The following is a 46408-nucleotide window of genomic DNA, read 5'->3' on the forward strand; positions in this document are numbered from 1 at the left end:
GGGTTTGGGGTTTGGGTTATTGTTAGCGGATGGGGGGGTGTGCGGTTCAGGGGGGGGATTTCAATTTTTGTTGGGGTTGTGGGGTTGTGCGGGCGGGTGGCGGGCACGGGGTCGGATCCCGTTGCTGCGCAACGGGCTCTGACCCCGGTGTTGATGGTGGGTGCCGACCGTTGGTCGGCACTGTTTGAGTCCCGACCAACGGTCGGGACCCACCGGGAGGCTTACAGACCCTGCATCAACGCCATCTGCGCCGAATGCGGCGCTTCGTCGTGGGCCGGGGTGCGCTTGTGGTAGATGCCCTCGGCATCCAGTTCCCAGGCGTTGAGGTTGTCGTCCAGGTAGTTCTGCAGCACTTCGCGGTACACGCGCTTGGCCAGGTCCGGGTCGAGGATCGGGAAGCAGGTCTCGACGCGGCGCAGCAGGTTGCGCTCCAGCCAGTCGGCGCTGGCGCAGTACAGCTCCGGTGCGCCGTCGTTGCCGAACCAGTAGACGCGGCTGTGCTCCAGGAAGCGGCCGACGATCGAGCGCACGCGGATGTTGTCCGACACGCCCGGCACGCCCGGGCGCAGGGTGCAGGCGCCGCGGATGATCAGGTCGATCTGCACGCCGCCCTGCGAGGCCGCGTACAGCGCGCGCACCACCTGCGGTTCGTTCAACGCGTTCATCTTGGCGATGATGCGCGCCGGACGACCGGCCGCGGCGATGCGCGTCTCGCGCTCGATGCGGGCGAGGATGCCGGTGTGCAGGGTGAAGGGCGACTGCAGCAGGCGCTTCAGCTTCATCTTCGAGGCCAGCCCGGACAGCTGCTGGAACAGCAGGTGCACGTCATTGCCGATGTCCGCATCGGCAGTGATCAGGCTGATGTCGGTGTACGCACGGGCGGTACCGCTGTGGTAGTTGCCGGTGCCCAGGTGCACGTAACGGCGCAGCTTGCGGCCTTCGCGGCGCACGATCAGCAGCATCTTGGCGTGGGTCTTGAAGCCGACCACGCCGTACACCACCTGCACGCCGGCTTCCTGCAGGCGGTCGGCCAGGCCCAGGTTGGCTTCTTCGTCGAAGCGCGCGCGCAGCTCGACCACCACCGTCACGTCCTTGCCGTTGCGGGCGGCCTGGATCAGCGCATCGACGATCAGCGAATCCTTGCCGGTGCGGTACAGGGTCTGCTTGATCGCCAGCACGTTCGGGTCCACTGCGGCCTGCTTGATCAGGTCCAGCACGGCGGTGAAGGCATCGAACGGGTGGTGCAGCAGCAGGTCCTGGCGGCGGGCGATCTCGAAGATGCCGTCGCTGTCGCGCAGGGTGCGCGGATTCATCGGCGGGTACTTCAGGTCCGGCTGCGGCACGAGGTCATAGAGCTGGATGATGCGGTTGAGGTTGACCGGGCCATCGATCCGGTACACCGCGTTTTCGGTCAGGCCGAAGTTCTGCAGCAGGGTGCGCACGATGTCCTTCGGCGTGTCCTCGGCGATCTCCAGGCGCACCGCAGGGCGGTAGCCGCGGTCGACCAGTTCATCGCGCAGGGCCAGCGCCAGGTTCTCCACTTCTTCCTCGTCCACCACCAGCTCGGAATTGCGGGTGACGCGGAACTGGTAGGCACCCTGGACTTCCAGGCCCGGGAACAGCTCGTCGACGAAGGCCGACAGCACCGAGGACAGGAACACGAAGTTCTGCCCGCCGCCCAAGCTTTCCGGCAGCTGGATGATGCGCGGCAGCGAACGCGGTGCGCGCACGATGGCCAGGTGGCCGGCGCGGCCGAACGCATCGGTGCCCGTCAGCACGACGACGATGTTCAGCGACTTGTTGAGGATCTTCGGGAACGGGTGCACCGGGTCCAGGCCCAGCGGCGACAGCACCGGCATGATCTCGTTGCGGAAGTACGCGCGCAGCCAGCGCTTCTGCCGGTGGTTCCAGGAGTGGCGGCCGAGCACGCCGATGCCGGCCTCGGCCAGCGCCGGGCGCAGCGTCTCGTTCCAGCAGCGGTACTGCTGGTCCACCAGTTCCGCCGCGCGGTCATGGATGGCATTGAGGATGGTCTGCGGGCTCATGCCGTCCGGGGCCGGCGGCAGGCCGAATTCCTGCGCGTGGCGCACGGCCGCGGCGCGGATCTCGAAGAACTCGTCCAGGTTGGTGCAGGAGATGCACATGAAGCGCAGGCGCTCCAGCAGCGGCACCTGCGGGTCCATCGCCTGCGCCAGCACGCGGAAGTTGAAATCCAGCTGGGACAGTTCGCGGTTGATGTAGAGCGCCGGGTCACGCAGTGGATCGTTGTCCGGGCTCACGGGGAGGGGGAGGGATCCAAGGCTGCTCATGGCTTCATTCTTCGATGGAGGTCAGGGGGGCGGACTCGCGCGGGCGCACGTGGTCGGCATCGAAATGGCAGGAGAACACCGAGCCCTTGCCCACTTCGCTTTCGATCTCCAGCCGTGCGTGGTGCAGGCCGAGGATGTGCTTGACGATGGACAGGCCCAGGCCGGTGCCACCGCTCTCGCGCGAGCGGCTGCTGGACACGCGGTAGAAACGTTCGGTCAGGCGCGGCAGGTGGGTGGCGGGGATGCCGTAGCCGCTGTCACGCACGGCCAGCACGGCGCCATCGCCCTCGCGGCGGAACTCCACCGCGATGCGGCCATCGGCCGGGGTGTAGCGCACGGCGTTGGTGACCAGGTTGGAGAACGCACTGTGCAGTTCCTTGGTTGAGCCCAGCAGGTCGACGCCGGCCAGGTCGTCGATGCTGATCTGGTGGCGGCCCTGGCTGTGCGCCTCGGCTTCGCGGCGCAGGGTGGCCAGCATCGGCTGCATGGCCACGGTCTCCGCTTCGCTGTGTTCCTGCGATTCCAGTCGCGACAGGGTCAGCAGGTCTTCCACCAGCTGGGCCATGCGCTGGCTCTGCTTGCGCATTTCTTCCAGCATCGGGCCGGTGCCGGGGAAGTCTTCCGGATCCATCATGTCCAGGTAGCCGTGCACCACGGTCAGCGGGGTGCGCAGTTCGTGCGACACGTTGGCGACGAAGTCGCGGCGCACCTGTTCCAGGCGCAGCAGCTTGCTGACGTCGCGGGCGATCAGCAGCCAGTAATCGTTGGAATAGGGGATCAGGCGCAGGTTCAGGCGGATCGCGGGGTCCACCGGCGAGGGCGCGTCGAGGATCGGTTCGGCATTGCGGCCGCCGGCCAGCCAGTGCGCCAGCGGCATCGGCTGCAGGCGTTCGACCAGGGCTTCGCCGAGGTCACCGGGGTGGTGCAGGCCGAGCAGGGCGGTGGCCGCTTCGTTGAACCACTGCACGCGCTGGCTGTTGCGGTCCAGCACCACCACTGCATCGGGCAGGGCGGCAGCGGCGGCGCGGTAGCTGCGCAGCATGTCCAGCAGGCGGCGCTTGCGCACGCGCATTTCCACCTGGTTGCGGTACAGCAGGCGGTCCAGCTCGTTCCACACGCCGGTACCTTCCTCGGCGGTTTCCCAGCGCTGGCGCGCGGTCAGCCGGCGCAGCACGCTGCGCAGACGCCAGTAATGCCAGGTCAGCGTGGCCAGTGCGGCCAGCGCGATGCACAGCCACAGATGCCCACTGAACCACCCGACCACGCCGGCCAGCACCAATACCGCTGCCACGGAGGCCAGCGTCTTAAACCAGGCGGAGCGGATGTGGCGGGGCATTGCGGTCTCGTCGTTGGAGGCGGCGGTTCACGCGGTGAACCGAGGGTTATAGCAGAGTTGCCGACACCGGCACCCGCGGGTGCGCGGTGCCGGCACGACGAGGCTCAGGTCGCGTTGGAGAAGCGGTAACCAGCGCCGCGCACGGTCTGCACCATGTTCTCGGCGTTGAACGGTTCCAGCGTCTTGCGCAGGCGGCGGATGTGCACGTCGATGGTGCGTTCTTCCACGTACACGCTGCCGCCCCACACATGGTCCAGCAGCTGGGCGCGGGTGTAGACGCGCTCGGGGTGGGTCATGAAGAAGTGCAGCAGGCGGTATTCGGTCGGGCCGATCGGCACCGGCTGTTCGTTGGCGAACACGCGGTGGGCGGCGCCGTCGATGCGGATCGGGCCGACGGCCACGCTGCCGTCTTCGTCGTCGTCGCGGGCGCGGCGCATGACCGCGCGGATGCGGGCCAGCAGTTCGCGGGCCGAGAACGGCTTGACCACGTAGTCGTCGACACCGGCTTCGAGGCCGCCGACGCGATCATTCTCTTCGCCGCGCGCGGTCAGCATGATGATCGGCACTTCGCGGGTCAGGGTTTCCTTGCGCCAGCGACGGGCCAGGTCCAGGCCACTGGTGCCGGGCAGCATCCAGTCCAGCAGGATCAGATCGGGGACGCGGTCGGCGATCGCGGTCTGGGCCTCGCGGGCATCGCCGGCGTGGACGGGTTCGTAATCGCCCTTGCGGAGGGCGAAGGCGACCATTTCGCGGATCGCGGGCTCGTCATCGACGATCAGGATGCGTTTCTGCACGAGGACACCGTAGGGCTCGGTTACTGGAGTGGTGCCAGTAGACTACGGTTTGATGACATGTTTGTGACTACGTGGCCGGGATCGGCGCCGATTGCCATCCCCCGGTCATGCGGCGCTCAGCGCCGGTCCAGCTCCGGGTCCTGCACGCCCTGGCGGCGCAGCTCCAGCACGGTGGGGGTGATGGTCTCGATGCGCGCATCCACCCGCGCGCGGCCGACATAGTCCAGCTCGGGATTGCGCTTGAGCGCCTGCAGCTGCATCAGCGCCTGCTCCGGGCGACCGCCGAGGAAGGCCGCCTCGGCATAGGCCTCGCTGGCCCGCACGCTGTCCCCGGCCAGCTCGCTGGCACGGGCGTAGCGCTGCTGGAAAACCGGATCGTTACCGCTTTGCGACAGCAGGGGCCGCAGCATCGCCTGGGCGCGCTGGCCGGCCTCGCGTCCGCCCTGTTCATTCAGGATTTCGGCGTAGGTCAGTGCCACCGGGCGGCTGTTGGGGTGTTCGCGCAGCAGCTGTTCGAAGCGGGCGTTGGCCTGGACCGGCTGGCCGGCACGGGATTCCGCCTCGCCCAGGGCCAGGGCCACGAACAGGCTGTCAGGATGGGTCTGCAGCAGGCTGGCCAGGGCCTGCCGGGCCTGGTTGGCGCCGGCGCGGCCGCCGCGCATGGCGGCCAGGGCCTGGCCATAGCGCTGGGCGTCGGTCAGGCCGTCCTTCTGCCGCCGGGCCAGGTCGGCGTACTCGCGTTCCAGCTCCGGCGTGGTGTCGGCGCTGAGCACCCGCAGGCGCTCGCGGGCCCAGTCGAAGTCACCGCTGGCGCCGCGGCTGAGCTGGCCGATCGGCAGGCGCAGCACGCTGCTGGGAAGCAGCGGGTTGGCGCCGCGCAGCAGCGGCTCGCCCAGGCTGGGGTCGGCCGGGTTGACCCGCTCCTTGCGCTCGCCGCTGGGGGTGCTGGTGGTCAGCAGCACCGTGTCCTTCTTCATCTGCTGGGCGCGGGCCTTGGCCTCGCTGATGCGGGTGGTATTGACCGGGTGGGTCTGCAGGAAGTCCGGGGCCTGGTAACCGCCGTTGTTGCCGCGCATGGCGGCCGACATCCGCTCGAAGAAGCCGGCCATGGCGTCCACGTCGTAGCCGCTGCGCGACAGGGTGCGGATGCCCAGGCGGTCGGCCTCGGATTCGTTGGACCGGGTGTAGTTGATCTGCCGCTGCTGCATCAGGCCCATGCCCGAGCTGATCGCGGCCATGGTCGCGTTGCCGGAGGACGAGCTGTTGCTGGCCTGGGCGGCCACCACTGCTGCCAGCATGCCCAGCAGGATCGGGATCTGGTCGCGCTGGGCCCGCTCGACCCCGCGCAGCACGTGCTGCTGGGTGACGTGGGCGATTTCATGGGACAGCACCGCCGCCACCTCGTCCTCGCGCTCGGCCGTCAGCACCAGGCCGGCGTTGACCCCGATGTAGCCGCCAAGGGTGGCGAAGGCGTTGATCTGGCGGTCCTTCATCACGAAGAACGTGTAGGACTGGCGCGGCTGGTCGCTGTTGGAGCCCAGCCGGGTGCCCATGGTCTGCAGCCAGTCGTTGACCAGCGGGTCGTCCAGCAGGTACCCGTAGTTGCGCAGCTCGCGCAGCATCATCGCGCCGTACTCGGCCTGCCGTGCCGGGGTCAGCAGTTCGCCGGCCGACGACCCGATGTCCGGCAGCTTCTCCTGGGCCTGGGCCAGCGGCATGGCCAGGGCCAGGGTGACGGCGGTAGTCAGCAGCAGGGCTCGCAAGCGGGAGGTCCTCGGGCGGGGCGCGCCAAGCGTGGCAGGGCAGGGGGCAACCATTCGTTAATCCACAGTGTTGCGGTCGTGGCGTGGAAATTCCAGCACACCGGTACCATATATGGACCGTCGATCCATCGTGGAGTTTCCCGTGACAGACCAGCCCGCTGGCGCCTCGCCCGCCATCACCATCTATTCCACCGCCGTCTGCCCGTACTGCGTGGCGGCCAAGAACTTCCTCAAGAGCAAGGGCCAGCAGTGGACCGAGGTCCGCATCGACCTGGACCCGGTCGAGCGCGAGAAGATGATGTCCCTGACCCGCCGCACCAGCGTGCCGCAGATCTTCGTCGGTGACGTCCATGTCGGCGGCTACGACGACATGATGGCCCTGCATCGCGAAGGCAAGCTCGAGCCGCTGCTGGCCGGGCAGGGCCAGGCATGAGCGCGGCCGACGACGGCAGCAAGGACCGCATCGCCGAATTCACCGCGTTCCGCAAGCGCATGAACGAACGCATCCTGGGCGAGCCGAACCAGGTGGTGCGGCGCTTCTTCGCGCTGGACACGCAGACCTACCAGGCCGGCGCGCTGGACGTGAAGACCAAGGAACTGCTGGGCCTGGTGGCGTCGATGGTGCTGCGCTGCGACGACTGCATCAGCTACCACGTGGCCCAGTGCAAGGCAGCCGGGGTGACCCGTGAAGAGTTCTTCGAGACCTTCTCGGTCGGCCTGGTGGTCGGCGGCTCGATCGTGATCCCGCACCTGCGCCGCGCGGTCGACTTCCTCGACCAGCTCGAAGGCGGCGCCGCCGCCCCGGAAGCGCACGAGCACTGAGGTAGCGCCGGCCGCTGGCCGGCATTGCCTGAACCCCGGATGGCCGAGGTTGCCGGCCAGCGGCCGGCACTACCGGGTTTTTCCGCGATCCAGCCGCCAATGCGCGCGGGCACACTGCCTGAGCCGGGGAGTGGGACCATGGTCTATTTGGGACCTCGGCCCCGGCTCAGGCATAATTGCGGGTGAAACTTCCTTAGCGCCGGCGTTTCCGGGCACGTCCGGACGGCGTATTCCCCCCTGTTCGGAACATCGATCAATGACGCAGAAAATTACGGTCATCCGCGGCGACGGCATCGGCCCGGAAATCATGGACGCTACCCTGTTCGTCCTCGACCAGCTCAACGCTGGCCTGGAGTACGAAGATGCGGACGCCGGCCTGGTGGCCCTGGAAAAGCACGGCGACCTGATGCCGGCGGTGACCCTGGAATCGATCGCGCGCAACAAGGTCGCGCTGAAGAGCCCGCTGACCACCCCGGTCGGTGGTGGCTTCACCTCGATCAACGTCAGCCTGCGCCGCCACTTCGACCTGTACGCCAACGTGCGTCCGGCCCACACCTTCCCGAACACCAAGTCGCGTTTCAACAACGTCGACCTGATCACCGTTCGTGAGAACACCGAAGGTGCGTACCTGGCCGAAGGCCAGGAAGTCTCGGCTGATGGCGAGACCGCCTTCTCCGGCACCCGCATCACGCGCAAGGGCTCCGAGCGCATCGTGCGCTACGCCTTCGAGCTGGCCCGCAGCGTCGGCCGCAAGAAGGTCACCGCCGTGCACAAGGCCAACATCATCAAGTCGACCTCGGGCCTGTTCCTGAACGTCGCCCGTGAAGTGGCCGCGCAGTACCCGGACATCGAGTTCCAGGAAATGATCGTCGACAACTGCTGCATGCAGCTGGTGATGCGTCCGGAACAGTTCGACGTGATCGTGACCACCAACCTGTTCGGCGACATCATCTCCGACCTGTGCGCCGGCCTCGTCGGCGGTCTGGGCCTGGCCCCGGGTGCCAACATCGGCAAGGACGCGGCGATCTTCGAAGCCGTGCACGGCACCGCGCCGGACATCGCCGGCCAGGGTAAGGCCAACCCGTGCGCGCTGCTGCTGGCAGCTGCACAGATGCTGGACCACGTCGGCCAGCCGGAAAACGCCGAGCGCCTGCGCAAGGCCATCGTGGCCACCATGGAAGCCAAGGATTCGCTGACCGGCGACCTCGGCGGCACCGGTACCACCATGAGCTTCGCCCAGGCCATCGCCAGCCGCCTGTAAGCGGCCGGCGCTCCCGCTGGAAATCGCCTCGGGCGATGTCCAGCCGGGGAGGCACAGCGTTGAAGACGGGCCGTCCTTGTACGGCCCGTCTGCGTTTTCAACCGCGGGTTTTCACCGACAGGATGTTTCCAGATGCCTGAGGCGGCCGTGTGGGTCGTGGCGGCCGTTGCTGTCTATGCCATCGGCGTGGCGATCTACGCCACCTTCTACTGGCCGTGGTCCCGCGCCCAGCGTGCGCTGCGCCACCTGCGCAGGCATGGAGTGCCCCTCCGCAGCCTGCGCGTGAGCGAGGCGCGCGTCCTGCAGTTGATCGAGTTCCCTGCAGGGTTGCCGGTGTATCTGCTTGAAGGCAGCTGCGCGGCGTTTGTTGTCAGGGGCAAATCCCCTCCGGCCCAGCATGTGCAGACGCTGGCCGGCGTGCCGGTGAAGTACCCGGCGGGCCTTGCAGGTGCCGCGCGCGCGGGCGGCAATACCGCCGAAGTGGTGCTGGGTCGCGACCACGCGATGATCGTGCGGCTCAATGGGGTCAAGCTGGCCTCGTAGCGTCGAGCCATGCTCGACTACGCAGGAGCAGTCGAGCATGGCTCGACTCTGCGGGAACCATCTGTGCGCGAATCGCACAGATCATGTGCCACGAAGCCGCTGGTTCGTGCGCCGTCCGCTCCGCATCCTGTGCCCACTTCCCACCGCACAGGAATCGCCCCATGAATCTTTCCGCCTTCGGCTTGGCCAGCCTGATCGGCATGGCCGCCGCCGCGCCGGTCGCCGCTGCCGAGCCGGCCCATCCCACCATCCGCCACATGGCCGGTGCACCGTCGGTCACCGCGCTGGACGCCGCGAAGACCGCCGTGCTGGTCATCGATTTCCAGAACGAATACTTCGACGCCAGCGCTGCGCCGGGCTTCGCCGGTGGCCGCATGGTCATTCCCGATGGCGTGGCCGCATTGCAGCAGGCCAAGCGTGTGGTGCAGTTCGCCGACGCCAACGGCATCCGGGTGATCCACGTGCAGCACGTGCTGCCGGCCGGCGCGCCGCTGTTCGCGCAGGGCAGCGTCAATGCCGCCTTCCATCGCGACCTGCAGCCGCGCCAGGGCGAGACGGTGGTGCAGAAGGACAACGTCAGCGTGTTCGCCGGTGCTTCGGCCGCGGTGCTGGACAAGGTGTTGAAGGAGGCTGGCATCGACACCCTGCTGGTCACCGGCCTGCAGACTCATGCCTGCGTGGTCGGTGCTGCCCGCGATGCGGCCGCCGCACCGCGCGGCTACCGCGTGATCGTGGCCGGTGATGCCACCGCCAGCCGCGATCTGGACCTGGCCGGCGGCCAGCGCATCGGTCACCGCGCGCTGCACGAAGCTTCGCTGGCGCAGATCGAAGATGCCTTCGGTGAAGTGATCAGCACCGAGGCGATGCTGGCGCTGCCGGTACGCAAGGCCGGCGACGGCGCTTGATAAGCTGGCGGGGCCCGCAGGTCGCGGGCTCCGCTTCCGGGAGCTGCCTTCGATGGATCACTTCGCCGCCCTGCGCGCGCTGCGCGCCATCGTCGAAGCGGGCAGTTTCACCGCCGCCGCCGAGCGCCTGGGCACCACCCATTCGGCGATGTCGCGGCAGCTGCGGCAACTGGAAGAACACCTGCAGGTGCGTCTGCTCGACCGCAACAGCCGGCGCCTGTCGTTGACCGAGGCCGGGCGCGATTATTACCACGAGGCCGTGGCCCTGCTGGATCGCCTGGAGGCCGCCGATGACCGCGCACGCGCCGGCCAGGCCCAGCCGAGCGGGCGCCTGCGCATCAGCGTGCCGCAGGTGGTGGCCAGCCAGGAACTGCCGCACTGGCTGCCCGGTTTCCTGGCCCGCTACCCGCAGGTTTCGCTGGACCTGTCGGCCGACGATCAGCTGGTGGATGTCGTTGGCGGTGGCTTCGACCTGGCCCTGCGCATTGCGCCGTCGCTACCGGACAGCCAGCTGGTGGCGCGCGAGCTGGCCAGCTGCCCGCGCATCCTGGTGGCCGCGCCCGCGTACCTGGCCCGGCACGGCCTGCCGCGGCAGCCCACCGACCTGCAGCAGCACACGCTGCTGGGCTTCAGTCCGACCGGAGCCGGTGCGCCGTGGCAGCTGCAGGGGCCGCGCGGCGCCACCGCCAGCATCGAGGCCGGCCAGCGCCTGCGCGTGGATGCCACGCCCGCGCTGAATGCGGCGGTGATGGCGGGCATGGGCATCAGTCTGTTTACTGCGTTGACCGTGCAGGAAGACCTGCGCAGCGGTCGCCTGATCCGCGTGCTGCCGGCCTGGAATGCGGGGCAACGCCGCTACTTCGCGCTGTACCCGCATGCGCGTGCACTGGCGCCGAAGGTGCGCGCGCTGGTCGATCACCTGGCCACGCACTACGCTGGGTGGACGGGCGGGGCAGGCTAGCCACGCCACGGCAACGAGGAGCGTGATGGATCCGGTCTATCTGCTGGTGGCGGTCGGTGCGATCGTCGCCGGCTTCGTGCAGGGCCTTTCCGGGTTCGCGTTCGGCATGGTGGCGATGTCCTTCTGGGCCTGGGGGCTGGACCCGCGGCTGGCCGCTGCGCTTTCGGTGTTCGGTGCGCTGACCGGGCAGCTGCTGGCGGTGTTCACCGTGCGCCGCGGCTTCAACCTGCGCCTGCTGCTGCCGTTCGTGCTGGGTGGCCTGGCCGGTATTCCGCTGGGCGTGCTGGTGCTGCCGCAGCTGGACATGGCCTGGTTCAAGGCCTTGCTGGGTGGGTTTCTGGCGGTGTGGTGCCCGGTGATGCTGATGGTGCGCAGGCTGCCGCCCATCACAGTGGGTGGCCGCATCGGCGACGCCGTGGCCGGCATGGCCGGCGGCGTGCTCAGTGGCATAGGCGGCTTCGCAGGGCCGGTGCCGACGCTGTGGAGCACGCTGCGCGGCTTCGCCAAGGACGAGCAGCGCGCGGTCATCCAGAACTTCAACCTGGCCATGCTGGCGGTGACCATGGCCACCTATGTCGGCAACGGCATGATCACCCGGCAGATGCTGCCGTACTTCGCCATCGTGGCCCCGGCCATGCTGGTGCCGACCCTGCTGGGCGCGCGCCTGTATATCGGCATCAGTGAAGCGCGCTTCCGGCAGATCGTGCTGGGCCTGTTGACCGCCTCCGGCATCGCCCTGCTGTGCTCGGCGCTGCCGGTGCTGCTGTCGCGTTGAGGCTCAGGCCGGGCGGAACATGCGGAAGCGCTGTTCGGCGCTGACCCGGAAGTAATCGGCCGGGCCGCCACCGCGCAGGATCGGGTCGGCCGCAGCGGTGTCGTAAATGCCATCGACCAGCAGCCGCGCATCGATATGCACCGCCACCACTTCGCCCAGCACCAGCCAGCCGTTGGTGTCCTGGCCGGCGGCATCGCGCAGGCGCACGATCTGGGTGCAGCGGCATTCCATGCTGACCGGGCTCTGTGCAACGCGCGGCGGTCGCACCTGGGTGGACGCCAGCGGTGTCAGTCCGGCCAGGCTGAACTCATCGACCTCCGGCGCGACCGCGCGGCAGCTTTCGTTCATCGCCTCGGCCAGGTCGAACGTGGCCAGGTTCCAGACGAATTCGCCGGTAGCCTCGATGTTGTGCAGCGAGTCCTTCCGCCCCTGGCTGGAGAAGCCGATGATCGGCGGGGTGTAGTTGAAGGCGTTGAAGAAGCTGTAGGGCGCCAGGTTCAAGGCGCCGTCGGCGGCGCAGCTGGAGATCCAGCCGATCGGGCGCGGGCCGATGATGGCGTTGAACGGGTCGTGCGGCAGGCGGTGGCCGTCGGCGGGGCGATAGCTGTGGAAGGTGTCGGGCATGGGGTGGGGGTTCCGTAGCGTCGAGCTTGCTCGACTGGGTTGTTGCCCGATTATCCGGCAAGGGGGTTGATGCAACCCACAAAAAAGCCGCGACCCTCGCGGATCGCGGCTTGTCGTTTACGGCTTGATCGGGCTCAGCGCTGCTGGATCTTCGACAGCAGGCGCAGGAACTCCACGTACAGCCAGACCAGGGTCACCATCAGGCCGAATGCGCCATACCACTCCATGTACTTCGGCGCGCGCTGGGCCACGCCGGTTTCGATGAAGTCGAAATCCAGCACCAGGTTCAGCGCGGCCACCACCACCACGAACAGGCTGAAGGCGATGCCCAGCCAGCTGGCGTCATGGATCATCGGCACGTTGATGTTGAAGAAGCCCAGCACGAACGAGGCCAGGTAGAGCAGGGCGATGCCACCGGTGGCGGCGACCACGCCCAGCTTGAAGTTCTCGGTGGCCTTGATCAGGCCGCTGCGGTAGGCGAACAGCAGGGCGAACAGGGTGCCGAAGGTCAGCAGCACCGCCTGGAACACGATGCCAGGGAACTTCATGTTGAACACGGCTGAGATGGCGCCCAGGAACAGGCCTTCCACCAGCGCGTACATCGGCGCGGTGACCGGCGACCATTCCTTCTTGAAGATGGTGATCAGCGCCAGCACCAGGCCGCCGATCGCGCCGCCCATGGCGTACAGCTTGGCGCTGGCCATCACCTGGCCGTAGTCGTTGATCGACTGGTTCCAGGCGAAGGCGGCGGTCAGCACGGTCAGCAGCAACAGGATGCCGGTCTTGTTGACGGTGCCGTTGAGGGTCATCGCCTGGTCGGGGTGGGTCACCACCGAGCCGCTGGCCAGGTCGAGGAAAGTCGACTCGGAAAGAGCCGGGTTGCCGCTGCGCATGCGAAATCTCCGTGCGAAAGAGGTGGTTACGGCCATCCGGCCGATTGCAGCGAGCATAGCCGATGGCTGCCTACGGCGGTGTGGCAGGGCCGCGCCGGCGGGCCCGCCGCGTTGACAGGCTGCGCTGCGCTTGTTCACAATGGCCAGCTCCCCGGGCCCTGCCCGAGGGGATTGAAACACCGGGGTATAGCGCAGTCTGGTAGCGCGCCTGCTTTGGGAGCAGGATGTCGGGGGTTCGAATCCCTCTACCCCGACCAATCCCATTACGTCGGATTGGACGCGGTTCCGGTTCGGGCGCCCGTAGCTCAACTGGATAGAGCACCGGCCTTCTAAGCCGGCGGTTACAGGTTCGATTCCTGTCGGGCGCGCCATTGCAGGGAAAGCTCCCTGACTTCCGGCGCATGGCCCCTTCGTCTCCACCCGTTACAGTCATGGCTCGGACAAGGTCGTCCGGGGCAGCGCGTTGTCCGCTTTTCCTGCCCCATCAAAGGAGTGAGACGCATGACGGAGCAGGCAGCCCAGGACAGGGACCTCGTTGCGGAAGTGCAGCGCCTGCGCGCCAGCCAGCGGCGGCTTTCGCTGTACTGCGGCGGTGTCACCCTGCTGGCGCTGGCCGGTCTGTTGATGGGCGCCAGTGCCCATCGCGATGCATCGTTCGATGTCATCGACGCGCAGCGCATCAACATCCGCGAGCCCGACGGCACCCTGCGCCTGGTTGTGTCCAACCGCACGCGTTTCCCGGGTGGCTTCATGAAGGGCGAGGAGATCACCGCACACAAGCGACCCATGGCCGGCATGCTGTTCCTGAATGACGAGGGCACCGAGAATGGTGGCCTGATCTTCAATGGCGCGCTGGGCAAGGATGGGCGCCCGGACAGCGGGATGAGCCTCACCTTTGATCGGTACCAGCAGGACCAGCAGCTGCAGTTGCTGGGACTGGATGGCCCCGATGGGAATATCGCAGGCTTGATGTTCAATGACGTGGCCGATGGCCTGAAGCGGCCGATCTTCTCGGCCGATGACGAGCGGCTGGCCAAGGCGGGCGAAGAGGCGATCACCCGTCGCGTGTTCCTCGGCAGGTCCGATGCGCGCAACGCGATGCTGCAGTTGCTGGACGCCAAGGGCAATCCGCGCCTGCAGTTGCAGGTCACGCCGAAGGGCGAGGCGACGCTGGCGTTCCTGGATGAAGCAGGCGAAACGACCCGGGTCATCTCGGCCAGCGATCCCTGAGTGGTGGGTGCTGTCGGATCCTGGCAGGCCCCTGCACATCAATGTGAAGAAGTGCTTGCAATTCCCGCGCGACTCCCGGAAAATGCCGGACTCGCTTCGGGGGACGGAACTTCTGCTTCCGCCCACTCAAGGCAACGCATCAGGCTCCAGCGCCAGAACATTGGCGATGAAGCAAACGTTTCAGTGGTGGCTGTAGCTCAGTTGGTTAGAGTACCGGATTGTGATTCCGGTGGTCGGGGGTTCGAATCCCCTCAGCCACCCCACTGTTTCAACCGCATCGGCAACGCCGACACGGTATTGCAATAAACAGAATGCACGCTACAATGTGCGTCTGAGTTTCACGGGCTGTTAGCTCAGTTGGTAGAGCAGTTGACTCTTAATCAATAGGTCCAAGGTTCGAATCCTTGACAGCCCACCAAGACGGAAGCCACCTGGTATGCCAGGTGGCTTTTTCCTTCAGCTAGTGCGGTACCCGGAGCAGCGCGGACGTCAACGATGTTGAACGAAGTGCTTGCACCCCCCAGGCGGATGGGGTCATAATTCGCGCCCCGATTTCGGGCTGTTAGCTCAGTTGGTAGAGCAGTTGACTCTTAATCAATAGGTCCAAGGTTCGAATCCTTGACAGCCCACCAGACGAAAGCCACTTGGTCCGCCAAGTGGCTTTTTTCTTGCCTGCGGTCCAGCGATCCGCCGCAGCTGCGCATCCACGCATGGCGTGGATCTACCATCGCCAAGTGGCTTTTTTCTTGCCTGCGATCGGGCGGTTCGCGTGGTCGGGACGCATCCACGCATGGCGTGGATCTACTGATCAATCGGCGCGTCATATCCACGCATGGCGTGGATCTACTGAAGCGATGCTTAAAACTGGGTTACATGCGTCATCAGTGTTTTCAATGCTGTGCGCTGCATCTCACCGGTCGCGCTTCGCATCACTCCCAATGGATGTTCCGCGCCAGAAGCGCATGCATGTGGAGTGAGTCTTGATGATTGCAATGAAGAGGAATGCAGGGCTGATCGTGTCCGGCGTGCTGCTGCTCGCATTGGTGGGCTGCAAGGCCGGTGAGTCGCCATCGACCACAGACGACCAAGCGCAGACCGTGCCGCGTGATGCCGACACGGCAAGCGTGGCAGCGCAGCCGGCCATGCCTTCGGAGAACGGTGGGACGACCGAGGCGGTCGAGATCACCCGCGCGGCCGATGGGTCGTCGGTGCAGCTGCGCAAGGTCGATGCGACCGATGCGCCAGCGGCGACCGAACCCGCGCAGCCGGCCGAACCCGCGCACTGAGCCTGCCGGGCCCGGCGTGGTTCAGGCCATCCGGGCCCTTGCGAACGACGTGCGAACGCTGCGCAGGCGTCGTCCGCTTTCGTAGGCCAGCAGTGGCAGCGCCCAGCTGAGCACCAGCAGGCTGGGCACCATCACCAGCGGCGACGCCAGCTGCATCAGTGCCGGTACCAGCAGGAACAGGCGGAACACGGCGGGTGACAGCGTCACCAGATAGCTGCGCAGCATCCAGCGCCGGTGCGCGTCGATGTCGCCACGGCGAATCGTGCGGTAGCCGCGCAAAGAGGTGATCAGCCAGGCAAGGCCGGTGGCGGCAAACGCGAGTTTCAGTGCCAGCCACCCTTGGGTCGTGACGAGCAGCCCGACCACGGCGGTGCTGCCAATCAGGATGCCCAGCAGGTAGGTGCGTCCCAGCCAGCGGTGCAGGGCGGGCCAGCGCCGGCGCAGCGCCGCCACGAACTGGCTGGCCCCGGCCAGCATGGCCAGGCTGCCACCGGCGACGTGCAGCCACAGCCAGCTGCGCCGGTCCCAGAACATGCCGTAGGCCTCCGGCGTCACCTGCACATAGCGCTGCGCGGTAACCCACAGGAAGTGGCCGGCCACGGCCAGGCCCGCCAGCCAGACGGCGGCCTTCCACCAGGCGTTCCAGGTGCGCGGGGAGGGCGGGGCGGTGCTGATGTGCTCCATCGGGACGTCCAGCCAGGGCGATCCGGCGAGTCTGCGCGAAACGCGCGGGAATTCGCATTCAGCTTTGTCATGCCTTTCGCTTTCCAGCCCCGCCTGCGACAATGAATCCCTGTGCCGGCCACGCGAAAGTGGCGGAATTGGTAGACGCCCTGGATTTAGGTTCCAGTGTCGCAAGGCGTGGGGGTTCGAGTCCCCCCTTTCGCACCAGTGCCGGCCTGTCTCCGCCCTGATCGGGCCGCCGACGGACCCTTGACCGCCACGCGCTGGCAGTGCAGGCCAAATTGGGCGAAACTAAAGGGCTGCGGCAAGCAGGCGCGTCCCAGACGTCGTGTCCTTACAACCGTTTCATTCCAATCATCGAGCCGGGGGCGTGGGCCACCGGTGGCAGGAGTCAACATGCAAGCTTCGATCGAAACCATCGGCAACCTGGAACGCCGCCTGAGCTTCTCGCTGCCGGAAGACCGTCTGCAGAGCCACATCAACGGCCGCCTGGGCGAAATCGCCCGTACCACCCGCATCAAGGGCTTCCGCCCGGGCAAGGTGCCGGCCAAGGTGATCGAGCAGCGCTTCGGCGCGCAGGTCCGTGGCGAGGCGCTGGACGGCCTGCTGCGCGAAACCTTCGATGCTGCCGTGCGTGAGCACGACCTGCGCATCGTTGGCAGCCCGCGCATCGACAAGGGCGAAGAGGGTGAATTCTCCTTCGTCGCCACCGTCGAAGTGGTGCCGGACTTCGGCGACATCGACGTCAGCAAGCTGACCGTGGTGCGCCACACCGCTGAAATCACCGACGCCGACATCGACCAGATGATCGAGAACCTGCAGAACCAGCGTCGTACCTGGGCCCCGGTCACCCGTGGCGCGCAGGACGGCGACCTGGTCGCGCTGGAAACCTGGTCGCAGGCCGGCGAAGAGCGCCTGCCGGCCGAAGGCACCGAGAAGGGTTCGATCGTGCTCGGCCAGGGCATGATGTTCGAAACCATCGAAAAGGGTCTGGTCGGCCTGGCCAAGGGTGAAGAAAAGACCCTGGACGTCGAGTTCCCGGCTGACTGGCGCGTGCCGGTGCTGGCTGGCAAGACCGTGCAGGTCACCGTCAAGGTCGTCGAGCTGTCCGAGCCGGTCGTGCCGGCCGTCGATGAAGCCTTCATCAAAAGCTTCGGCGTGAAGGGCGGCGACGTCGAGCAGTTCCGCAGCGACATCCGCGCCAACCTGGAGCGCGAGCTGAAGGGCGCCCTGATGAACCGCCTGCGCCGCGAAGTGGGCGAGCAGCTGATCGCCGCCTATTCGTCGGTGGAAATGCCGCCGCGCCTGGTCGAGAACGAAGCCCGCGCCATGCTGGGCCAGCAGGTCGAGCAGGCCCGCCGCAACGGCCAGAGCGTCGGTGAAATCCCGGCCGATGCCCACGAAGGCTTCAAGGACGCCGCCGCCAAGCGCGTGCTGGTCGGCCTGGTGGTGGGCGAAGTGGCCCGCACCAACGACCTGCGCCTGGAACCCAAGCGCCTGAATGAAACGATGCGTCTGATCGCTTCGACCTACGAAGAGCCGGAACAGGTCATTGAGATGTACCGCAACGACCCCCAGCTGATGTCTGGTCTGCAGAACCGTGTGATGGAAGAGCAGGTGATCGACTGGATCGCCGAGCGCGCCCAGCACACCGAAGAAAAGCTGTCGTTCCAGGACGCGATCCGCCAGTAATACGGGGCGGATCTCCCCATACCCCGCGCCTGCCCTGGCGCGGGGGTGTTTCCCCCCAAGACAGGTACCTCACGAAATGGACAACCGGACCAAAGCCCTGAACATGGTTCCCATGGTGGTCGAGCAGACCAGCCGCGGCGAGCGTGCCTACGACATCTATTCGCGCCTGTTGAAGGAGCGCCTGATCTTCCTCGTGGGCCCGATCGACGATCACATGGCCAACGTGGTGGTGGCGCAGCTGCTGTTCCTGGAAGCGGAAAACCCGGAAAAGGACATCAGCATCTACATCAACTCGCCGGGTGGCGTGGTCACCGCCGGCATGGCGATCTACGACACCATGCAGTACATCAAGCCGGACGTGAGCACCATCTGCGTCGGCCAGGCCGCCTCGATGGGCGCCCTGCTGCTGGCCTCGGGCGCTGCCGGCAAGCGTTATGCGCTGCCGAACTCGCGCGTGATGATCCACCAGCCGCTGGGCGGCTTCCAGGGCCAGGCCACGGACATCGACATCCATGCCCGTGAAATCCTGACCCTGCGTTCGCGCCTGAACGAAGTGCTGGCCAAGCACACCGGCCAGTCGCTGGAAACGATCGCCCGCGACACCGAGCGCGACAACTTCAAGAGCGCGGTCGACTCGGTGGCCTATGGCCTGGTCGACCAGGTGCTGGAGCGTCGTCCGGAAGAGTCGATCCAGGCCGGTTGATCGGCCTGCACGGGGCCATGGAGGCCCCGTTCCTGCAGGGTCGGACCGGGACTGGCGTCCCTCCGGCCCTGTGCTATTCTCGAATCGAACCCCCGTTCAGCGGGTGGGGTAACTGGGTAAGCGAAGCATGAGCGAAGACCGCCAAGGTCGTTCCACGGACACCGGCAAGATCCTCTACTGCTCTTTCTGTGGAAAGAGCCAGCATGAAGTGCGCAAGCTTATTGCGGGTCCGAGCGTGTTCATCTGCGATGAATGCGTGGAGCTGTGCAACGACATCATCCGTGAAGAACTCGAGGAAAAGGCGCAGTCGGCGCGCAGTTCGCTGCCCAAGCCGCGCGAGATCCTCGAGGTGCTCGACCAGTACGTGATTGGCCAGAACCGGGCCAAGCGCACCCTGGCCGTGGCCGTCTACAACCACTACAAGCGCATCGAGAGCCGGCAGAAGAACGATGAGGTCGAACTGGCCAAGTCGAACATCCTGCTGGTCGGCCCGACCGGTTCGGGCAAGACGCTGCTGGCCGAAACTCTGGCCCGCCTGCTCAACGTGCCGTTCACCATGGCCGACGCCACCACGCTGACCGAAGCCGGTTACGTGGGCGAGGACGTGGAGAACATCATCCAGAAGCTGCTGCAGAAGTGCGACTACGACGTCGAGAAGGCACAGCAGGGCATCGTCTACATCGATGAAATCGACAAGATCTCGCGCAAGAGCGAGAACCCGTCGATCACCCGCGATGTGTCCGGCGAAGGCGTCCAGCAGGCCCTGCTGAAGCTGATCGAAGGCACCGTGGCCAGCGTTCCGCCGCAGGGCGGCCGCAAGCACCCGCAGCAGGAATTCCTGCAGGTGGACACCAAGAACATCCTGTTCATCTGTGGCGGCGCGTTTGCCGGCCTGGACAAGGTGATCCAGCAGCGCTCCAACGACGCCGGCGGCATCGGCTTCGGCGCCAAGGTGAAGAGTGCCGAGCGCAAGGTGGAAGTGGGCAAGGTGCTGGCTGAAGTCGAGCCGGAAGACCTGATCAAGTTCGGCCTGATCCCCGAGTTCGTCGGCCGCCTGCCGGTGGTGGCGACCCTGGAGGAGCTGGACGAGCCGGCCCTGATCAAGATCCTGACCGAGCCGAAGAACGCCATCACCAAGCAGTTCAAGAAGCTGTTCGAGATGGAGAACGTCGAGCTGGAGTTCCGTCCGGACGCGCTGTCGGCCATTGCCCGGAAGGCGCTCAAGCGCAAGACCGGCGCCCGTGGCCTGCGCACCATCGTCGAATCGGTCCTGCTGGACACCATGTACGACCTTCCCTCGCAGGAAAACGTCAGCAAGGTGGTCGTGGATGAATCGGTGATCGAGCACAAGTCCGAGCCGTACCTGATCTACCAGACCCCGGCGGCCCCTGAACAGAAGGCCGCAGGCGCCGAGTGATCCTTTCAAGTTTTTGATTTGAAAGGATTTTCAACGAACGCCTTGCATCTGAAAGCCGATGGCCCCATAACGGGGCCATCGGCTTTTTTTGTCTCCGGAAGATGCCCTCCCGGAGACGGTTTTCCCCTTCCCTGGAGCCCCCATGGCCCGTTCCCCAAGTGAAACCCTCGACCTGCCGGTCCTGCCGCTGCGCGACGTAGTGGTGTTCCCGCACATGGTCATCCCGCTGTTCGTCGGCCGTGACAAGTCCATGCACGCGCTCGAACAGGCAATGGAGGCAGACAAGCGCATCCTGCTGCTGGCGCAGAAGTCGGCCGAGACCGACGACCCGCATGCGGCCGACCTCTACCAGGTCGGTACGCTGGCGCAGGTGCTGCAGCTGCTGAAGCTGCCCGATGGCACCATCAAGGTGCTGGTCGAAGGCCTGTCGCGCGTGCAGGTCACCCACGTCGACGAGCGTGATGGCTCGCTGCACGGCCAGGCCGTGGAAATCGACGCGGCCGATCCGCGCGAACCGCGCGAGATCGAGGCCATCGCCCGCTCGCTGATGTCGCTGTTCGAGCAGTACGTCAAGACCAACCGCAAGCTGCCGCCGGAGCTGCTGCAGACCCTGGCCGGCATCGACGAGCCGGCGCGCCTGGCCGACACCATCGCCGCGCACATCAGCGTTCGCCTGGCCGACAAGCAGCGCCTGCTGGAAACGCTGGCCGTGGGCGAGCGCCTGGAGATGCTGGTCGGCCTGGTCGACGGCGAGATCGACGTGCAGCAGATGGAAAAGCGCATCCGCGGCCGCGTGAAGTCGCAGATGGAAAAGAGCCAGCGCGAGTACTACCTCAACGAACAGATGAAGGCCATCCAGAAAGAACTGGGTGACCTCGACGACGCGCCGGGCGAGCTGGAAGAGCTGGCCCGCAAGATCGCCGAAGCCGGCATGCCCAAGCCGGTGGAAACCAAGGCGCGCAACGAGCTGAACAAGCTCAAGCAGATGTCGCCGATGTCGGCCGAAGCGGCCGTCGTGCGCAACTACCTGGAGTGGCTGCTGGGCGTGCCGTGGAAGAAGCGCACCAAGGTGCGCAAGGACCTGAAGGCCGCGCAGGACACCCTGGACGCCGACCACTACGGCCTGGACAAGGTCAAGGACCGCATCCTGGAATATCTGGCGGTGCAGTCGCGCGTGAAGCAGATGAAGGGCCCGATCCTGTGCCTGGTCGGTCCGCCGGGCGTGGGCAAGACCTCGCTGGGTCAGTCCATCGCCAAGGCCACCAACCGCAAGTTCGTGCGCATGTCGCTGGGCGGCGTGCGCGACGAGGCCGAGATCCGTGGCCACCGCCGTACCTACGTCGGTTCGATGCCGGGCCGCATCGTGCAGAACCTCAACAAGGTCGGCAGCAAGAACGCGCTGTTCGTGCTCGATGAGATCGACAAGATGTCGATGGACTTCCGTGGCGATCCGTCCTCGGCGCTGCTGGAAGTGCTCGACCCGGAGCAGAACAACGCGTTCAACGACCATTACCTGGAAGTGGACCTGGACCTGTCCGAAGTGATGTTCGTGGCGACCTCCAACTCGCTCAACATCCCGGGCCCGCTGCTGGACCGCATGGAAGTGATCCGCATCCCCGGCTACACCGAGGATGAGAAGCTCAACATCGCCACCCGTTACCTGTCGCCGAAGCAGATCAAGGCCAATGGCCTGAAGCCGGAAGAACTGGAAATCGGCAGCGATGCCATCCAGGACATCGTGCGTTACTACACGCGCGAATCCGGCGTGCGCAACCTGGAACGCGAGATCGCCAAGATCTGCCGCAAAGTGGTGAAGGAAATCGCGCTGGCCGGCCCGCAGCCGGTGAAGGCGAAGAAGGGCGCGAAGAAGTCCAAGGCCCTGGTCAGCGTCACCAGCAAGAACCTGGACAAGTACCTGGGCGTGCGTCGCTTCGATTTCGGCCGCGCCGAGGAAGCCAACGAAATCGGCCTGGTCACCGGCCTGGCCTGGACCGAAGTGGGCGGCGACCTGCTGCAGATCGAATCGACCCTGGTGCCGGGCAAGGGCCAGCTGATCCTGACCGGCCAGCTCGGCAACGTGATGAAGGAATCGGCATCGGCGGCGCTGTCGGTGGTGCGTTCGCGCGCCGTCGGTTTCGGCATCGATGCGGACTTCCTGCAGAAGCACGACGTGCACGTGCACGTGCCCGATGGCGCCACGCCGAAGGACGGCCCCAGTGCCGGCGCGGCGATGGTCACCTCGCTGGTGTCGATGCTGAGCAAGGTGCCGGTGCGTGCCGACGTGGCGATGACCGGTGAGATCACCCTGCGCGGTCGCGTCACCGCCATCGGTGGCCTGAAGGAAAAGCTGCTGGCGGCACTGCGTGGCGGTATCCGCACGGTCATCATTCCCGAGGAGAACCGCAAGGACCTGGCCGACATCCCGGCCAACGTCACCCGCGACCTGCAGATCGTGCCGGTGAAGTACATCGAGGAAGTGCTGGACCTGGCGCTGGAGCGTCCGCTGGCACCGAAGAAGGCGCGCAAGAGTGCGCAGCGCGTCACGGTGCGCAGCAAGGCCAAACCGAGTGGAAATGCGCGCGTCAAGCATTGACGCGCGCGGTCGAAATGCCTGAAACCCGCGTCGTTGCTGGCTTTCCACCTTGCGTGGGGGTAGGGGCGCTGGTATAAAAGCAGCACCCGCGAATGAGTGATCGCAGTCTGGCGATCGCTGAATTCGGCGAACAGTTTCCACATGGCGGCCGTGCGCGCATCGCGTGCGGTTGCTTCCCTGTCGAATAAGCGGAACCCACCGCCAAAGGAGTTGTACAGAATGAACAAGACCGAATTGATCGATGCCGTTGCTGAAGCCGCCGACCTGACCAAGGCCGAGTCCAGCCGCGCTGTCGATGCCGTCGTTGCTGCCGTCACCAAGGCGCTGAAGGACGGCGATGCGGTCACCCTGGTTGGCTTCGGTACCTTCCAGGTCCGCGACCGTGCTGCCCGCACCGGCCGCAACCCGAAGACCGGCGACACCATCAAGATCGCTGCTTCGAAGAATCCGTCGTTCAAGGCTGGTAAGGCCCTGAAGGATGCTGTAAACTAAGCGGCTCGCTGGGGTGCTTAGCTCAGCGGTAGAGCGTCTCCTTTACACGGAGAGGGTCGGGGGTTCGAAACCCTCAGCACCCACCACAGCACCGCAGTAAAAGTTCAAGTGTGGAGCGGTAGTTCAGCTGGTTAGAATGCTGGCCTGTCACGCCGGAGGTCGCGGGTTCGAGTCCCGTCCGCTCCGCCACTTTGACGCGAGGCCCCCGGGCGACTGGGGGCTTTGTTTTCTTCAAGGGTTCGCCCTGCGGGAAAACAGCAACACAACTGGAGCGGTAGTTCAGCTGGTTAGAATGCTGGCCTGTCACGCCGGAGGTCGCGGGTTCGAGTCCCGTCCGCTCCGCCAGTTTCAAAGGCTTCCGGGCAACCGGGCGCCTTGTTTCAACCGGCCTCGGCCGGGGGAGACAGAAAGGTTTGCAGCAAACGTGGAGCGGTAGTTCAGCTGGTTAGAATGCTGGCCTGTCACGCCGGAGGTCGCGGGTTCGAGTCCCGTCCGCTCCGCCAGCAGAGTTTGAAGTGTCAACGAAGATGCCCGTCGGTCCTGGACCTGCGGGCATTTTGCATTTTCGGGGTCGATCTACGCTGGGCGTGGCCCGGCGCTACCGTTCAAGCGATGCGACGCGGTCCAGCACCGATTCCACCGCCATATGCCGCTGCACGGACGCCTGCAGCGCGGCCAGCCCCGGAAACGCATCGGACTGCAGTGCGCGTGCGAACAGCGCCGGCAGCTGATCCAGATCGCGCAGCCACAGCCCTGCGCCTGCTGCCTGCAATCGTGCAGCGTGGTCGAACTGGTCGTAATCCAGTGGATGGACCAGCGACGGCACGCCAGCGCGCAGTGCGTGGTACATCACGCCGGCGCCACCGTGGTGCAGCACGCGGTCATAGCGATGCAGATGGCGCGCGTAATCGACGAATGGCAGCCGGTGCAGGTTCGGCAACGGCTGCAACACATCGCCCATTTCATGCTGGTGACCGTCGCTGACGTGGACCTGCCACTGCGGGTGCAACGCCGCCAGCGCCGCCGCCGCTTCGGCCAGGCGCGGCTTGATCCAGTCCTGGTGGGTGCCGGCGGTGACCAGCAGATGCCGTGCGCCATCCACGAACGGCGGCGCCGCGTGCGTGCTGGACGGGGTGTGCAGCATCGGCCCGATGAACTGCAGCGCCCGTGGCCAGGTGCGCGGGAATTCCAGCTCCGGCACGCCCAGGGCGAGGATGCATTCATCTGAATACACGCGTTCGCTGCCATCGGCGCGATAGATCGATGGCACGCCCAGCCGCTGCATCGCCGCGCGCTGCCAAGCGTGCACCCCGCGCTTGAACAGCCGTGTCAGCTGCCGGCCGCCGGCGTGCTGCAGTGCCTGCCAGCGCGTGTGGGCCGGGCCTTGGCCGCCCAGATACGGCGGCGGGCCGTCGGCGCAGTCCAGCACGCAGGGCGAGGGCAGGCTGGTCCACCAGCGGATGCCGAGCTCGGCCGCCAGCAGGCCTGCCGGCGGCAGGGTGAAATCGACGATGGCCAGATCCGGGCGTGCGTGCTGCCAGCGCTGCTGCAGCGCCTGCCGCATCTGTTCCATCAGCTGCAGCGCCTGGGTCAGCTGCGCGTGCAGGCGCAGTGGATTGGCCTTTACCGGCGTGGGCGGGTTGGCGATCTGCCACAGCGCCGCTTCCTGGTCTGCCGACAGCAGCACGCCACCGTTGAGTCCGCTGGCCGAGATCGCCGCCTGCGCACCGGGCGTGCTGAGCACGGTTACGTCGTGCTGTGGCTGCAGCTGGCGGGCGATGGCGAGAATCGGGTGCAGGTGGCCGCTGTAGGGCGGGGCGAGCAGTTCGATCTTCATGCGTGTTCCTGCTGCAGGCGCGCGGCCAGGTCGCGGGCGATGGCCAGCACGTCCGGCTGCTGCAGATAATCCATGTGGCCGCTGTCGACCCACTGCCGCGCGCCGCGCCAACCCAGTCGGGAGATCCAGTCCTGACGGCCCACCAGGATCTGCAGGTGCGCGACCGCAGGTGCGCGGCGTGCGACCGGCCCGTAGGCCAGCACGCTGCAGCGCTGCGCCAGGGCCGGCGGCAGGGTGAGGTTGGCCAGCAGCTCCAGCCCGCAGCTGCCCACCAGCAGCAGGGTGTGCGGTGCGGCGTGCAGCAGCTGGGCCAATGCCGGCGCATGCGCTGCGGCGAAACCGGGCCGGCGCGAGCGCAGGTAGTGGCGGCTGTTGTGCCAGCTGGCTGCCAGCACTGCGGCGGGCCGGTGATCGGGCGTGGCGGCGTCATAGGGGAAATTGCTGGGATGCAGCACCCGACCCGGTGCCAGCAGGGCATCGCCGAAGGCGCGCTGGAGCGGGCTCAGCGCACAGCGCGCCGGATCGCTCTGCCCGGTGAGGAAGGCCAGTTGCAGTTGCGGTGCGGCCGTGGGCATCGGCTCAGCCGCCCTTGAAATCATCATTGGCGCGTACCTGGTACAGCCGGGTGCGCCAGCGGATGCGCCGCACGCAGGCCGCATGCAGCAGGTGCAGCGGCTGTAGCAGTTCGGCCAGCAGCGAAGCCAGCGGACGATGTCGGGCGCGGCCGCCGGCGCGGCGTTGCAGGTGCACCAGCAGGCCTGCACGCAGCACCAGCACCAGTGCGGCAACGAGTGCTGGCAGCCCGATCGGCGGCAGCGCCGCCAGCACCAGCAGCGCCCACAGCAGCAGCGGCGGCAGACCATGCAGCACGCCGATCAACAGGCGCAGGCGCGGTGATTCATCGCGCAGCAGCAGCACCGCGAACAGCATCCAGCGGTGCATCTGCTGGCGGTAGCGTTGCAGCGTCGGCACGTGGGTCTGCACCTCCACCGGTGCGGTGGACTGGAACAGGCGCGCCCCCTGTCGGCGCAGCGCGCGGGCCAGGGCCAGATCGTCGGCCAGCATCCGCAGCAGCGGGCTGAACCCGCCCAGCTCACGCAGGCGTTCGCTGCGCAGCGCGTAGCACATGCCGTTGATCGACAGCGGTGGCAGCCACGGCAGCAGGCCGAGGTAGGTCAGCACCGCATTGTTGTTGACGAACTGCGCCATCAGGCGTGCGCCGCGTGCGCCGTCGTCGCGGTAGCAGGGCAGGGCGGTGACCAGGTCGGCGTCGGCCGCGCCCAGTTCGTCGACCAGCTGCGCCAGCGCCGCCGCCGACAGGCGCGCATCGTCGTCCAGCACCAGCAGCACCGGTTCGCGCACCTGCGGCAGCACCGCGTCCAGCTTGAAGGTCTTCGGGTTGGTCCCTTCCGGTGCGGCCGGATAAATCAGGCGGGTGATCTGGTGGACGGGGTGTGCCGCGCACAGTGCGTCCGCAGTGGCGCGTCCGATGGCATCGGCCTCGTCCAGCAGCCAATGGAAATGTGCGCCGGGCAGCGCCTGCAGGTTGTGCTGCAGCACCTGCGCCAGCAGCGGATCGCCGCCAAGAATGGGCTGCAGGATGGCCACGCCGCGGCCGTCATGGCCGGCGGGTGCCTGCGGCCGGGGCGGACGCTGGCCCAGGATGCGCAGCGCGCCGGCGGCTTTGAGGCCCATCAGCAGCAGGTACAGGACCGCCAGCAGCAGGCTGGCCAGGACGATCCCGTTCAGGCTCAGGCCGACCATTGCGCACGCTGCTCGCTGATGAAGCGTTCGATACCGTCCTCCAGCGAAACCTGTGGTGGCCCCAGGTCTGCCAGCATGCGCTGCGGATTGAAGGTTTTTGAATAGGCGAAGGCGGCCACGCCGAAGCGGGTGATCGGCGGTTCGCTGCGAAGGCGCAGGACGCGCCAAGCGGCTTCGATCACGCTGGCCGCGCGCAGGGCCAGCGCGGTCGGCACGCGGCGGCGTGGGGCTGGCAGCTGCAGGGCGGCCAGCAGACGCTGCAGCAGGGCGTGCAGGTCCACCGGGGCGGCATTGGTCAGGTTGTAGGCCGCGCCCAGCTGCGGGGCCTGGGCGGCGCGCAGCAGGTACTCCACCAGCGTGTCGATGTGGATCAGGTCGATCTTCGGCGGGCCACCGGGGCTGACCAGCAGCGGCACGCTGCCGCGGCGCGCGGCCGCCAGCAGGCGGGGCAGCAGCACGGTGTCACCGGGGCCGAACACCGCGCGCGGGCGCAGGATGCAGGACGGGCCGTCGTAGCGGGCCAGCAGGCGTTCGGCCTCGGCCTTGCTGCGCGCGTATTCATTCAGGAAAGCGGGACCGATCGGGCTGTCCTCGTCCAGATCATGCTGGTGCGCCTCGCGGTAGAACACCGCGGTGCTGGACACCAGCAGCAGGCGCGGATGGCCGGCGCGGCGGCAGAACTCGATTACCTGTGCGGTGGTGTCCACGTTCTGCTGGCGGAACTGCGCCGGGGTACCCCAGGGGGCGACGCGGGCGGCGGCATGCACCACCACGTCGGGCCGGAACGGCAGCTCGAACGGCTGCGACAGGTCGCGCGCGGCGTAGTTGGGCAGGGGCAGCGGGCGGCGGGCGACACCGAAGGCCTGCACGCCGGGCACGTCGGCAAGGCGGCGCAGCAGGGCACCCCCCACGAAGCCGGAGGCGCCGGTGACCAGGATGCGCATGGACGGGGTCCTCCTTGTGCCTGTGACGCGCCGCAGCCGGGGCATGCCGCCCATCTGACCGGCCAGTATGCGCCGGCTGCCGCGTCTGCGCCCAGCGCGGGCACGGCGCGGATGCCGTGCATGCGGCGCAGATCCTTGTCCCGCCTGCCTCCGCGCCGTTTTTGGTGCGGGCCGCGAAGCGGGTTACACTGCCGGGCTCGCCAATCAGGCCATGTGATTCCTCACCATGCTGCAGAAACTCCGCGACAAGACCTCAGGCTGGATCGTCACCGTGATCCTGGGGCTGCTGATGATTCCGTTCCTGTTCGTGATCGACAACAGCTACCTCGGTGGTGTCGGCGCACAGAACGTGGCCAAGGTTTCGGCACCGCCGACCTGGTGGCGCTCGGCGCCGTCGTGGTGGCCGGTGCGCATGCTGTGGCAGCACCACGAGATCAGCGCGCAGGATTTCCGCACCCGCTTCGAGCAGGAGCGCATGCGTGAGCGCCAGCAGCAGGGCGAGAACTTCGACCCGCGCGCGTTCGAGAGCACCGAGAACAAGCTGGCCGTGCTGGACCAGCTGATCGACGAGCAGGTCGTGCGCCTGGTGGGCGAACAGGCCGGCGTGGTCGTCGGCGACGGCGCCGTGCGCGACTACATCATGACCATCCCGGCCTTCCTCGGCAGCGATGGCAAGTTCAACGAGAACAACTACCGGCTGGCGCTGGGCGGTGGCAATCCGCCGCGTACCCCGTCGCAGTTCCAGGAAGAAGTGCGTGCCAGCCTGCAGCAGTCGGTGATCCCGGCCGGCCTGCAGAACTCCGGCTTCGTCACCCAGGCCGAGACCGAGCGCCTGCTGAAGCTGCTGGGTGAAACCCGTGACGTCGAGCTGGTCGCGCTGCCGGAAGTCCCGGCCGATACCGCGCCGGTCACCGACGCGCAGATCAAGCAGTGGTATGACAGCCACGGCAAGGATTTCCGCCAGGCCGAATCGGTCTCGCTGGAATACGTCGAGCTCAACGGTGCCAACCTGCCGGCGCCGGTGCCGGCCGATGAGGCCACCCTGCGCAAGCGCTATGAAGAAGAGAAGGCCAAGTTCGCGACCCCGGAACAGCGCCAGGCCTCGCACATCCTGATCACCGGCGACGGTGCCGAAGCCAAGGCCGCCAAGCTGTCCACCGAAGCCAAGGCGGCCGGTGCCGACTTCGCCGCGCTGGCCAAGGCCAACTCGGAAGACCCGGGTTCCAAGGACCAGGGCGGTGACCTGGGCTGGGTCGAGCGTGGCGCGATGGTGAAGCCGTTCGAGGACGCGCTGTTCGCCGCCAAGGCTGGTGACGTGATCGGTCCGGTCAAGACCGACTTCGGTTACCACATCATCAAGGTCGCGGCCGTGCGCGGTGGCGAAGGCAAGTCGTTCGAGGAAGTGCGTGACGTGCTGGCCGCCGAGCAGCTGAAGGCCGACGGCGAGCGTGGCTTCAACGATCTGGCCGGCCGTCTGGTCGATGCCATCAACAAGAGCCCGAGCGACCTCGTTGCTGCAGCCAAGTCGGTCGACCTGCCGGTGCAGACCCTGGGCCCGATCACCCGCGCCACCGCCAGCGGTATCGCCGCTGATCCGGCCGTGCTGCGCTCGGCGTTCTCCGACGTGATGGTGCAGGACGGTACCGCCAGCGATCCGATCGCCTTGGGCGGCAGCACCAACCACAGTGTCGTGATCCGCGTGGCCGCGCACACCCCGGAACAGGCACTGCCGCTGGACAAGGCCCGTGAGCAGGTCATCGCCGCGATCCGTGCCGACCGCCAGCGCCAGGCCAGCGACAAGGCGGCTGACGCCGTGCTGGCCAAGCTGAAGGGCGGTGCCAGCCTGCAGTCGCTGGTGGCCAGCGACAAGCTGCAGGTCAGCCCGATGCCGGGCCTGCCGCGCAGCCAGCCGGTGCCGACCCCGGAAATCAACCGCGCCATCTTCAGTGCGCCGGTGCCGGCCGAAGGCAAGCCGAGCTTCGGCAAGGTCGACGTCAACGGCCACGCGCTGGTGTTCGTGGTGAACAAGGTCACCCCGGGCAACATCAAGGAAGTGACGCCGGAACAGCAGAAGCAGCTGAAGGACCAGCTGAGCCAGATCGACGGCATGGCGGCAGCCAAGGCCTACATCGACGCGATGCGCAAGAAGTTCGTGGTGCAGACCACCGAAGCGAACCTGTAAGCCGCCAGGCGAGCAGGACGAAGAAGGCCCGGCAATGCCGGGCCTTTTTTGTTGGCGCGTCCGCTGTATGTAGAGTCGAGCCATGCTCGACTGCTTTTGTGGAGACGTGAAGAAGCAGTCGAGCATGGCTCGACTCTACAAAGGGCGGAAGAGCGGAAGAGCGGTCGAGCAAGCTCGACCTCTACGAACAGCGGGGGCAGCCGCCGGCTGCGGCTGTCAGTCTTCGATGCGCAGCACGGCGCCGGGCTTCAGCACGCTGCTGCCGCTCAGGCCGTTCAACGAGAGCAGGGCCTTCACCGGCATACCGTAGCGGCGGGCGATGGTCCAGGCCGATTCACCGTTGCGTACGGTGTGGCGGCGATTGCGCGGGCGGTCGGCCGCGCTGGCCACGGTCCTGGCGACCTGCGGGGCCGGCTGCAGGCTTGCGCTGGGGGCCACGGCGGTCGCTGCGGTCGCAACCGTGGCGACATCGTCAACCGGCACAGAGGCGGCGGCCACCGGGGCCAGCACGCGGGTGGTGCCTGACGGGCGGCTGCTGCCGGCCAGGGCCGGGTTCAGGCGGGCAATGCGGTTCGGGTCCAGCGCACGCTGCGCGGCCCACTGCTGCACGCTGGTGCCGGCCGGCAGGGTGTGGCCCTTCAGTACGGGCACGGTACGGTCCAGCGAGGCCATCACGCCGGGTTCGTCTTCGGCATCCTCCAGCACACAGGCCAGGGCATGCAGCTTCTCGACGTAGGCATGGGTGACCGGCGACAGGCCGGGCAGGGCGGCCGGCTTGGCGTTCTGGGCGTTCATCCCCGCCTTGCGCATCGACTGCAGCACGCGGTACTCGCCGGCGTTGTAGGCCATGGTGGCCAGGCGCCAGTCGCCGCCGAACATGCCGTGCAGGGTCTTCAGGTAACGCACCGCGGCCTGGGTGGAATCCACGGCCGACAGGCGGCCGTCGTAGCCGTTGGCCATCGGCACGCGGTGGTTGCGCGCGGTGGTGGCGATGAACTGCCACAGGCCGGTCGGGCCGCTGCCGTTGCGGGCGTTGGGGCGGTAGCCGCTCTCCACGAACGGGATGAGCGCGAATTCGGTGGGCAGGCTGGCCTTGCGCAGTTCTTCGACCACGTAGCCGAACAGCACCAGCGCATCGTCATCCTGGTTAGCCAGGCGCGAGGGGGCGTGGGCGAACTGCTTCTGCCAGCGCGGGCTGGTGGCCTCGGCGTCGCAGGTCGGTTCAGCCAGGCCCTCGCGGAAGCTGGCGAAGATCTCCTGGCCGTTGCGGACCGAGGCGGCCGGCAACAGGGACGGGTCCATCGGCACGGCCGACGCGGCGGTCAGGTTCTGGCTGATGCCGGCGCCCAGCGACTGCGCGCCCGCGTTTCCGGCCAGCCCCAGGACAAGGCCCAGGGCCAGCGGCAGACTTCGGCGCATCATGCGCGGAAGCCGTCTTTCCAGTGCCGGAGACCGGCCATGACATCGACGTCGTCAACGACATCGCGCCCCAGGTGCGCCGACACCGCCGCGCGGATCGGCGCGGTGTGCACACGTAGGAACGGATTGCAGTCCAGTTCGTTGGCCAGGGTTACCGGCAGGGTGGAACGGTCATCGCGGCGCATGGCCAAAGCCTCCTCTTGGCGCTGCCACAGCGCAGCGTTGGCGGGGTCGACATGCCGCGCGAAGACGGCATTTGACACGGTGTACTCATGGGCGCAACAAAGCAGCAGTTGCACGGGCAAGGTACCCAGCTTGCGCATCGACGCCAGCAGCTGGGACGGCGTACCTTCGAACAGGCGTCCACAGCCCAGGCTGAACAACGAATCTCCGCTGAAAAGATGTTCAGCGGTGTGAAACGCGATGTGGCTGCGGGTATGCCCGGGCACGGATAGTACGTGGAACATCCGGCCTAGTGCCTGAACGCGTTCACCTTCGCCCACCCGCTCGGTGGCCGTCGGGATCCGCTCTTCGACCGGAGCGATGACCCGTGCGCTGGGAAAACGCGCCTGCAGCGCGGGTACGCCGCCGATGTGGTCGTCGTGGTGGTGGGTCAGCAGGATGGTGTCCACGCGCAGGCCTTGGTCGGCCAGGGCCAGCACGGGCGCGGCATCGCCGGGGTCGACGACCACGGCGGCGCCATCGTCGGCGATCAGCATCCAGATGTAGTTGTCCGCAAATGCGGTCAGGGCAGTCAGTCGCATAGAATTGGACCATGCCCCTGCTGCAGAGCCACCGTCAAGCGAGCCTGGTGCCGTGGTTCGACAGCGAGCCGGCGGCAGCCCTGCGCCTGCTTGAGCGCCAGCTGCTGCTGCCACGGCTGGCCGGCCTGCCGTCCCAGCCCTGGCTGTGGATCGCACCCACGGCCTCCTGGCTGGAGGATGCGCAGCTGGGCGGCCGCGGCCTGCGCCTGTACCGCGAGGGCGCCGGCTATGCCGGTGATACCCGCTGCGCGCTGCCGCTGCCGCTGGCCAATGAAAGCGTCAACGCCATCGTGCTGCAGCATGTCACCGCCGCCGATGCCGACTACCTGCTGGATGAGTGCTCGCGCGTGCTGATGCCCGGCGGCCAGTTGTGGCTGAGCAGCCTCAACCCGTTCAGCCCCTTCCGTACCCGCTGGCGCCAGCATGGGCTGGTGGTGCGCACGCCGCAGCGGCTGCGCCTGCTGCTGGCCCGCCATGGCCTGGAATGCGATGACACCCGCTACCTGGGGCCGCTGTGGCAGGGCGCCGGCAGCCGCCGTCGGGCGGGCTGGGCGCCGCTGCGCGCGGCCTGCCTGTTCCATGCCGAAAAACGTACGCTGGCCCTGCCCGGGCCGACCCCGCTGCCGGTGCGCTGGCACGGCACCGTTGCTACCTGATCTGGAGTTGTATTGAAAACCATCGAAATCCACACCGACGGTTCCTGCCTCGGCAATCCCGGCCCGGGTGGCTGGGCCGCACTGCTGCGCTACAAGGGCCACGAGCGCGAACTGAGTGGCGGCGAAGCGCACACCACCAACAACCGGATGGAGCTGATGGCGGCCATTTCCGCGCTGGAAAGCCTCACCGAAGCCTGCGAGATCGTGCTCTATACCGATTCGCAGTATGTGCGGCAGGGCCTGACCCAGTGGATGGCGGGGTGGATCCGCAAGAACTGGAAGACCGCCGGCGGCGACCCGGTGAAGAACCGCGAGCTGTGGGAGCGCCTGCATGCGGCCACGCTGCGGCACCAGATCGACTGGCGCTGGGTGAAGGGCCACTCCGGTGACCCCGACAACGAGCGGGTCGACACCCTGGCGCGCAATGCCGCGATCCAGATCCGCGACGGCAGCCCGGTAAACTGAGCCCATGCGTCAGATCATCCTCGATACCGAAACCACCGGCCTGGAATGGAAGAAGGGCAACCGCATCGTTGAAATCGGCTGCGTGGAGCTGTTCAAGCGCCGCCCGACCAACAACAACTACCACCAGTACATCAGGCCCGACGTCGACTTCGAGCAGGGTGCGCAGGAAGTCACCGGCCTGAGCCTGGACTTCCTCGCCGACAAGCCGGAGTTCGCGCAGATTGCCGAGGAGTTCCTGGCGTTCATCGATGGCGCCGAGCTGATCATCCACAACGCGGCATTCGATCTGGGCTTCCTCGATTACGAGCTGTCCCTGCTGGGGCCGCAGTACGGCAAGATCACCGACCGCTGCACGGTGATCGATACCCTGGCGATGGCGCGCGAGCGCTTCCCCGGCCAGCGCAATTCGCTGGATGCCCTGTGCCGGCGCCTGGGCGTGGACAACTCGCACCGTGCGCTGCACGGCGGCCTGCTCGATGCGCAGATCCTGGGCGATGTCTACATCGCGCTGACCTCGGGGCAGGAAGAGATCGGCTTCGGCCTGGAAGACGACAGCGGGGCCGATGGCGCCGCGCTGCTGGCCTTCGACACCAGCAAGCTGCTGCCGCGCCCGCGCGTGGTGGCCACGTCCTCGGAGCTGGAAGCGCACACCGCGCGGCTGGAGCGCCTGCGCAAGAAGGCCGGCCACGCCTTGTGGGATGGCCCGAAGGTGGAAGAGGTCGCGAGCGCGTAAGCGCGGTTGGGGCGATGCCGGCCAGCGGCCGGCACTACCGTCTCCCATCCACGCATGGCGTGGATCTACGGGTTAATGGCAGCGCACCAGGATCACGGTGATGTTGTCCGACCCACCGCCATCCAAGGCCGAGGCGACCAGGCTGTCCACGCATTCCTGGGCGCTGGCGTCGTCGTAGGCGAGGGTGCGGGCGATGTCGCGGTCGTCGACTTCCTCGGTCAGGCCGTCGCTGCACAGCAGCAGCTGCATGCCCGGGCGCAGTTCACCGCTGGTGGTGGCCACGTTCAGATGGTTCGGGTCGGTCACGCCCAGCGCCTGGGTGACCACGTTGCGGTGCGGGTGGGCACGCGCCTGTTCGGCGGTCAGGTTGCCCTGCGCGACCAGTTCCTGCACCACGCTGTGGTCCTGGCTGAGCTGGGCCAGCTGGCCGTCGCGCCACATGTAGGCGCGGCTGTCGCCGACCCAGGCCACTTCATAGCGGTTGCCCTGCACGCGTGCGGCGACCACGGTGGTGCCCATCGGCAGGGTGTCGTTGCGCCGCCGCGAGGCACGGATGATCTCCTCGTCGGCGGTGCGGATGGCGTGGGCCAGCGGGGCGCCACGGCGGATCTCGCGGACGATGGTCTCGCGTGCCAGGGCACTGGCCACCTCGCCGCAGGCGTGCCCGCCCATGCCGTCGGCCACCAGCCACAGGGCCAGCTCGCTGTCACCGTAGTAGGTGTCCTCGTTGAGCTCGCGGCGCAGGCCAGGGTGGGTGAGGTGTCCGAATTCGATCATGGTGGTTGCTGGGCGGGGTAATGCCGGGGAGAACGGCATCATCACGGCCAAGCGGACATCCGGCAAGGCGTTCAGTCAGAAATATTTCACATGATGGGCCGCAATGGCTTGTGGTCTGCCGCGCTTCCTCGTATGATGCGCGTCCCCGGTTCGCCGGGGAACACCTGGAGAGGTGGCAGAGCGGTTGAATGTACCTGACTCGAAATCAGGCAGGCGTTTATAGCGCCTCGGGGGTTCGAATCCCCCCCTCTCCGCCAGATTAAAAAAGAAGGGCTGCCGAAAGGCAGGCCTTCTTCTTTAATCTGGCGCGGGACCGCCGTCCGGCAGATCAGTAGATCCCACGCCATGCGTGGATGCCTCTGCGCGCTGCGTGCTGCGGGTTACCATGTGCCATTACCTGCTGGAGCGCTGCCATGACCGCTGAAATCCTTGTGCCTGTTTCTTTCGGCGAGCTGCTGGACAAGATCTCGATCCTGCAGATCAAGTCCGAGCGCATCAGCGATGAAGGCAAGCTGGCCAACGTGCGCCGCGAGCTGTCCGCGCTGGAGACCACCTGGATGGGCCATCCGGCGGCGGTGAAGGACATCGCCAAGCTGCGTGCCGAACTGAAGGCGGTCAACGAGCAGCTGTGGGACATCGAGGACGAGGTCCGCCTGAAGGAGAAGGCGCAGGCCTTCGACCAGGCCTTCGTCGACCTGGCCCGCAGCGTCTACCTGCGCAACGACGAGCGCGCGCGCATCAAGAAGGCGATCAACCTGGCGCTGGGCTCGGCGTACGTGGAAGAGAAGTCGTACAAATAACCCCACGCCCTGCGTGGAGGGTGCGGGCCACATGCGGCCCGCACCGGTCGCTCAGCCGAGGTGATCGGCGACGTAGCGCTCGAAGGCGGCGATGCCGTCCTCGACGGTGATCAGTTCCATCACATCATCGAACTCGATCTTGGTGCCCCACTTGAGGTCGGCCGCCTGCTTGCCCAGGTACTTGCGCGCGGCATCGTCGTAGCGGTCCACGCAGTAGCGCCGGTCGGAGTATGGGCCGCTGCGGTGCGGGTTGCTGGCCGCATGCAGGCCCAGCACCTTGGTGCCCATCGCATTGGCGATGTGCATCGGGCCCGAATCCGGAGTCATCACCAGGTTGGCGCGGGCCAGCAGGGCCGGCAGCTGCTTCAGCGTGTCCCGGCCCACCAGGTCCAGTGCCGGCGTCGCCAGCTGGGTGAGGATGGCATCGGCCATGCTGCGCTCCAGCTCGCTGCGGCCACCGCACAGCACCACCTGCCAGCCACGCGCGCTGGCATGGTTGGCCACCGCTGCATAGCGGTCGGCGTACCAGTTGCGCATGACGTGGCTGGAGCACGGCGAGATCATCAGCACCGGGCGGCCATCATCGGGCCACTGCGCAGCGGCCCACTCGTAGGCCGACGGCGGCACTGCCAGGTCCCAGCTCACTTCGGTCTGGCGCAGGCCCAGCGGCTCGCAGAAGCTGCCGATGGCATCGAGCACGTGGATGCCCGGCCGATCGGGGATGCGTTCGTTGATGAACAACCCATGCAGGTCCTTGGAGCGGCTGCGGTCGTAGCCGATGCGGCGTTCGGCCGGAATGAAGGCCGACAGCAGGTTCGCGCGGAACGCCACCTGCATCTGCAGAAGCGCATCGAAGCGCCCCGGCGGCAGCTGCTTGCGCAGTTCCTTGACGCCGGCCATGCCGGTCTTCTTGTCGTACGCATGGAAGACCACGCCAGGCAGGCCATCAAGCAGCTTGTGGCCGACCTTGTCGATGATCCAGTGGATCGGCGTGTCCGGGCGCGCGGCCTGCAGGGTGCGCACCAGGGGCACAACGTGGGTGACATCCCCCAGGGCAGACAGGCGCAGGAGGCACAAGGATGAGGACGCTGATGCCATGTGTTGTTAGACTCAATGGAATGGTCGTATTTGACGCCAATGAAGCGCTGACGCCATGCCGCGAGGGTCGCGGCATCGGGGCCATTCTGTTCGACCGCGAGCGGCTGCGGCAAGCCGAGGTCGGCCTGTTCTCGCCCCAGCACTGGGGCAGTAGGGCCCGGCCGGTGGCGGAAGGCGGGCGCGGCAGTGCCTGGTTTGTCGATGCGTCCTTCGGCCCCGGCGTGCTGCGGCACTACCTGCGCGGTGGCCTGGCAGCCAAGCTCAGCCGGGACCAGTACATCTGGCGCGGCGCGGATCGCACCCGCAGTTTCGCCGAATTCCGGCTGATGCGTGCCTTGCGCGCGCAGAAGCTGCCGGTGCCCCGGCCGATCGCCGCGTTCTACATGCGTGAAGACATGCGCTACCGCGCGGCCATCCTGATGGAGCGCATCGAGGGCGTACGTTCGCTGGCCGACCGCGCGCTGGTGGCCGGCCGTGGCGCGCCGTGGGAAGAGGCGGGCCGACTGATCGCGCGCTTCCATCGTGCCGGCCTGGACCACGCTGACCTCAACGCCCACAACATCCTGTTCGATGGCAACGGCCATGGCTGGCTGATCGACTTCGACCGCGGGGTGATCCGCATCCCGGCCACCGCCTGGCGCGAGCGCAACCTCAAGCGCCTGCTGCGCTCGCTGGTCAAGCTGCGCGGCGAGCGCAGCGTGGAAGACGTGCAGAAGGATTACGCGCGCCTGCGTCGCGCCTACGACATGGCCTGGAACCGGGGCACCTGATGGACTGGTCATTGCGTTTCCTCGGCGTCGGCAATGCGTCGGCGGTCGAGCTGGGCTCGCCCATGTCGGTGATCGAGCGCGATGGCCGGCCGTGGCTGACCATCGATTGCGGCGGCGAAGGGCTGACCGCGTTCAAGGCGCACTACGGGCACCTGCCGCAGGCGGTGTTCGTCACCCACGTGCACCTGGACCATGTCGCCGGCTTCGAGCGGCTGTTCGTGGACACCTTCTTCAACACGCACCGGCGCGGCAAGGTGCGCCTGTACGTGCCGGCCACCGTGGTGCCGCTGCTGCACAAGCGCGTGGCCGATTACCCCAACGTGCTGGCCGAGGGCGGCGCGAACTTCTGGGATGCGTTCCAGCTGATCGTGGTGGGCGATGCGTTCTGGCACGAGGGTGTGCGGCTGGAAGTGTTCCCGGCGCGCCACCACTGGCCGGAGACGGCCTACGGGCTGCGCCTGCAGGGCGCGCTGACCTGGAGCGGCGATACGCGGCCGATCCCGGAGATGCTGGCACGCTTCGCCAATGACAACGAGCTGATCGCCCACGACTGCGGCCTGCATGGCAACCCGTCGCACACCGGCGTGGATGACCTGGAGCGCGAGTACAGCGCCGAGCTGCAGTCGCGGATGATGCTGTACCACTACGCCAGTGCGGCTGATGGCCAGGCACTGGCCGCGCGTGGGCACCGCGTCGCGCAGCCGGGGCAGTGCGTGGCGCTGGCGGCGCCGACCGCACCACATGTGCTGGCGCAGGATCCGCCGTGAACACCACTGGCCAGCCTGCTGATGCGGCGCTGGCGGCCGAACTGGAACATCTGGAACGCGCGCTGCACACCCCGCAGGTGCGCGGCGATCGTGCGCGTCGAAGGTAGCGCGTCGGTAGCGCCGGGCCATGCCCGGCGAAGGGCGCCAACCAAGGTTGGCAGCTACCAGGGCGCGAGACGAAGAGCGCCAACCAAGGTTGGCAGCTACCAGAGCGGGGCACGGCCCAAAAAGGCGGTGGCCCCGCCGGCTGACCTCGGCGCCCGCGTCGATCGATACCGTTGCTGCCTTCCGGCCCTGGCGGGATTTTCGACCTAGCGTCGCGAGGGGCCGACGGGGCCACCATAGAGACGTTGGCCGCCCAAGGGCGGCCGGTTCACGGATCAGGGGAAGCAGCGCGTCGCGCGCCGGAGACCACAGCCGGACTGCACATCGGCTGGCCGATGGCAGGCGCGCATTCTAGCGCAGGCGTGGGCTTCGACGCCAGCTTCATGCGATGAATCGGCTGTAAGCCGTACACAGGCAGTACGGCTGGCGGGTCCCCTCGTTGCTAGAATGCGGCCGCAGGAGGAACGACCTCCCCCGCATCGGGAATCAATGACCAGGACGGCCTGGCCCTACCAAGAGGAGGGCCGTCATGGCCTGGATCTATCTATTGTTCGCCGGCCTGCTGGAAATTGTCTGGGCCGTGTCCATGAAGCAGTCCGAAGGCTTCAGCAGGCTCACCCCCACCGTGGTCACCATCCTTGGCATGATCGCCAGCTTCTGGCTGCTGGCCGTGGCCATGCGCACGCTGCCGCTGGGTACCGCCTACACGATCTGGACCGGCATCGGCGCCGTGGGTGCCTTCGTGGTCGGCATCGTGTTCCTCGGCGAGCAGGTCAGTGCGATGCGCATCGGCGCGGCCGTGCTGATCGTCTGTGGCCTGGTGCTGATGAAGCTCTCCAGCAGTTGAGGCTGCGCGATCAGGCGGAAATGCCTGCCAGCGCCGCGTACATCACCACCACGTTGACCAGGAAGAAGTAGACGCCGCCGATGAGGGTGTAGCGCAGCACGGTCAGCAGCTTGTTGCCGCCGTACACGCGCTGCTGCATCCACAGCAGGTAGACCGGCACCGCCAGCCACAGCAGTGCGGTGATCCACAGGCCGAGCGTGGCGACCAGCGGCGAGGCGAGTGCATTGCTGATGCTGGCGACCAGGAGGGTCGCCAGCACCACCATCATCAGCCAGCAGTGGCTGTACAGCGCCACCACCAGATGTTCCAGGTAGCCCATCGATCGCGGGATGTAGGCAATGCGCAGGACCAGCGCGAACACCGGCATCAGGAAGAACAGCGCGCCGGGCAGTGCCGTCAGGATCGCCTGCATGTACAGATCGGTCTTGCCGCCCATGCGCTGGATGTTGGCGTTGCCGTTCTTCAGGCGCCGGTTGAGCCAGTTGTTGGCAAACTGCGGCAGGCCGGCGAGGACGATGGGATTGGTGTCCGCATCCCAGGGCTTGCCGTTGATGCTGTAGTTGAAGAACGTGCCGTGATTGTCGTCGGACGGTGGCGCGGGGGTGTCGGTGGGCGCGCCGAGCTCGGCCCTGCGCTGCGCGGCGGCGGCATTGACGGCAGCCCGGGCAATGGCGAAACCGGGGTTGCCGGTATTCGTGGTGCTGGCCTGTTGGTCGATCAGTGCCATCTGCTGCGCGCGGACTGCTTCGACCTGTTCGGCGGTGGTGGCCTTGCCGAACAGCGAGTCGCCGCTGGCGCCCACGCTGAAGTCGTCGACGTGGACGAACATCTTGCCGATGAAGAAGGTGAACAGAGTGAGGATGACAAACAGCCGCAGCGGCTGCACGTAACCCACCCGGCGGCCCTTGAGATAGTTCAGTGCAATGCGGCCGGGCACCCACAGGTCGCGCAACGTGCGGAAGATGCGCCCGTCCAGGTGCCAGAACGATTCGAAAACTTCCTCGATGGCGTGGCCGACATGCTTGAGCGGGTTGTGCGCGGACTGCCCGCAGTGATGGCAGTAGTGGCCCTGCAGGGCGGTGTCGCAGTTCTCGCAGGTGCCGTGTGCCGATGGATCGGCGTCGGGCAGGGCGGCGTGCACGCGGTCGATCGAGCTCATCGGGGCAAAAGGCCGTGCGTAGGGTGAGGGCGCCTACGATAGCGATTTTTCAGGTTTCGTTCAGCTTTTGGGGCAGGGGCGTTTTTGGGGCGCGGGCGTGGCATGCCATCCACGCATGGCGTGGATCTACTGCAGGCGTACTTCCATGTGCACGGCGTGGATTCCTGGGCCGGGACCGTCCGTTACCCGTTGGGTGACGCGGAAGCCCAGCCCGGCGTAAAAGCCCTCGGTGTGCTGGCTGGTGCTCAACGCAATGCGCTCCACGCGGGGGTCGGTGGCGGCCTGCTGCAGGCGCACCCGTGCAAGATGGCGGCCAAGTCCTTGTCCGTGCCGGGATTTCTCCACCATCCCCCAGCAGAACCCGGCGGTCCCGTTCGTGGGAGGAGACAGCCCTCCGCAGGCGACGACGCTGCCGTCGAGTTCGATGACCTGGTAGGCGTGCTCTTCCGCCAGCCCGCGCAGGAACGATTCGAAGTCCGGGCGTTCCTCCGGGGCGAAATAGGTCGGCAGATTGCTGTCAAAGATCGCCAGGCAGGCGGCCAGATCGTTGCGGTGGTAGGGCCGGGTCCTCATGGGGTGACCATAGCGCATGGGGCCGGCAGGGGAGGGGGCTCGGGCGGCACGCCATCCACGCATGGCGTGGATCTACTGAACTTTCCGGGGAGAGGCAGGCAAAGGGAGGGGCCCATGCGTTGCTGCGCCAGATAAATAAAAAAGGCCACCCGAAGGGCGGCCTTTTTTATTTGTCTGACCCGTCCTGAATTGGGTTGACACCTTTTCCCTCCGGAAAAGGAATGTTCAATGAAATCAACAATCAGGCGCAGCCAGCGGGATTACTCGCTGGCCTTCAAGTTGTCGGTGGTCGACCAGGTCGAGCGCGGGGAACTGACCTACAAAAAAGCCCAGGAGCGTTACGGGATCCAGGGACGCAGCACGGTCCTTTCCTGGCTTCGCCGGCATGGTCGGCAAGATTGGTCAGCTGGGGCATCATTGCCTCCCATGAGCACTGTCCCCAAAGCCGGAGCGGCCAAGCCGCTTACGCCGGAACAACAGATCAAGGCCCTGCAGGTCCAGTTGCGGGAGGCAAACGAGAAGGCGCAGCTCTTCGAGGCCATCGTGGACGTTCTCAAAGAGGATTACGGGGTGAAAATCGTAAAAAAGCCTTCCGGCAAGTCCTCACGCAAAGGCGCCTCAAAGGCGTAAGCGTGGCCAGGGCTTGCCGCCACTTCGGCATCAGTCGGCAGGCGTTCTATCAGGCTGGACACCGTCAGCAGCAGCGAGACGCTGCCGATGCCACGGCACTGGCGCTTGTGAACGACTGCCGCGCGCGCCAGCCTCGAGTAGGTACGCGCAAACTGCACCATCTGATTGAGCCAAAACTGCAGGCGGCGGGGATCGATCTCGGGCGTGACCGGCTATTTGACGTGCTGCGAGAGGCACGCCTGCTGGTGCCGCAACGTCGCGCGTATCACAAGACCACCGATAGCCATCATCGCTTCCGCAAACATCCCAACCTGCTCAAACCCGGGGAAAATTGCGTAGTTCCCAGTGGTTGCGAACAGGTGTGGGTGGCTGACATCACCTATCTGCCCACCGATGGAAAATTCGTTTACCTGAGCCTGGTTACCGATGCCTGGTCACGCAAGATCGTGGGCTGGAGCGTGAATGAGACGCTGAGACCGAACATACCGCGCAAGCACTGGAAATGGCCCTGAGAGGCCGAAAAACGAGGCAGCGGCTGATCCATCATTCGGATCGGGGCATCCAATACTGCTCGGATAGCTACCAGCATCTCCATGCAAAGCATGGCCTGACCTGCTCGATGACCGACGGCTACGACTGCTACCAGAACGCGTTAGCCGAACGCATCAACGGCATCCTGAAATGTGAGTTTCTGCTTCATCGCCCACGGGACCTGGGTCAGGCGCGGCAGATGGTGGCTGAGGCAGTGGAGATCTACAACGCCGAGCGCCCCCACCTGTCCCTTAAAATGCAGACGCCCGATGCGATGCATCGGGCGTCCTTGGCCGCCTGACGGCGGCCGGATCATCCACACCATAGGTGTCAACCTATGGCAGGACGAGTCAGTTCTCAAAGACGATGTTGATCTTGTCAGCTGACATGAACTACTGGGCTGCCCTTGGCGCTTTTTGCACAGGCGCGGCACTGGTGTTGTCCGCTATGTTTGAAGACTAGAACAGCAGCGCTTGAGGCCTCTGCCGGGTCTGGAACCTCGAGCATCAGACAGCTTCCTATCCAAACGCGTCCATGGAAGAGACTGCATGTTTATCTACGTCGATGAATCCGGCACGTTCGTTCATGCATCGCACTGCGACAGCTGGTGCGTCGTTGCGGGGTATGTTGTCCCAGAGGTGGCTAGAAAGCGGGTTGAGCATTCGCTAGGCCTACTCAAAAGACATTTGGGGCGCGGCTTCCAGGACGAGGTCAAGCTGAAAGACCTGTCGGAGGCGATCCTGGCGCGCTTTCTAGGCGACCTTGGCAAGCTTGAGGGCACGCTCTTCATCTCCGCGATTGACCTGGGCCATCAGGATCCCGAAGCGGTCGTGGCCCATCAGAAGAAGCAGGTCGCGAGCGTCAGGGCCAACCGTCCAAAGATGCTCTACGAAGAAGGGCGCGCTTCTATCGATGACCTGTCGGGCAGGCTTGAGCGCCTGTCTCCACAGCTCTACATTCAGATGGTGGCGCAAATAGACCTGCTGGATCAGGTCTTTCGGATGACTACGCTCTACTATGCCCAGCGCATTCCTGGCACGCTGAGTAGCTTTAAATGGCGCATGGACGAGAAGAACTCAGCGCGCCCCCTGTTTGAGCAGACGCTCACCCATATGGCACCGGGCCTCATACAAGCCAAGTCTTTGCGAGACCCCGGGATCTTTGTCGAGGGCTTCGATTACTCTCATTTTGAGAAGCACTTCAGGAGTGCCCCCGAAGACACCCCGGCCTACCTCCAAGAGGCGGCCGGCCACGCCATCAACTCAGCGGTGAACTTGGGAGCTGTGATGCGGGATTCGAAGTTCGTCCGCTCGCATGACGTTCCTGGCGTCCAAGTCGCCGACCTATTGGCGTCTGCATGGCGTAGGGTCCTGAGAGGGGAGTTCGAGGACAACGACGGCATCGCGCGTCTTCTTGGGCGTCTGACAGTTCAGCGGCAGTCGCCGAATCCGTCCATCCATCTCATGTCATTGGGAGAAGAGCGGTTGGCGGAGGGGCCGGTCTATCGTGCAACTTTGATTGCTAAAAATAGCGCAAGGCCCATGCTGCGCAGACGTTAAGACAGCCGCACGTCAGTAGGAAACAGTCGTCTGCCCCATCGGATAGCGACATGAACAAGCAGAACCAGCACTGGGACCTCGACAAGTGGCCCGATCACTGCGGCAAACGCTACCGGGGAAGCGAGTCCAAATGCTGCGATGGCAACCGCAATGGCTAGTTCGAAGTTGTTTCCCGCTGCGGTAAACGCAATGGACGTTGTTCGTGGGTAGTCCTTGGCAATGAACCTCCCCATCCAGAAGCTCAACGCGAACTGGACCAGGAAATAGAGAGTCAGCGGAATGGCGATGCGAACCGCATCCAATGGAATGCGCAGGACATCTCCCCCCTTCAAGCTGAACATGGCCGCGATCGTGAACAGGAGCGCGCCCAGCGTGATGGGGCTGATCGCAGGCAAGAACCTGGTCTCATACCAATCCAAGCCCTTCCTCGCCTTTAGCCAACGACTTGTGAGAAATCCTGCAAAGAACGGAATGCCTAAATAGATGAGCACGGCCTCTGCGATGGTCCAGAAGCTCACATCGATGACGCTGCCTTGAAGCCCAAAGATCGGCGGCAACCAAGTCAGGAAAAACCAGGCATAGGCGCTGAAGAGGACAATCTGGAAGATGGAGTTGAAGGCGACCAGTCCTGCCACATACTGACTGTCTCCGCGTGCGAGCTGATTCCAGACCAGCACCATAGCGATGCAGCGCGCCAAGCCAATGAGGATGAGGCCTGTCATGTATTCGGGATAGTCGCGTAAGAACAGCGCCGCCAAACCGAACATGAGGAAAGGACCCACGACCCAGTTCTGAAGTAGCGAGAGCATCAGCACCCGCTTGTCAGCAAACACCTTCGGCAGCTCTTCGTATTTAACCTTCGCCAACGGTGGATACATCATCAAGATCAGGCCCACCGCGATGGGGATGTTGGTCGACCCCACCGAAAGCTTGTTCAGCGCGCTGGGAAGCTCTTCGAACGCGGCTCCCAAGCCAACACCCAGGGCCATGGCTGCAAAGATCCAGACGGTGAGATACCGGTCCAGGAAGGAAAGGCGGGAGGGTTGGGGGCTCATCAGTAGTTTTCCAAGAAGGGCTCAGCAGCCGCCTGGGCGCTCGCACGACAGGTCGTCAGCGCAGCAGTTCTCAGTCAGGTACGCGACTAGGGCCGTCATGGTTTCGAACTCTGCTCGGTAGCAGATCGTGCGCCCACGCTGTTCGCCGTTGATGAGGCCCGCCGCCGTAAGTTCCTTCAGGTGGAAGGAAAGGGTGGCTCCAGGCAAATCCAATGCCTGGGCAATGTCGCCGGCAAGCTTCCCGGTCCCGCCAGCCTGGACCAGCAGTCGGAAGATGGAAAGGCGGGTGGCATGCCCAAGGGCAGCCAGAGCAACGGTTGCGTTCTTATGTTCCATGATTCTAGAATAATCGAACAATAGCGACCGAGCAACCCACGTGAGCCAGCTTCCCAACATCCTTCCCGATGCGCTAGACATCCCTTCCTCGGTGAAGCTGGATGATTCTGGTGCCGCGCCGCATCGCCCTCGCATCCTGATCCTTTACGGGTCACTGCGACCGCAGTCTTTCAGCCGCAAGTTGGCGTTGGAGGCGCAGCGATTGCTGGAAGAGCTAGGTGCAGAGACACGGCTGTTCGACCCGCACGAGCTTCCGATGCTGGATTCAGTCCCGGCCACACATGTGAAGGTTCAAGAGTTGCGTCAGGCCTCGCTGTGGTCCGAGGGCCACGTATGGATCAGCCCAGAGCGGCATGGCACGCTCACTGCGGTGTTCAAAAACCAGATCGACTGGCTGCCCCTTGAGGAGGGGAGCGTCCGACCAACCCAAGGGCGAACCTTGGCGGTCATGCAGGTCTGCGGCGGCTCGCAGTCATTCAACGTGGTCAACGCATTGCGTGTGCTGGGGCGCTGGATGCGCATGGTCACCATCCCCAATCAATCCTCGGTTGCGAAGGCTTGGCAGGAGTTCGATGAAAGCGGGCGCATGAAGCCCTCGGCCTACTATGACCGGGTGGTGGACGTCATGGAGGAGCTTGTGAAGTTCACGCTGCTGGTGAGGGGCCGGAGCGACTACTTGGTAGACCGCTACAGCGAGCGGAAGGGGGCATTGGAGGCTGAAGTGCTTACCGTGGCAGCGGGAGTGCTTGAGGTCGCGGTGGCGCGGGAGGAAGTGGAATGAACGCCGTCATCTATCACAACCCCAAATGCGGGACTTCGCGAAACACGTTGGCTCTCATCCGCCATTTAGGCATCGATCCGGAGGTCATTGATTACCTGAGCCTGCCGCCGACGCGCGAACGTCTCTTGGAGCTGATCACCGCAGCGGGATTGACCGTCCGAGAAGCCATTAGACAGAAGGGGACGCCCTACGAGGAGCTAGGGCTGGGTGACCTTGCCCTCGACGATGAGGCGCTGCTTGATGCGATGCTGGCGCATCCCATCCTCATCAATCGACCGTTCGTGCAGACAGATCTGGGCACTCGACTGTGTCGTCCTTCAGAGGTTGTCCTACAAATCCTTCCGGCCATGAGAGAACCTTTCGTGAAGGAGGATGGGGAGGTAATCAACGGGCCGCTGTCTCAGAGACAGTAGCGCCAACCCACGGGCATGGACGGGCCCGAGGCCACGCCCGAGAAATACACGAGCCCCTTCCGGCTTCATATCCTCGCTCATGATCGGGCCGCCTCTCGTGCGGCCGCACGAGCTTCAAGGTGCTTGATGCCACGCTCACGCAGTTGCTGACGCAGTGTCGCATGCGCGCCCATCTTCTCGCTCACGAGCAGCAAGGCCCCGACGATTTCTGCCGGGTCCCAGGCGTCCGCGTTCGCTGCGATGGTCAGTCGGGTTCTACCCCGATATCACGGACGGTTCTAAAAGAGCTGCAACCTTCTGATCCTGCCTGGCGACCCTTCGCCGCATCCTTGGGTTATGGCGTCGCTCGATGTAGTCAAA

General features: G+C 66.1%; 44 protein-coding genes, 11 tRNA genes, 1 other RNA gene and 1 pseudogene. 37 read left to right on the forward strand and 20 right to left on the reverse strand.

The genetic code is table 11. The annotated features are described in order from the left end of the window. Window positions 1-221: 221 nt before the first annotated feature. From ppk1 to ACVOK1_RS10080, 4 genes are all read right to left on the reverse strand, one after another. Complete coding sequence (gene ppk1, locus ACVOK1_RS10065) at window positions 222-2309, reverse strand: polyphosphate kinase 1 (protein ID WP_481561943.1); 2088 nt, start codon at window positions 2307-2309, stop codon at window positions 222-224. 4 nt (window positions 2310-2313) lie between these two features. Then, a complete protein-coding gene (gene phoR / locus ACVOK1_RS10070; protein ID WP_200753451.1) occupies window positions 2314-3645 on the reverse strand; it encodes a phosphate regulon sensor histidine kinase PhoR in 1332 nt (443 codons plus the stop codon). Between the two features lie 104 nt (window positions 3646-3749). Continuing rightward, the gene (gene phoB / locus ACVOK1_RS10075; protein WP_108767888.1) at window positions 3750-4439 is read right to left on the reverse strand and encodes a phosphate regulon transcriptional regulator PhoB; all 690 of its coding nucleotides are present in this window, start codon (window positions 4437-4439) and stop codon (window positions 3750-3752) included. Window positions 4440-4555: 116 nt separating this feature from the next. Then, window positions 4556-6202: a M48 family metalloprotease gene (locus ACVOK1_RS10080; RefSeq protein WP_481561944.1), complete on the reverse strand. Its 1647-nt coding sequence runs from the start codon at window positions 6200-6202 to the stop codon at window positions 4556-4558. A gap of 112 nt (window positions 6203-6314) precedes the next feature. Here ACVOK1_RS10080 and grxC point away from each other — a divergent pair, with 112 nt between their 5' ends. The 7 genes from grxC (at window position 6315) to ACVOK1_RS10115 (ending at window position 11469) form a co-directional block, all read left to right on the forward strand. After that, on the forward strand, window positions 6315-6635 hold the full coding sequence (gene grxC, locus ACVOK1_RS10085) for a glutaredoxin 3 (protein ID WP_305888387.1): 321 nt from the start codon (window positions 6315-6317) through the stop codon (window positions 6633-6635). Continuing rightward, a complete protein-coding gene (locus ACVOK1_RS10090; RefSeq protein ID WP_481561945.1) occupies window positions 6632-7024 on the forward strand; it encodes a carboxymuconolactone decarboxylase family protein in 393 nt (130 codons plus the stop codon). The genes grxC and ACVOK1_RS10090 overlap by 4 nt, the downstream gene beginning before the upstream one ends. A gap of 256 nt (window positions 7025-7280) precedes the next feature. Continuing rightward, window positions 7281-8285, forward strand: a complete 1005-nt coding sequence (locus tag ACVOK1_RS10095; protein WP_108767891.1) for an isocitrate dehydrogenase — start codon at window positions 7281-7283, stop codon at window positions 8283-8285. Between the two features lie 132 nt (window positions 8286-8417). Further along, window positions 8418-8828, forward strand: a complete 411-nt coding sequence (locus ACVOK1_RS10100) for a hypothetical protein (protein WP_481561946.1) — start codon at window positions 8418-8420, stop codon at window positions 8826-8828. A gap of 161 nt (window positions 8829-8989) precedes the next feature. Next, complete coding sequence (locus tag ACVOK1_RS10105; RefSeq protein ID WP_481561947.1) at window positions 8990-9733, forward strand: cysteine hydrolase family protein; 744 nt, start codon at window positions 8990-8992, stop codon at window positions 9731-9733. Between the two features lie 52 nt (window positions 9734-9785). Next, the gene (locus ACVOK1_RS10110) at window positions 9786-10694 is read left to right on the forward strand and encodes a LysR family transcriptional regulator (RefSeq protein ID WP_481561948.1); all 909 of its coding nucleotides are present in this window, start codon (window positions 9786-9788) and stop codon (window positions 10692-10694) included. Between the two features lie 25 nt (window positions 10695-10719). Further along, window positions 10720-11469, forward strand: a complete 750-nt coding sequence (locus tag ACVOK1_RS10115) for a sulfite exporter TauE/SafE family protein (protein WP_108767895.1) — start codon at window positions 10720-10722, stop codon at window positions 11467-11469. 3 nt (window positions 11470-11472) lie between these two features. On the opposite strand, the gene ACVOK1_RS10120 is transcribed toward ACVOK1_RS10115, so the two are convergent. Both ACVOK1_RS10120 and ACVOK1_RS10125 read right to left on the reverse strand, forming a co-directional pair. Next, window positions 11473-12093 (reverse strand): flavin reductase family protein, encoded by a 621-nt coding sequence (locus ACVOK1_RS10120; RefSeq protein ID WP_108767896.1) that lies wholly within the window; start codon window positions 12091-12093, stop codon window positions 11473-11475. Between the two features lie 134 nt (window positions 12094-12227). Then, a complete protein-coding gene (locus ACVOK1_RS10125) occupies window positions 12228-12986 on the reverse strand; it encodes a Bax inhibitor-1/YccA family protein (RefSeq protein WP_159097476.1) in 759 nt (252 codons plus the stop codon). A gap of 180 nt (window positions 12987-13166) precedes the next feature. On the opposite strand from ACVOK1_RS10125, the gene ACVOK1_RS10130 reads away from it, so the two are divergent. The 7 genes from ACVOK1_RS10130 to ACVOK1_RS10160 all read left to right on the forward strand — a co-directional run bounded on the left by ACVOK1_RS10130 (window position 13167) and on the right by ACVOK1_RS10160 (window position 15502). Beyond that, window positions 13167-13243: transfer RNA gene (locus ACVOK1_RS10130), tRNA-Pro, on the forward strand. Window positions 13244-13280: 37 nt separating this feature from the next. Continuing rightward, window positions 13281-13357, forward strand: a tRNA-Arg gene (locus ACVOK1_RS10135). A 130-nt stretch (window positions 13358-13487) separates the two neighbouring features. Further along, a complete protein-coding gene (locus ACVOK1_RS10140) occupies window positions 13488-14216 on the forward strand; it encodes a hypothetical protein (RefSeq protein WP_481561949.1) in 729 nt (242 codons plus the stop codon). 186 nt (window positions 14217-14402) lie between these two features. Further along, window positions 14403-14479, forward strand: a tRNA-His gene (locus ACVOK1_RS10145). A 79-nt stretch (window positions 14480-14558) separates the two neighbouring features. Next, a tRNA-Lys gene (locus ACVOK1_RS10150) sits at window positions 14559-14634 on the forward strand. A 138-nt stretch (window positions 14635-14772) separates the two neighbouring features. Then, a tRNA-Lys gene (locus ACVOK1_RS10155) sits at window positions 14773-14848 on the forward strand. Window positions 14849-15208: 360 nt separating this feature from the next. Continuing rightward, window positions 15209-15502: a hypothetical protein gene (locus ACVOK1_RS10160; protein WP_481561950.1), complete on the forward strand. Its 294-nt coding sequence runs from the start codon at window positions 15209-15211 to the stop codon at window positions 15500-15502. Window positions 15503-15523: 21 nt separating this feature from the next. Here ACVOK1_RS10160 and ACVOK1_RS10165 read toward each other — a convergent pair whose 3' ends face one another. Next, window positions 15524-16186: a DUF2306 domain-containing protein gene (locus tag ACVOK1_RS10165; protein ID WP_481561951.1), complete on the reverse strand. Its 663-nt coding sequence runs from the start codon at window positions 16184-16186 to the stop codon at window positions 15524-15526. Between the two features lie 122 nt (window positions 16187-16308). Here ACVOK1_RS10165 and ACVOK1_RS10170 point away from each other — a divergent pair. The 10 genes from ACVOK1_RS10170 (at window position 16309) to ACVOK1_RS10215 (ending at window position 23586) form a co-directional block, all read left to right on the forward strand. Then, window positions 16309-16393, forward strand: a tRNA-Leu gene (locus tag ACVOK1_RS10170). A gap of 189 nt (window positions 16394-16582) precedes the next feature. Further along, complete coding sequence (gene tig / locus ACVOK1_RS10175; protein ID WP_481561952.1) at window positions 16583-17878, forward strand: trigger factor; 1296 nt, start codon at window positions 16583-16585, stop codon at window positions 17876-17878. A gap of 76 nt (window positions 17879-17954) precedes the next feature. After that, entirely contained in the window at window positions 17955-18581 is a 627-nt protein-coding gene (gene clpP / locus ACVOK1_RS10180; protein WP_079220811.1) for an ATP-dependent Clp endopeptidase proteolytic subunit ClpP, read from the forward strand. Window positions 18582-18708: 127 nt separating this feature from the next. Next, window positions 18709-19998, forward strand: a complete 1290-nt coding sequence (clpX, locus tag ACVOK1_RS10185) for an ATP-dependent Clp protease ATP-binding subunit ClpX (RefSeq protein WP_108758290.1) — start codon at window positions 18709-18711, stop codon at window positions 19996-19998. Between the two features lie 142 nt (window positions 19999-20140). Continuing rightward, on the forward strand, window positions 20141-22591 hold the full coding sequence (gene lon, locus ACVOK1_RS10190; protein WP_108767956.1) for an endopeptidase La: 2451 nt from the start codon (window positions 20141-20143) through the stop codon (window positions 22589-22591). Between the two features lie 219 nt (window positions 22592-22810). Then, complete coding sequence (locus ACVOK1_RS10195) at window positions 22811-23083, forward strand: HU family DNA-binding protein (protein WP_004146343.1); 273 nt, start codon at window positions 22811-22813, stop codon at window positions 23081-23083. 11 nt (window positions 23084-23094) lie between these two features. Further along, window positions 23095-23169, forward strand: a tRNA-Val gene (locus tag ACVOK1_RS10200). A 26-nt stretch (window positions 23170-23195) separates the two neighbouring features. Next, a tRNA-Asp gene (locus ACVOK1_RS10205) sits at window positions 23196-23272 on the forward strand. 79 nt (window positions 23273-23351) lie between these two features. After that, window positions 23352-23428: transfer RNA gene (locus ACVOK1_RS10210), tRNA-Asp, on the forward strand. Between the two features lie 81 nt (window positions 23429-23509). Beyond that, window positions 23510-23586: transfer RNA gene (locus ACVOK1_RS10215), tRNA-Asp, on the forward strand. 95 nt (window positions 23587-23681) lie between these two features. Here the strand turns inward: ACVOK1_RS10215 and ACVOK1_RS10220 are convergent. The 4 genes from ACVOK1_RS10220 to ACVOK1_RS10235 are packed head-to-tail and all read right to left on the reverse strand — an operon-like array spanning window position 23682 to window position 27628. After that, window positions 23682-24920 carry a glycosyltransferase gene (locus ACVOK1_RS10220; protein ID WP_481561953.1) on the reverse strand — a complete coding sequence of 413 codons (1239 nt, stop codon included), beginning with the start codon at window positions 24918-24920 and terminating at the stop codon, window positions 23682-23684. Continuing rightward, window positions 24917-25522, reverse strand: a complete 606-nt coding sequence (locus ACVOK1_RS10225) for a hypothetical protein (protein ID WP_481561967.1) — start codon at window positions 25520-25522, stop codon at window positions 24917-24919. Before ACVOK1_RS10225 ends, ACVOK1_RS10220 begins: the two co-directional genes overlap by 4 nt. After that, window positions 25500-26684 (reverse strand): glycosyltransferase, encoded by a 1185-nt coding sequence (locus tag ACVOK1_RS10230; RefSeq protein WP_481561954.1) that lies wholly within the window; start codon window positions 26682-26684, stop codon window positions 25500-25502. Before ACVOK1_RS10230 ends, ACVOK1_RS10225 begins: the two co-directional genes overlap by 23 nt. Next, window positions 26672-27628 carry an NAD-dependent epimerase/dehydratase family protein gene (locus tag ACVOK1_RS10235; protein ID WP_481561955.1) on the reverse strand — a complete coding sequence of 319 codons (957 nt, stop codon included), beginning with the start codon at window positions 27626-27628 and terminating at the stop codon, window positions 26672-26674. Before ACVOK1_RS10235 ends, ACVOK1_RS10230 begins: the two co-directional genes overlap by 13 nt. A gap of 226 nt (window positions 27629-27854) precedes the next feature. Between ACVOK1_RS10235 and ACVOK1_RS10240 the strand changes: the two genes are divergently transcribed. Further along, window positions 27855-29810: a peptidyl-prolyl cis-trans isomerase gene (locus tag ACVOK1_RS10240; RefSeq protein ID WP_481561956.1), complete on the forward strand. Its 1956-nt coding sequence runs from the start codon at window positions 27855-27857 to the stop codon at window positions 29808-29810. Between the two features lie 216 nt (window positions 29811-30026). Here the strand turns inward: ACVOK1_RS10240 and ACVOK1_RS10245 are convergent, their stop codons facing one another. Both ACVOK1_RS10245 and gloB read right to left on the reverse strand, forming a co-directional pair. Next, window positions 30027-31232: a lytic transglycosylase domain-containing protein gene (locus tag ACVOK1_RS10245; protein WP_481561957.1), complete on the reverse strand. Its 1206-nt coding sequence runs from the start codon at window positions 31230-31232 to the stop codon at window positions 30027-30029. Then, window positions 31229-31993, reverse strand: a complete 765-nt coding sequence (gene gloB / locus ACVOK1_RS10250; protein WP_481561958.1) for a hydroxyacylglutathione hydrolase — start codon at window positions 31991-31993, stop codon at window positions 31229-31231. Before gloB ends, ACVOK1_RS10245 begins: the two co-directional genes overlap by 4 nt. A gap of 11 nt (window positions 31994-32004) precedes the next feature. Here gloB and ACVOK1_RS10255 point away from each other — a divergent pair, with 11 nt between their 5' ends. Genes ACVOK1_RS10255 through dnaQ form a run of 3 tightly spaced genes read left to right on the forward strand, consistent with a single transcriptional unit; the run spans window position 32005 to window position 33847 of the window. Then, complete coding sequence (locus tag ACVOK1_RS10255) at window positions 32005-32649, forward strand: class I SAM-dependent methyltransferase (RefSeq protein ID WP_406232766.1); 645 nt, start codon at window positions 32005-32007, stop codon at window positions 32647-32649. A gap of 12 nt (window positions 32650-32661) precedes the next feature. After that, window positions 32662-33114, forward strand: coding sequence for a ribonuclease HI (rnhA, locus tag ACVOK1_RS10260; protein ID WP_108767964.1), 453 nt, complete (start codon window positions 32662-32664; stop codon window positions 33112-33114). Between the two features lie 4 nt (window positions 33115-33118). Continuing rightward, entirely contained in the window at window positions 33119-33847 is a 729-nt protein-coding gene (gene dnaQ, locus ACVOK1_RS10265; RefSeq protein WP_108767965.1) for a DNA polymerase III subunit epsilon, read from the forward strand. A 72-nt stretch (window positions 33848-33919) separates the two neighbouring features. On the opposite strand, the gene ACVOK1_RS10270 is transcribed toward dnaQ, so the two are convergent. Beyond that, window positions 33920-34624 (reverse strand): PP2C family protein-serine/threonine phosphatase, encoded by a 705-nt coding sequence (locus ACVOK1_RS10270; protein WP_108767966.1) that lies wholly within the window; start codon window positions 34622-34624, stop codon window positions 33920-33922. A gap of 166 nt (window positions 34625-34790) precedes the next feature. Here ACVOK1_RS10270 and ACVOK1_RS10275 point away from each other — a divergent pair. After that, a tRNA-Ser gene (locus ACVOK1_RS10275) sits at window positions 34791-34881 on the forward strand. A gap of 156 nt (window positions 34882-35037) precedes the next feature. Further along, window positions 35038-35424 (forward strand): DUF6165 family protein, encoded by a 387-nt coding sequence (locus ACVOK1_RS10280; protein WP_108767967.1) that lies wholly within the window; start codon window positions 35038-35040, stop codon window positions 35422-35424. Between the two features lie 51 nt (window positions 35425-35475). Here ACVOK1_RS10280 and ACVOK1_RS10285 read toward each other — a convergent pair whose 3' ends face one another. After that, complete coding sequence (locus tag ACVOK1_RS10285) at window positions 35476-36522, reverse strand: glycosyltransferase family 9 protein (RefSeq protein WP_164073633.1); 1047 nt, start codon at window positions 36520-36522, stop codon at window positions 35476-35478. Window positions 36523-36542: 20 nt separating this feature from the next. On the opposite strand from ACVOK1_RS10285, the gene ACVOK1_RS10290 reads away from it, so the two are divergent. After that, window positions 36543-37292, forward strand: coding sequence for a 3-deoxy-D-manno-octulosonic acid kinase (locus ACVOK1_RS10290; protein ID WP_481561959.1), 750 nt, complete (start codon window positions 36543-36545; stop codon window positions 37290-37292). Further along, window positions 37292-38059, forward strand: coding sequence for an MBL fold metallo-hydrolase (locus tag ACVOK1_RS10295; RefSeq protein WP_406232763.1), 768 nt, complete (start codon window positions 37292-37294; stop codon window positions 38057-38059). Before ACVOK1_RS10290 ends, ACVOK1_RS10295 begins: the two co-directional genes overlap by 1 nt. Before the next feature lie 237 nt (window positions 38060-38296). Here ACVOK1_RS10295 and ffs read toward each other — a convergent pair. Further along, an RNA gene (gene ffs / locus ACVOK1_RS10300) (signal recognition particle sRNA small type) lies at window positions 38297-38393 on the reverse strand. 300 nt (window positions 38394-38693) lie between these two features. Between ffs and ACVOK1_RS10305 the strand changes: the two genes are divergently transcribed. Further along, a complete protein-coding gene (locus ACVOK1_RS10305) occupies window positions 38694-39011 on the forward strand; it encodes a DMT family transporter (RefSeq protein WP_108767972.1) in 318 nt (105 codons plus the stop codon). 10 nt (window positions 39012-39021) lie between these two features. Here the strand turns inward: ACVOK1_RS10305 and ACVOK1_RS10310 are convergent, their stop codons facing one another. Further along, window positions 39022-40170, reverse strand: a complete 1149-nt coding sequence (locus tag ACVOK1_RS10310) for a DUF3667 domain-containing protein (protein ID WP_481561960.1) — start codon at window positions 40168-40170, stop codon at window positions 39022-39024. Between the two features lie 126 nt (window positions 40171-40296). After that, window positions 40297-40743, reverse strand: coding sequence for a GNAT family N-acetyltransferase (locus ACVOK1_RS10315; protein WP_481561962.1), 447 nt, complete (start codon window positions 40741-40743; stop codon window positions 40297-40299). A gap of 228 nt (window positions 40744-40971) precedes the next feature. Between ACVOK1_RS10315 and ACVOK1_RS10320 the strand changes: the two are divergent. Then, window positions 40972-42205 (forward strand): annotated as a pseudogene (locus ACVOK1_RS10320) (IS3 family transposase). A gap of 247 nt (window positions 42206-42452) precedes the next feature. Continuing rightward, complete coding sequence (locus ACVOK1_RS10325; protein WP_481561963.1) at window positions 42453-43463, forward strand: DUF3800 domain-containing protein; 1011 nt, start codon at window positions 42453-42455, stop codon at window positions 43461-43463. Here the strand turns inward: ACVOK1_RS10325 and arsB are convergent. Then, window positions 43460-44518, reverse strand: a complete 1059-nt coding sequence (gene arsB, locus ACVOK1_RS10330; RefSeq protein WP_481561964.1) for an ACR3 family arsenite efflux transporter — start codon at window positions 44516-44518, stop codon at window positions 43460-43462. The two genes, ACVOK1_RS10325 and arsB, sit on opposite strands and share 4 nt — an antisense overlap. Before the next feature lie 21 nt (window positions 44519-44539). Beyond that, window positions 44540-44854 (reverse strand): ArsR/SmtB family transcription factor, encoded by a 315-nt coding sequence (locus ACVOK1_RS10335; RefSeq protein ID WP_308987001.1) that lies wholly within the window; start codon window positions 44852-44854, stop codon window positions 44540-44542. 40 nt (window positions 44855-44894) lie between these two features. Between ACVOK1_RS10335 and arsH the strand changes: the two genes are divergently transcribed. After that, window positions 44895-45635, forward strand: a complete 741-nt coding sequence (gene arsH, locus ACVOK1_RS10340) for an arsenical resistance protein ArsH (protein WP_481561965.1) — start codon at window positions 44895-44897, stop codon at window positions 45633-45635. After that, the gene (gene arsC / locus ACVOK1_RS10345; protein WP_481561966.1) at window positions 45632-46048 is read left to right on the forward strand and encodes an arsenate reductase (glutaredoxin); all 417 of its coding nucleotides are present in this window, start codon (window positions 45632-45634) and stop codon (window positions 46046-46048) included. The genes arsH and arsC overlap by 4 nt, the downstream gene beginning before the upstream one ends. Window positions 46049-46408: the final 360 nt, after the last annotated feature.

The organism is Stenotrophomonas sp. STEN087, from assembly GCF_056759115.1.

Excerpts from the sequence above, each read along its gene's own strand:
- ACVOK1_RS10230 (WP_481561954.1), bottom strand. The coding sequence starts at position 26,684 with ATGGTCGGCCTGAGCCTGAACGGGATCGTCCTGGCCAGCCTGCTGCTG.
- ACVOK1_RS10235 (WP_481561955.1), bottom strand. The coding sequence starts at position 27,628 with ATGCGCATCCTGGTCACCGGCGCCTCCGGCTTCGTGGGGGGTGCCCTG.
- ACVOK1_RS10090 (WP_481561945.1), top strand. The coding sequence starts at position 6,632 with ATGAGCGCGGCCGACGACGGCAGCAAGGACCGCATCGCCGAATTCACC.
- clpX (WP_108758290.1), top strand. The coding sequence starts at position 18,709 with ATGAGCGAAGACCGCCAAGGTCGTTCCACGGACACCGGCAAGATCCTC.
- ACVOK1_RS10240 (WP_481561956.1), top strand. The coding sequence starts at position 27,855 with ATGCTGCAGAAACTCCGCGACAAGACCTCAGGCTGGATCGTCACCGTG.
- ACVOK1_RS10165 (WP_481561951.1), bottom strand. The coding sequence starts at position 16,186 with ATGGAGCACATCAGCACCGCCCCGCCCTCCCCGCGCACCTGGAACGCC.
- lon (WP_108767956.1), top strand. The coding sequence starts at position 20,141 with ATGGCCCGTTCCCCAAGTGAAACCCTCGACCTGCCGGTCCTGCCGCTG.
- ACVOK1_RS10335 (WP_308987001.1), bottom strand. The coding sequence starts at position 44,854 with ATGGAACATAAGAACGCAACCGTTGCTCTGGCTGCCCTTGGGCATGCC.
- ACVOK1_RS10100 (WP_481561946.1), top strand. The coding sequence starts at position 8,418 with ATGCCTGAGGCGGCCGTGTGGGTCGTGGCGGCCGTTGCTGTCTATGCC.
- ACVOK1_RS10115 (WP_108767895.1), top strand. The coding sequence starts at position 10,720 with ATGGATCCGGTCTATCTGCTGGTGGCGGTCGGTGCGATCGTCGCCGGC.
- ACVOK1_RS10245 (WP_481561957.1), bottom strand. The coding sequence starts at position 31,232 with ATGATGCGCCGAAGTCTGCCGCTGGCCCTGGGCCTTGTCCTGGGGCTG.
- ACVOK1_RS10290 (WP_481561959.1), top strand. The coding sequence starts at position 36,543 with ATGGTCGTATTTGACGCCAATGAAGCGCTGACGCCATGCCGCGAGGGT.
- arsC (WP_481561966.1), top strand. The coding sequence starts at position 45,632 with ATGAACGCCGTCATCTATCACAACCCCAAATGCGGGACTTCGCGAAAC.
- ACVOK1_RS10325 (WP_481561963.1), top strand. The coding sequence starts at position 42,453 with ATGTTTATCTACGTCGATGAATCCGGCACGTTCGTTCATGCATCGCAC.
- ACVOK1_RS10255 (WP_406232766.1), top strand. The coding sequence starts at position 32,005 with ATGCCCCTGCTGCAGAGCCACCGTCAAGCGAGCCTGGTGCCGTGGTTC.
- ACVOK1_RS10220 (WP_481561953.1), bottom strand. The coding sequence starts at position 24,920 with ATGAAGATCGAACTGCTCGCCCCGCCCTACAGCGGCCACCTGCACCCG.
- ACVOK1_RS10195 (WP_004146343.1), top strand. The coding sequence starts at position 22,811 with ATGAACAAGACCGAATTGATCGATGCCGTTGCTGAAGCCGCCGACCTG.
- ACVOK1_RS10225 (WP_481561967.1), bottom strand. The coding sequence starts at position 25,522 with ATGATGATTTCAAGGGCGGCTGAGCCGATGCCCACGGCCGCACCGCAA.
- ACVOK1_RS10295 (WP_406232763.1), top strand. The coding sequence starts at position 37,292 with ATGGACTGGTCATTGCGTTTCCTCGGCGTCGGCAATGCGTCGGCGGTC.
- ACVOK1_RS10305 (WP_108767972.1), top strand. The coding sequence starts at position 38,694 with ATGGCCTGGATCTATCTATTGTTCGCCGGCCTGCTGGAAATTGTCTGG.
- grxC (WP_305888387.1), top strand. The coding sequence starts at position 6,315 with ATGGACCGTCGATCCATCGTGGAGTTTCCCGTGACAGACCAGCCCGCT.
- ACVOK1_RS10125 (WP_159097476.1), bottom strand. The coding sequence starts at position 12,986 with ATGCGCAGCGGCAACCCGGCTCTTTCCGAGTCGACTTTCCTCGACCTG.
- ACVOK1_RS10120 (WP_108767896.1), bottom strand. The coding sequence starts at position 12,093 with ATGCCCGACACCTTCCACAGCTATCGCCCCGCCGACGGCCACCGCCTG.
- ACVOK1_RS10105 (WP_481561947.1), top strand. The coding sequence starts at position 8,990 with ATGAATCTTTCCGCCTTCGGCTTGGCCAGCCTGATCGGCATGGCCGCC.
- ppk1 (WP_481561943.1), bottom strand. The coding sequence starts at position 2,309 with ATGAGCAGCCTTGGATCCCTCCCCCTCCCCGTGAGCCCGGACAACGAT.
- dnaQ (WP_108767965.1), top strand. The coding sequence starts at position 33,119 with ATGCGTCAGATCATCCTCGATACCGAAACCACCGGCCTGGAATGGAAG.
- ACVOK1_RS10280 (WP_108767967.1), top strand. The coding sequence starts at position 35,038 with ATGACCGCTGAAATCCTTGTGCCTGTTTCTTTCGGCGAGCTGCTGGAC.
- gloB (WP_481561958.1), bottom strand. The coding sequence starts at position 31,993 with ATGCGACTGACTGCCCTGACCGCATTTGCGGACAACTACATCTGGATG.
- ACVOK1_RS10095 (WP_108767891.1), top strand. The coding sequence starts at position 7,281 with ATGACGCAGAAAATTACGGTCATCCGCGGCGACGGCATCGGCCCGGAA.
- ACVOK1_RS10160 (WP_481561950.1), top strand. The coding sequence starts at position 15,209 with ATGAAGAGGAATGCAGGGCTGATCGTGTCCGGCGTGCTGCTGCTCGCA.
- ACVOK1_RS10285 (WP_164073633.1), bottom strand. The coding sequence starts at position 36,522 with ATGGCATCAGCGTCCTCATCCTTGTGCCTCCTGCGCCTGTCTGCCCTG.
- ACVOK1_RS10270 (WP_108767966.1), bottom strand. The coding sequence starts at position 34,624 with ATGATCGAATTCGGACACCTCACCCACCCTGGCCTGCGCCGCGAGCTC.
- phoR (WP_200753451.1), bottom strand. The coding sequence starts at position 3,645 with ATGCCCCGCCACATCCGCTCCGCCTGGTTTAAGACGCTGGCCTCCGTG.
- ACVOK1_RS10110 (WP_481561948.1), top strand. The coding sequence starts at position 9,786 with ATGGATCACTTCGCCGCCCTGCGCGCGCTGCGCGCCATCGTCGAAGCG.
- ACVOK1_RS10315 (WP_481561962.1), bottom strand. The coding sequence starts at position 40,743 with ATGAGGACCCGGCCCTACCACCGCAACGATCTGGCCGCCTGCCTGGCG.
- arsB (WP_481561964.1), bottom strand. The coding sequence starts at position 44,518 with ATGAGCCCCCAACCCTCCCGCCTTTCCTTCCTGGACCGGTATCTCACC.
- clpP (WP_079220811.1), top strand. The coding sequence starts at position 17,955 with ATGGACAACCGGACCAAAGCCCTGAACATGGTTCCCATGGTGGTCGAG.
- tig (WP_481561952.1), top strand. The coding sequence starts at position 16,583 with ATGCAAGCTTCGATCGAAACCATCGGCAACCTGGAACGCCGCCTGAGC.
- ACVOK1_RS10310 (WP_481561960.1), bottom strand. The coding sequence starts at position 40,170 with ATGAGCTCGATCGACCGCGTGCACGCCGCCCTGCCCGACGCCGATCCA.
- ACVOK1_RS10140 (WP_481561949.1), top strand. The coding sequence starts at position 13,488 with ATGACGGAGCAGGCAGCCCAGGACAGGGACCTCGTTGCGGAAGTGCAG.